Origin of the sequence: Streptomyces sp. NPDC058678 (assembly GCF_042714835.1) — a bacterium.
In the GTDB taxonomy this organism is placed as follows: domain Bacteria; phylum Actinomycetota; class Actinomycetes; order Streptomycetales; family Streptomycetaceae; genus Streptomyces.
The window spans coordinates 113,717-168,611 of record NZ_JBHXSG010000004.1 but is presented as its reverse complement, the minus strand read 5'-3'; the positions used below and the strand labels follow the sequence as shown (position 1 = coordinate 168,611).

Below are 54,895 nucleotides of genomic sequence, written 5' to 3'. Positions count from 1 at the left end.
GGGTCGTCGGGGTCGCCGACACGGTCGTAATTGCGCCAGGTGTACAGCGGTCCGTTCGGCTGGTCGGGGATGGCTTTGTACTCGGTGCCGAAGAGCGCGGGCTGTTCGTCGCTGCCGTTGGCGGCGGGGAAGTTCTTGTCCGCGACCGGTCCGCCGTCGAAGAAGCCGACGCTGCTCTGCAGGAACGCGAGCGGTACGGAGTGGTCGTCCATCAACGCTCCGAGCATCGCCGCGTTGGTGAGCCGGAAGTCCTTCACCGCGGGTGAGCCGGTGAGGAAGGTGGCGGTGTCCTCGGAGAACAGGAATCGGTTGGTGGCTTCGACGTTGACGTTGGACGGAAGGTAGCGCGGCAGGTCGGCCTCGCCGCCGGGATCGCGGACCGCGCCCATCCCGGCGATGGCGAGCAGGGTCATCGTCTCGGGGTTGAGCAGCACCGGCGCGGACAGGGTCCGTGACAGCAGGCCGCTGTCGAGTCCGGCCTGTACGGCGGCGTGGCCGAGGCCGATGTCGGGCAGGTTGGTGTCGTCCGGGATGCTGCCGCTGAGGTCGGCCAGCGAGGTGGAGACGGTGGTGTCGAGGGCGAAGTAACCGGCGCACTGGTTGAAGCCGGCGTCCGCGGTGGTGGTGCGGTCGCCGTCGAAGTCGGCGGCCGCGAAGTAGCCGGTGATCACGCCGCCCAGGGAGTGGCCGCCGCACAGCACCTTTCGCTTGCGCAGTGACTGGTCGGGCAGTTCGGCGGCGAGCAGGTCGTACTGGTCGCGGACGGTCTGCTCGATGCCGAGCTTCGCCATCCAGCCGAGGCGGGCGTTGCCGACGTACCCGTCGAAGGTCCGCCCTTCGACCTGCTTGCCACGGTAGTAGTAGTCGATGGCCGTGTGCTGGTCGCCGGAGGCGATGCCGGTGCGGTCCTCCAGGCAGTTGGAGCGGCGGTCCAGGGCCCAGAACTCGATGTGGCTGCCCTGCTCGGCGGCCCGTGCCACGGTGTTGCGGGCGACGCTGTCGAACGCCCCGGCCCCTTCCAGGATGCCCGGCTGGGCCACCAGGACGCGGTCTGCGTCGGCCGAGGCGTCGGGTCCGTCGGAGGAGCGGTAGCGCAGGTACGACAGCCAGTCGCACGCCGCCGGACGGGCCCCGGCTGATGCGGGCAGGGGCACCTTCACCCGCACCACCGACTCGGTCACCCCCGCGACCGGGGACGTCGACGCCACGGGCGTCTCGGTCCGCTCGGTGCGTGCCTGTGCGTCACTCGGGGTGGCGGCCGTGAGTGCTCCCGCAATCAGCAGCACCGCCGCCGCGGCGCTTCGCCACGTTCTTCTTTCGCTGCGACTCAGGTTCATAGCCGGACGGTAGGACCGTGACCGGGGTGCGCTCAGGCGGTGCTCACGGGAACGCAGTGGCTTTCGTTGCCTTTGTCACCTGGTAACAGCGCGGTCGGCGGGGTCCCCGCAGTAGGAAGGGGGATCCCGCCGAGTGTTCACTAGTTTTCCGCGTCATCAGTGCTTGAAGATGTCCTTCATCTTCTCCTTGGCCTGTCGGGCGTCACCCTTCGACTGCCCGCCCCGGCCCTCGGCCTCCATCTGCTCGTTGCCGGCGGTGCGACCGATCGCCTCCTTGGCCTTTCCCTTGGCCTGTTCCTTCTTCGCCTTGGCCTTCTGGTCTCCGGCCACGTTCCATCACTCCAAGCCGCGTTCGACTGCGGGTAGCTTCCCGTGCCGGGTAGCCGTTCACCGCCTCTTCCAAACGCGGACCCCGATTCCGGCCCTCAGCCGCGGCGGATCCGCCAGACGTGGTCCTCACGGAAGCCGTCGGCGCCCTCGGGCGAGACGCACTCCTTGCGCACGGTGGCCATGGTTTCCACGCTCCAGCCCTCCTCCGCGAGCGCCAGCGCGGAAAGAGTGCCCTCCAGAGCGGGGAACTCCATCTCGAAGGGCGCTTCGCTCTGCCACGACGGCCACCCGGCGTGCATGACGATCAGGAGCGTGCCTCCCTCGGCGACCGCCGCGGCCGCCTGCCGCAGGATCGTCTCCCGGTCGAGGCGTACCGGGGACTGCAGGAACTGGGCGTTGACCAGATCGAAGGTGCCCCGGGGAAACGTCGTGCCCAGCTCATGCCGTTCCCACGCCGTACGGTCGCCCACCCCTGCCTCGGCGGCGTGCGAGGCGGCGCGTTCGAGGGCCGTGTGCGAGATGTCGATGCCGGTGACCTGCCAGCCGCGCGCTGCCAGCCACACCGCGTCGGCCCCCTCGCCGCAGCCGAGGTCCAGGGCGGTGCCCGGTGGGAGGTGGCTCGCCTCCCGCACGAGGAGCTGATTGGGGCGGCCGCTCCAGACTCGTTCGCTGTCCCGGTAGCGGGCTTCCCAGAACTCGGCGGCCTGGGTCGGGGGGATGCGAGTGGTCGGGTGGATGTGAGTCATGGCACCAAGCCTGCGGCGGGCCCGACCAACAGACAATCAGAGTTGCCGGTACGGCAAAAACCCGGTTCCGCCGTAACGGTTCGCTACTCCGACTCCGTACGGGCCACGGCCGCCCTCACGTCCGCCTCCACCTGCCGGCGCGCCCGACCCTGCTCCTTCGCGAACTCCGCCACCGCGGACCGGATGTCGCGATCCAGGTCACGCCAGGCCCGGAACGCGGTCTCGTACGTGACGGTCTGCTTCTTGGACCACTTGTGCTCGGCAGGCGGCCCGTAGGCGCGGCTCAGGTCTTCGACCCGATGATGCGCCTGTTCCGCCGCGCGCTGCTTCTCCACGAGCTCTTCGAAAGTGTGTCCCACGTCAAGTGATCGTAGGCAGGATGCCGCCTTTCCGCGCGTCGAGCCCGGCGGGCCCGCAGGCCCGCCCGCGGTCTACACGGAACCTCGCCTGGTGCGACGCAGCAGTACGAAGCCGCAGACGAGGAGAACCGCCCCGGCCGCGGCCGGCCACAGCTGGCTGCCGGTCTCGGCCAGCGAGCCACCGGCCGTCTGGGGTTCGGTCTGCGCCCCGGCAGGGGACTGCGCAGCCGCTCCGATCGTCGGGGTGACGGAGGCGGTGTCGTCCGCCCCGCTCTCGACCAGGTCGTTCGACCAGGCCTCGGGGAGAGTGGCGGTGGCGCTTCTGGCGGGAGTGGGCGTGGCGTAGACCTTGGGTTCGTCGGCCGGCGCGGTGGGTGAGGCGTCGGGCTTCGCCTGGCCGTTGCCGCCCTGCTCCCCGTTCTCCCCGGCGGAGGGGGCGGGAGTCGCCGCCGGCTGCTCCTGCGGCTCCTCGGACGGCTGGTCGCTCGGCTGGTCCGTCGGCTGCTCCTGCGGGTTCTCGCCGTTGCCGGGGTCCTGGCCCGAGTCCGGGCCGCACTGACGGCCCTCGTTGATGCAGTCGACCATGTCCCGCATGAGGTCGTCGTCGAAGACGTTGATGAAGTCGCCGTGGTCGGTGACGGGCTTGTGCTGCTGCTCCGGGAAGGAGTCCACGGCGAAGAGCGGGGTCGTACGGCCGCCGTCCTGAAGGCTCGGCGCGTCGACGTCGTACACGATGCGCTGAACGAGCTGCGGGATGGCCTGGAACCCGGCGGGGCAGGCGCCGTCGGCCTGGGCGAACGCCACGTGGGTGCGGTGGTTGGCGCTGTCGATGTTGCGTCCGTCCCAGCAGCTCTGGAACTTGAAGGTGCGGACCACGTCACTGCCCTGCGGGCACAGCGGGTACTTGTCCTTCAGCTGGCGGTCCTCGAATCCGGTGCAGCTCCAGGACGCGTTGGCGTTGGCGGTTCCGTTGACGAACGCCTTGGCGTCGCCGGTGATGATGCGCAGGAGCCTCGGCATGGCCGTGACCTCGCCGCGCGGGCTGCCCACGAACGTGAGGGTGACCTGCCGGGGTGTGACGATCTCACCGGCGTTGCCCTCTATGCCGCCGCCCGGGGGCGGCCGCGTCCTGCTCCTGCGTGCCGTTCTGCAGGCGCAGCACAGGCCAGTAGTACGACGACTTGTCGCCCTGGTCCTCGCAGCTCGTGTCGCCGTTCGCGAGGTCTTCGTCGCCGGCGAAGGCGTCGTTGGCCTGGTTGCCGACGTAGTCGTGGAAGTGGTGGGCACCGTTGGAGACACCCGGGGCGACGATCACGTTGTCCGAGTTGAACAGGCCGCCCTCGTTCACGCCGCAGCTGGTGACGAAGGTGCCGCGCGAGGCGTCGCCTTGGGCGTCCGGGGCAGCCGCGGCGGGCTGGACGCTGGTGATGTCGGCGAAGTCGGCGGCGACGGGGCCGTTGCCGGCCTGACCGCCGTTGCCCGGCTGCTGGGCGCCGTCGCCCTGGTCCTGGCCGTCGCCCTGCTGCTGTTCCTCGTCTTGTTGCTGTTCCTCGCCGCCGCTTTGATCGCCGGTCTGGTTGGCGGGCTCACGCAGCGTGCAGTCCGCCATCGCGTCGAGTCCCTGCGGACGGTCACCCGTCCGGTCGATGGCGGCGGCTATTCGCTCGATCGTCGCGGCCCGGTCGTCCTTGAGGGGGTCCATGATCCCACTGTCGGGCTGCGCGTTCCGTGCCGGGTCCTGGAGTTGCCGGTAGGCCTCGGCGACCTGCTGGTCCAGAGAGGCGAGTTCCTTGTCCACGTCGGCCCGCGCCTCGTCGGGCACGGTGGTCAACTGGGCACCGACGTCCGGGCAGTAGATCGTCGCGGCGCCCAGAACGCGGGCGCCGCCGGACCCCTGGTCGTCCGACCCGCCGCTGTCGGTCGCCGAGGCGTACACGTTGACCGCCATCAGACCGCCCCCGCCCAGCATCAGCGCCACTGCGGCAAAGGTCGTACGTCGTGCGCCTGTTGGGCGTCTGCGCCTGTTGTGTCCCACGGAAGTGCTCCTGCGCGTTTCGGCCGTACGGGCATGGAAATCCCCCGGCCCTATACGCAGGCGGAGCCCCGGGCGTTCAAGCTCCCCGGAAATTCACAGGAACTTCCTACGAGACGGTCATCAGCCCGCCGCATGGTCGACGCGCAGCCGGACCTGTTCCTCCAGGCGGCGCAGGCTGCTGTCCAGGGCGTCGTGCACGGTCTGCCGACCGGGGTCGTGGCTGTCGTCGAGGAACGACAGGTGCACGGTCACCTCGCTGGCCCCGCTGTCGAGCCCGGCGACCTGCAGCCAGCCGGCGTAGTCGCCCTGGTCGCGCGTTCCCCATTCGAGCCGGAGCTGGTCGCGACGGGACTGGAGCAGCGCCCGGGTGTCGTGGTCGGCCCGGTCCTCGTGCACGGTGACGGCGGGCGGGTCGTCGGCGTGCACGTGCAGGGCCTCGGGCAGCCAGGCGTCCAGTTGCTCGACCTGGGCGGCCTGGTCGAAGACGTGCTCCGGCTGGGCCGGCATCGTGCGGGAACGCTCGTACTCGGTCATCAGCACACCGTCTCTTTCCTGCCTCGGATCCTCGTCGTACGACGGACCGCGTTCCCGGCCTGCGGGAGCTGAACCGGGCGTTCCGGAGTGGGACGGCCGGCATCGAATGAGCTCGCACCGGCCGGGAACCCGGGGAGCGCAGCTTGCACCCCACACCGCTCGCACCCACACCCTGGAGAGGGCCATGAGTCTTCTGCGTATGGTCGGCCGCCCGATGCTCGCTTCCATGTTCGTCGCCGGCGGCCTGAACTCAGTGCGCGATCCCAAGGCGGTGGCCCCCGTGGCCGAGCCCGTCGTCCAGCCGCTCACCGAGCGCGTCGAGGCGCTGCCCGACCGTACCGAACAGGTCGTACGCCTCAGCGGTGCCGTGCAGGTGGCGGCCGGTGTCCTGCTCGGCATGGGCCGTGTCCCGCGCGTCGCGGCTCTGGCCATCGCCGGCACGCTCGTGCCCACGACGCTGGCCGGGCACCGCTTCTGGGAGGCCGAGGACCCCTCGGACCGCGCCCAGCAGCGCATCCACTTCCTGAAGAACCTCTCGATGCTCGGTGGGCTGCTCATCGCGGCGGACGACACCGCCGGGCATCCCTCGCTGTGGTGGCGTGGTCGCCACAGCGCCCATGACCTGCGGCGCGAGGCACATCTGGTGCGCCGCTCGGTCCGTGCCACCGCCGGGCCGGCCGCGGCGGCCGCCCGCCTGCGGGCGAAGCTGCCCGCCTGACCGGCCGCGGCCTCGGCCCCCTGCCGACGCGCATCGCCGACCCGCCATCTCGCCATCGCCAACCCGCATCTCGCCGGAAATCGTCGCGTCTGGATACCGGCACTCCGGGTACTCGGACGGGTCACGACTTGTCATGCGCCGTCCGGGACCTTCGGGCGGCGCCGATCCGTCAGGGGGTTGGGAATGAGGCGCTTGGTGCACTGGCGCGGCCGTACGTCGCGGGAGGTGGCCGCGCGGCGCGCACGCCACCTGCGCGCACAGCTGGGGGTGGCGGCGGACATCGCGATAGCCGCGCAGCGCAAGACGTTGGCGGCCCGGCTGGAATCCGTCGGTCACGAAGGGGCGGGCGAACGGCTGCTGCGAGGCCGGGTGGACATAGACGACGTGCTGGAGTACGCCCGCCAGCACTTCGCTCTCACCTCGGCCACCCAGGAACAGGCCGCCGCCGCGCTGCGTACACGGTACGAACTCCGGGGCGGGCACCGGGACCTGGACACCGACGCCTACTCCCCCGCCGTGGAGAGCTCCGCGGAAGCCGGAGAAAGGACGGGGTGAGACCCCGCGGGACCATGTGCCGGGCGGGTCGTCGGGCCGCGCCCGGCACATGGCCGGTCAGCGGGTCACCACGTGCCGCTCGTCCGGGACACAGTGGGTCATGGTGAGGCCCTCGACATCGCGCGGCGGGTTCTTGCCGAGGCGGGCCAGGCGCTCCCGGTCCTCGTCGGTCAGGTCCTGGGAGGCCAGCGCCTCCAGGTGCGAGACGTCGTCGGGGCCGATGCCCAGGGCGTCACCGACCCGCAGACCGAGGTCGTTCTCCACCAGCAGGAAGTGCCAGACCATGCGTTCCTGCACCGGCCGGTCGCACTGGGCGAGGAGGTCGGTGAAGTTCTTGACCAGATCGTCGCGTTCCCACTCCTCCAGCAGCAGGTAGCGCTGGCCGGCCTGCAGATAGTCGTTGGTGCGGGGGATGCGCTTGCGGGTGAGCCGCCCGTTGATCTCCGGTCCCTGCTCGTCGTGCGCGGGGTACTCGGCCTCGCGCAGACCTCCCCGGATCGAGGGCTCGTAATTGACGTCGGCGTTCTCGCCGGCGCCGTCGACGTGATAGGTCATGGCGCCGTCGCGTTGGTTGGTGCGTACGTCGGCGTTCTTCGCGTGGTTCACCGGCAGCTGGAGGTAGTTGGGGCCGACGCGGTGGCGCTGGGTGTCGCTGTAGGAGAAGGTGCGGCCGACGAGCATCTTGTCGTCGGAGAAGTCCAGACCGTCGACGAGGACGCCGGTGCCGAACGAGATCTGCTCGTTCTCCGCGAAGAAGTTCTCCGGCATCCGGTCGAGCACCATCCTGCCGACCGGCTTGGGCGGGAAATCCTGCTCCGGCCAGGTCTTGGTGTCGTCCAGCGGGTCGAAGTCGAGCTCCGGATGGTCGTGGTCGTCCATCATCTGGACGAGGAGTTCCCACTCCGGGAAGTCGCCGCGCCCCACGGCCTCGTACAGGTCCTTGGTGGCGTGGCCGAGCCCCTGCGCCTGGACGTTCGCGGCGTCCTCCTCGGTCATGCTGCGCACACCCTGCTTGGGCATCCAGTGGTACTTGACCAGGACGGTCCGCCCCTCCTCGTTGACCCACTTGTAGGTGTTGACGCCGAATCCCTGCATGTGGCGGTAGTCCGCCGGGATACCGCGCGGGCTGAACAGGTTGACCAGCATGTGCATGGCCTCGGGTGTCTGCGACATGAAGTCGAAGATGCGCCGGGGCTGCTGTTCGAAGGTCACGGGGTCGGGTTTGAGGGCGTGGATCACGTCCGGGAACTTGATCGCGTCCCGGATGAAGAAGACGCCCAGGTTGTTGCCGACCAGGTCCCAGTTGCCGTCCTCCGTGTAGAACTTCACCGCGAAGCCGCGTGGGTCACGGGCGGCCTCGGAGGAGTCGCGGCCTCCGATGACGGTGGAGAAGCGGACGGCCAGGTCGGTCCGCTTGCCGCGTTCCTGGAAGAGTTTGGCCCGGGTGAAGCGGCTGATCGGCTCGTCGCCCCAGGCGCCGTAGGCCTCGAAGTAGCCGTACGCGGTCACGCCCCGGGCGTGGACGACCCGCTCCGGGATCCGCTCCCGGTCGAAGTGGCTGATCTTCTCCAGGAACTGGTAGTTCTCCAAGGTCGCCGGACCGCGCGCGCCGACCGTGCGCTGGTTCTGGTTGTCGTGGACGGGGTGGCCCTGTCGGTTGGTGAGCACCTTCCGGTCGTCGTCCGGAGCAGGCCCCATGCTCGACACGTCCGTCATGTTCGTGGGCTCCTTCGACTCGTGGCTGCCGTGACGCGTGGACCGGGCTGCCGGACAGCCGCCGCCGACCGGTCACAGCCGGGCAGGCGCCCGAGTACCCGGCCCGTCATGTCCGTCACACCGGCCGGTGACTCTTGTGCGGCGGTTTTGGCGCGTGGAGGTGTTCACCCGGGCCGAGCAGAGGACCGAGGGCTGAGCGGAGGCCCGGGCGGGCGGAGGAGGCCCGGGCGGGGGCGGCGGACGCCCGGCGGTGACAGGGGCTGCCCTGACGAGGCGCGGCGTGCTAGGGGATTTGCTGCCACAGCTCCCGGCTGTCGCAGAGGTGCGCGCTCATGTTGCGTTCCATCATGCGCAGCGCCGCGCCCGCGAGGTCGTGGTGGATGTGGGCGACCGCGTCGCGGGGGACGGTCACGTCCAGGTGGCGGATGTGGGCGTCGAGGGCCGAGTAGAGAACGCACTGTTCGGTGACCTGGCCGCACAGCACCAGGTGATCGACGTCCAGTTGGCCGAGCAGGTAGCTCAACGGGGTCTCGTAGAAGATCGAGTGGCGTGCCTTGAGGACGAAGAGCGAGGTGTCGTCCGGCGTGAGCGGGGCCACGAGGTCGGCGTGCGGTCCCTTGAGCGCGGTGTCGAGAACCTCGCCGTGGTGGGAGCGCCATTCGCCGAAGTTGTCATTGACGTAGACGACAGGCACATCGCTCTTCCGCGCGCGGTCGAGCAACGCCGCGATGTTCGGTACGGCGGTCTCCACCGAGGGCAGCAGGAGGTCGGCGTCGTCGTGGTCGTACGTGTTGATCATGTCGATGACGATCAGCGCGGTCGTGCCCATACCTCTCAGGGTGACAGTCCTTGATGCATGACGCACGAAACCGCGGCCGGTACCGAGGGCAGCGCTCCGGCCTGCTCCCCGACAGTGGCTGCAGGAGGTCCGGTCGGTCGCGGCGCTGGAGGGAGTGCCGATGACCTTGACGGTCCACGAGACCCGGATCTACGGCGATCCGCGCCCCGCCGCCGAATCGGCCGGGACTCGCTGAGTGACCGGCGGGAGGGCGAAGCGGTCCTGGCGCCCGCCGTGAGGGACCGCCTCCTGCCGCTGCTCCGCTCTCGCGGAGCTCTCGGCCGGCCGGCGGGCGGCAGTGGCGCCACGTGGGTCAGATGCGGTGGCCCTGTGCCGTGAGCCAGCGGTGGACGGCCTCCTTGTCCGCGGGGGTGATCCGGACGGGGCCCTCCACCTGCGGGCCCTCGTCCTCGTTGAAGCCCGTGTCGGTGACCCGGCCGGTGACCCAGTGGGCCAGGTCCTGAGCGGACCCCTCCGACAGCGATCCCCGTTCCCAGCCCCGGCGGGCCTCGCGGGCCGCGGCGCCGTCGTGCCGCTCGGTCTCCTCCAGCCAGGCCGGCACCAGTCGTGCGACGATCCGGCGTTCCTCGGGCGAGCTCTGCCGAGGTGTTTCCTTGCCGTTCATGAGGACCGGGTTCCCGCGAACGCGGAAGAGTGACACCCGCACGTCGGCGCAGGGCGTTCGTGTCGACGACGGCGCGCCGGGTACTCGGGCCTGAGCCGTCGACCAGGAAAGGGGGCAGCGATGACGCGGCATGCGGAGGACGACGCTGCGGATCAGCGCGAAGGCGTCGCGGAGCTGCGTCTGGCAACGGGAGATCCGGAACTCGTCCCGCAGAACGGCGTGCTCGCCGGGGACCTGCCTCTCGACCGCAATCAGGCGATCCTGCAGGCCGCCAAACAGGTCGGCTCGATCCTGAAGCGCAAGGGGCACGCGTTCGCCCTCGCGGGCAGCGTCGCGGTGTACGCGCACGGAGGCGCCCAGAACCTTCAGCACGACGTCGACTTCTGCTTCCGTCCCGAGGACGCGGACGCCGTCGCCGAGACCCTGCGCGAAGCCGGACTGCCGATCTACGCGCCGCCGGAGGACTGGCTGCTGAAGTCCAGCTGCATGGGCCAGCAGGTCGACCTGATCTTCGAGCTGGCCCACCAGCCGGTCACGACGGAACTGCTGGAGCGGGCGCAGGAGTTGTCGGTCGACTCGGTCTTCATGCCGGTGCTGGCGCCGACCGACCTGGTGCACAGTCTGGTGGCCGCCTTCTCCGAGCACCACTGCGACTTCGGGGCGGTGCTCCCGATCGCCCGGACCCTGCGGGAGAGGGTCGACTGGGAGAAGGTGCGCCGCGCCTGCGGGGACGACCCGATGCCCGACGCGTTCTTCTACTTCCTGGAGCGGCTGGAGGTCATCGAGCCGAGGCCGAAGGAGGAACGGCGATGAGCGAGACCGGCTCGGGGCGGCCCCACGGAGTGGACCATGCCCCTGCCGCGGAGAACGTCGAGTACCGCGTCGCCCATCTGCGCGACCGGCTGGCCGCGGAGGAACTCGGTGAACTCGGCGTACGCGCCGAGGTGCGGGCCGGATCGGTCGTGGTGACCGGCACGGTGCCGTCCGCGCAGTGCCGTGAGACGTTGCTGCGGACCGTCCACGAGGAGCTGGACGGTCTCTCCGTGCACACGGACGTCGTGGTGGCCGAGACCGCCTCCCCCGATCATGCGGAGGACCTGCCATGATCCGCGTCGCCGCCGTCGGGGACATCCACATGGGCGCCGAGAGCCAGGGCCTGCTGCGCCCCGCCTTCGACACCCTGGACGAGTGTGCCGACCTGCTGCTCCTGGCGGGTGACCTGACCCGGCACGGCACGCCCGAGGAGGCCCGGGTGGTGGCCCAGGAGGTACGGGGGCTGCCGGTGCCGGTCGTCGCGGTGCTCGGCAACCACGACCATCACGACGAGCAGCCCGAGAAGGTCGCCGCCATCCTCCGGGAGGGGGGCGTCACGGTCCTGGAGGGCGAGGGCACGGTCGTCGAGTGCGGCGGCTCGCGCGTCGGTGTCGCCGGTACGAAGGGATTCGGCGGCGGCTTCGTCGGACGCAGCGCCGGCGAGTTCGGCGAGCCGCTGATGAAGGAGTTCGTCCGTTACACCCGGCACTGCGCGGACACGCTGCACACCGCGCTCAAGGAGCTGGAGGAAGAGGGCTGCGAGCTGCGGGTGGCCCTGACCCACTTCTCCCCCGTCGCCGACACCCTCGCCGGCGAGCCACTCGAGATCTTCCCGTTCCTCGGCAGCTACCTGCTGGCGGAGGCGATCGACACGGCCGGTGCCGACCTCTCCGTCCACGGCCACGCCCACAGGGGCACCGAGCACGGGATGACGGCCGGTGGGGTGCGGGTGCGAAACGTCGCCCAGCCGGTGATCCGGCGGGCGTTCAACGTGTACCAGCTGCACACCGACTGAGGGATTCCACGTGTACCGGCCGCACCCCGGCTGAGCGGTTCAACATGTACCAGTCCCGCACACCGACCGAGGCCACGGACTCACAGTGTGGCGGCGGCCACGGACTCACAGTGTGGCGGCCGTGTGGTGCCGCCATGCGCGCTCCCGCACGTCCGGGCACAGCAGCACCTCGACCGCCGTGCACGCCAGAGCCTCCGCCGACGCCAGCATCGCCGCCCGGCCGCGGTCGGACGCCGCGGCGGCGGCGAACTCGGGGGTGTGGTCGGAGCCGTCCGGATCCATGATCGCCACGAAGGGGTGGATGGCGGGGACCCGCCCGCTGACGTTGCCGATGTCGGAGGAGCCCAGGTACACGCCCGGGTCGGGGGCCGTGATCCCGATGCCCGTGCCGGCCAGGTGCCGCGCGAACCGGTCGGACAGCACCGCGCTGTCGCGGAAGTGCTCGTAGCGCGGTGTGGCGCGTTCGACGGTGACCGTTGTCGCCGTCGCCCGGGCCACGCCCTGGGCGCAGGTAAGGAGCTCTCCCGCGAGGTCCTCCAGGGCGGCGGTCGTCGCGGCGCGCAGCCCGAACAGGCCCTCCGCGTACTCGGGGACGATGTTCGTCGCCCGGCCGCCGTGGGTGATGATGCCCTGGACGTGGGAGCCCTCGGGCAGCCGCCGCCCGACCACGGCGAGGGTGTTGAACAGCTGGATCAGTGCCGCGAGCGCGTCGATGCCCTCGGCGGGGTTTCCGGTGGGGTGCGCGGCGCGGCCGTGGAAGGCGACCCGGTACTGGGACTGCGCGGTGAGCGGCGCCCACCGCCAGCTGTACACGCCGGGGTGGAACATCAGCGCGGCGTCGACGTCGTCGAACAGCCCGGCCTCGACCTCGGTGACCTTGCCGCCGCCGCCCTCCTCGGCGGGCGTGCCCACGGCCCGGACGGTTCCCGCGTCGGCGGGCAGGACGGCCCGCGCGGCCAGTGCGGCACCCAGGCCGGCCGCGGCGATCAGGTTGTGGCCGCACGCGTGCCCGAGGCCGGGCAGCGCGTCGTACTCCAGGAGCAGGGCCACCGCGGGCCGGGGCCGCGCTCCCGACCGTGCGGAGAAGGCGGTCGGCAGTCCGGCGACGCCCCGCTCGACGGTAAACCCCTCCCACGCGAGTTCGCCGCAGAGCAGTGCCGCCGCCCGGTGCTCCTCGAAGGCGTACTCGGGCTCGATGTGCAGGGTCATTGCGACGTCCCACAGCCGCTCGGCCCTCGCGGCGACTTCCCCGCGTACTCGCGCGAGCACCTCGTCCAGAGCGTCGGTCACGTCGGCCTCCCGGGGGGCGTCGCATGTGTGTGTCCCGGTGCGGGTTCCTTCGATGCGCCCCGCCCACACCCGTCCGGCGCGGCTTTGGCCGGGCGTAGGGCGGGCCGCGTGGGGCACTCGGGGGGCCGTGGCGGGTCCGCCCCGGGGCCGCCACCCCCTGGCTGGAGGTGGAGAGCATGGGACACGGAGGAAACGTCATCGACGAGCTGATGGCCGATCACCGGGAGGTCGAGGACTTCTTCGGCCGCATCGAGGCCCTGCCGTCCGGTGACAAGGACCGCAAGGTGTACGCCGAGCAGGCCACGATGGAGCTGGTCCGGCACTCGGTGGCCGAGGAGGAGTACCTGTACCCGGCCGTGCGCGAGCATCTGGTGAACGGGAACGCCATGGCGGACCGGGAGATCGAGGACCACTCGAAGGCCGAGCAGATCATGAAGGATCTGGAGGGCTGCGAGGCGGAGGATCCCGAGTTCGACCGGCTCGTCGGCATGCTGATGAGCGAGATCCGCTCCCACATCGCCGACGAGGAGGAGAACCTCTTCCCGCAGCTGCGGGTGGCGTGCCCGCCGGAGGCACTCGACACGTTGGGCGACAAGGTCCGTATGGCCAAGAAGATGGCGCCGACCCGGCCGCACCCGTCCGCCCCGGACACGCCTCCGGCCAACAAGCTGTTGGCACCGGGTGCCGGACTGGTCGACCGGATGCGGGACGCGCTGACCGGACGCGGCAAGCACGACTGACCGCCGGCGGCCTCAGGCGATGAGTGCCTGTCCCGGCTCGAGGCGTTCCACGAGCTGGGAGTGATGGAGTTCGGCCACGGGGGCCAGCAGGTCGGGGTGACGCAGGAGGACCGCCGCGCGGCGGTCCTCCTCGTCGGGTGCGAGCAGGCGGCGGAACTCGGCCGACACCCCGTTCGTGTGGCTGCCCCCCGCGAGTGCGGCCACGGCCCTGACGGCCAGTTCCGGGTCGGTGAGCAGGCAGGCCGCCCAGCTCGCGACGACCTCGTCGACCCAGGTACGCCAGGCGGCCTCGTCCGCGTCCCGGGCACCCGCCCCGTCCGCGCCCGTGACCCAGTCGAGCCGGGCCGAACCACCGGGTCCGGCCATGCCGACCAGTGCGGCGTCCATCAGGGTCGGATATCTCAGCCAGGCCGCCACGGTCACGGCCTGGCGCGCCTGCACCTCGCACAGGGCGGAGGCCAGCGCGCCGCCGCCCGAGGGATAGGCGCAGGTCAGCCATTGGGCGGTCGCCGCGATGACCGGGGAGAGATCTGCTTGCACTGCCGGGCCGCCCGTTGCTGGTGATGAGACAGGGGACTGCGCGAAACGGTAGCCCGCCGGTCCTGCCGTACGACATGGCCCGGGTCTCCCCGCTGACGTGGCTTCGACCACATCAGGCCGGGGAGGCCCGGGCTCGGTCGGAACCGGGCGGGGCGCGATCAGGACGTGGTGCAGGACCCGAGCACCGGGGCCGCGCTGCTGCCGTTCTTCATGACCGTGAAGCCGAAGCTCGTCGACGCGCCTGCGGCCAGGCTGCCGTTGCCGTTCGGCTTCATCGTCATGACGTTGCCGCTGCTGTCCCAGGTGGGCGTGCCGTTCCAGGTCGTGGAGATCTTCTGCGGCGCGGTGACGGTCACGGTCGTGGTCCAGTTGCTGATCGCGGCACTGCCCGCGGTGACGGTCACCTTGCCGTTGAAGCGGTCGCTCCACTCCTCCTGCTTGCTGTACGTCACGGAACAGGCGGCCGTACCGCCACCGCCGGAGCCGCTGCCGCCCAGCGCGGTGAGTACGGCGGTGTAGGCGGCCTTCTTGTTGTAGTTGCCGTCGAACAGCAGTGGGGTGCCTGCGGCGCGCCAGGAGTACTTGTCGGTGACGCCCCAGACGGTGATGCCGGTGCAGCGGGAGACGGCGAGGCATGCCTTCACTACGTTGCCGTAGCTGGTGGCCTGGGCGGTGCCGGAGCCCTCGATGTCGAGTTCGGTGATCTGGACGTCGACGCCTAGGTCGGCGAAGCGCTGGAGATTGGCCTGGTAGTCGGCCGGTACCGGGGAGGCGCTGTTGAAGTGGGACTGGAAGCCGACGCAGTCGATGGGCACGCCGCGGGCCTTGAAGTCCCTGACCAGGTTGTAGACGGCATTGCTCTTCGCGTTGACGCCGTCGGTGTTGTAGTCGTTGTAGCAGAGCTTGGCGGCCGGGTCCGCCGCGCGTGCGGTGCGGAACGCCTCCTCGATGAAGCCGTTGCCGAGCTTGTCCTGGAACGGTGAGCTGCGCCGGGCTCCGCTGCTGCCGTCCTGGAAGGCCTCGTTGACGACGTCCCAGGAGTGGATCTTGCCCTTGTAGTGGCCCATGACCTGGTTGATGTGGTTGTTCATGGCCGTTCTGAGGTCGGCGGCGGCGAGCATGCCGACCCAGCTCGGCAGTTGGGAGTGCCAGACCAGGGTGTGTCCGCGGACCTTCATGCCCTTGCTCTGGGCGTGGCTGACGATCCGGTCCGCGGCGGTGAAGTCGAAGGAGTTCCGGGTGCCCTCGACGGCGTCCCACTTCATCTCGTTCTCGGGGGTCACCGAGTTGAACTCGGCGTCGAGCGTGGAGACGTAGGCGGATTCGCCCAGGTGGTTCGCGGCGACCGCGGCGCCGAAGTAGCGGCCCTTTTCGGCCGCTGCGGAGCCGAGTGTGCCGGCGGCGTCGGCCGGTGCCGACAGGGCGATGACGCCGGCTGCGGCGAGCAGGCTCGCCATGCCGAGGGTGCCGATGGACGTGCGGGTGGCCATCTTGTTCCCCTTTCTGACGGTGGATCTACCGAAAGTTTCGGTCAGCTTTCCGAATGGCGTCGCAGACCATATGAGCCGTCCCCCTGGGCGTCAACGGACTGCGCACGAGCCCCTCGCAATTGGCTCAGAAACCCCGTCGACAGCATGCGCCACTGAACAGTCGGAACGACATCCGAATGTTTCGACAGCAGGCATGAGAGTCGGCGTAAAGGCAGTGGGAAAGAGTGCAACCTTTCAGCCACATCGGGTGTCTCACCCGGTACCACTCACATCCACGTCTCGAGGGACATCATGAGACGAAGCAGAACAGCATGGGCCGCGGCAGTACTCATGGGCGCGGCGTTGACGGCGAGCACGATGCCGGCGGACGCCGCCCCGGCGGCCACGGCGTGCCCCACCGGCTGGGGCAGCCTCGACAAGTCCCGCGCCGCCGGCACGACGGCGCCGGTGAAGAACATCAGGACCGGTAGCCACGCCTGCTACGACCGGATGGTCATCGACGTCCCCGGCGGCGGCAGTCTCGGCTACTGGGTGCGCTACGTCGACCGCCTCCGTCAGGACGGGTCGGGTCGTCCCGTCCCCGTCGCGGGCGGAGCCGTTCTCGAGGTACGGGTGGCAGCACCCGCCTACGACCCCGACACCGGGGCCCCCACCTATCCCGGACGGGTGGCTCGCCCGCTGCCCGGCGTGAACCTCTCGGGCTACCGCACCTTCCGGGACACCCGGTTCGCGGGCAGCTTCGAGGGCGAGACCCAGATCGGGCTGGGGATCCGCGCCCGGCTGCCGTTCCGGGTGCAGCACCTTGCCGACCGGGTCGTGGTGGACGTCGCCCACAACTGGAGCGGCAACCGCTGACGCCGCTCGATTCTCCAGGGAGCACGAGGTTGCTTGCGCCGCCCAGGTGCGGTCCGGGCCGGTCGTGGCGCATTCTTGCTGTGTCGCCCGCGTGACTGGCGCACGGACGAGGTAGGGCCGATGACTGGGAGCTCCCAGCACGCACAGCCGAAGCCCGGACGGCTGGCGGCGCTGCTGATCGACGCCTCGACGGAGGCGATCAGCGCGGCCGGCGGCCAGGCGGGAGGCGTCTACCTGCGCTCTTCCACACCTGGCCTGCTGCGCCTGGCCGTACTCGCCGGGCTGCCCGGGCCGCTGTTCCGTCCCTGGTGGCAGCTGCACGTGGACAGTCCGTTCCCCGTCGCGGACGCCCATCGGCTCGGCGTCCAGGTGGTCCTGCCGAACGCCACCGAGACGATGCGCCGGTACCCCCAGTTCTCGGCCGGTCTGCCGTTCCAGTTCGGCTCCCTCCATGCCCCGGTCGTGGCCGGTTCCCACGCGTACGGCGTCATCACCGTGCTGCGCGCCTCCGTCCCCGACGCCGCCGAAGTGCTGCCCGAGCGGGACCGCCTGACCCGACTGGCCCAGGCTCTGGGTGCGGCTCTGCGGAGCCTGGACGACGACGAGGCGGCCCCGCTCCGCTGGGACCAGGAGCCGCTGTGCGTGCGGTCGCCGGCCGCGCGTCCGCCGCTCGCGCGCATCGGGCGTTTCCTGTGGGTGCCCCGTACGGGGCTGGTGACCGGGGACGCGGGCCTGCATGCGCTGCTCGGCGTACCGCCGACGGAGTTCAACGGAACCCCGCAGGCGTTCGCGGACGCCGTGGCCCCGACCGAGGCGACCCGCATTCTGGTCGCGTTGCGGGACACGGCCGTCGGCAGACCTCCGACGCTGCCGCTGTACCTGCGGGCGGCGGACGGTGAACTGCGGCTGATGGACCTGTGGAGCCCGTACGAGGCGACCGGCTGGCCCCCGCACGACGCGACCGCCCCGGCCGCCGTACCGCCGGAGGCGGGCCCGGTGCGGGGCATCGTGCTCGACCCGGGTCTCGGCGCCACCGCCGACGCGGCGGCCGACCTGCTGCCGGACGGGGTGTTCTGTCTGGACCGGGAGGGCCTGGTCGTCTACGCGAACCCGCGCGCCGCGCAGTTGCTGCGCCGGCCGCGGACCGAGCTGCTGGGCCGGGCCCTGTGGGACGCCGTGCCGTGGATCGGCCGGCCCGACGTCGAGGACCATCTGCGCGGGGCCCTGCTGTCGCCGGACCCGGTGCACTTCCACGTCGAGCGACCTGCCGCGGACACCGTCGAGCCCGCACCGCGACCCTCCGAGGGCGACTGGCTCGCCCTCTCCGTGTATCCCGGCCCGGACCGGCTGACCTGCACGGTCCGTCCGGCGAGCCGGGTGGCGGACACCGCCCCGGCCGACCTCGCGACCGGGAACGGCGTCGCCCCGCCGGCGCCCGTGTACCGCCCCATCGTCCTCGCGATCGCGCTGACGGAGGCGGTCACCGCCCGCCAGGTGTCCGCCGTGGTGATGCGCGAGCTGCTGCCCGCGTTCGGCGGCCGCCGACTCGCCATCTACCTGCTCCAGGAGCGGCACCTGTACCTGGCCTGGGAGAGCGGCTTCCCCTCGGGGTTCCTCGCCCCGTTCGAAGGGGTGGGGCTCGACGCGCGGCTGCCCGGCGTCGAGACGCTCACCACCGGCCGGCCGCTCTTCTTCGACTCCATGCAGCAGCTGGCCGCCGCGTACCCAGGAATCGAGCTGGACGCCGAGGAGGGGGCCCGCGCCTTCCTGCCGCTGATCGCCTCCGGCCGCCCGGTCGGCTCCTGCATCCTGGGCTTCGACCGGTCCCGCAGCTTCAGCACCGAGGAACGTACGGTGCTCACCGCGCTCGCCGGGCTCATCGCCCACGCCATGGACAAGGCCCAGCGCTACGAGACCGAGGCCGCCCTCGCCCGCGGGCTCCAGCAGGCCCTGCTGCCCCGGCGGCTGTCCGCGCACCCGCAGGTGGAGACCGCTGGGCGCTATCTGCCCGGCACCCAGGGCATGGAGGTGGGCGGGGACTGGTACGACGTCGTGGAGTCCGGCGACGGCCTCGCCCTGGTCATCGGTGACGTGCAGGGGCACGGGGTGCAGGCGGCGGCGACCATGGGGCAACTGCGCAGCGCCGTACGGGCGTTCGCGCTCGGCGACCGGCCGCCCGACGAGGTCATGAGTGGCACCAATCACCTCCTCATCGACCTCGATCCCGGGCTGTTCGCGAGCTGCTGCTGCATCCGGCTGGACCCCGCCACCGGAGTGGCCCGGGCGGCCCGTGCCGGGCATCCGCCACCGCTGCTGCGCCGCCCGGACGGCCGCACCCACGTCCTGGACCTGCCCGGCGGGGTGGTGCTCGGCGTGGACCCGCGCGCCCGCTACCCGGTGACAGAGCTGCGCATGGACGCCGGCGCCATTCTCGCGCTGTACACCGACGGGCTGGTCGAGAAGCCCGGCGGTGACATCGACGACGGCATCAGCGCCCTGCGCGTGGCGCTGGCCAGGCTCGGCGGCCCCGCCGTCCGCCCGGGCGGCCACGCACTGGCGGGCGTGGCGGACCGCCTCACCGCGACGGCCCGCCACGCCGTCGACCGCCCCGACGACATCGCCCTCCTGCTCGCCGCACGCCGTCCCACACCGTGAGACGAAGCAGGACCCCGGGGGCCTGCCACGCCCCCTGGCGCCGGGAGTTCGGGCTGTCACGTCCTGAGGCCCCCTCGCCTCCTGAGGGCCCGGCAGTGTAGACATGGGCACATGGTCCGGCTCTTGGGTCGATCCGGGGCGTCGACCCGTCGCCCCAGCGGTCCGCGCCCTTCACACGCGCCCGACCGCGCTCCCGGAGCGCCTGACGGGCATCCGCGGCGAACCCGGCGACAGCCGGGCGGTCCGCCCGCCCCGCGGCAGCACGGTGGGGGCCGGTCGGGGTTGCCGTCGGCACTCGGCGGGCGCAGCGTCGCCGGACAGGTGTTCGTCCTGCAAGTGGTGATCGTGCTGCTGCTGGTCGTGGCCGCGGTGGTGGCCCTGGTGCTCCAGGTACGACATGACAGCACCAAGGAGGCCCGCAACCGGTCGGTCGCCGTCGCCGAGGCGTTCGCCAACGCGCCGGGCACCCGCGAGGCGCTGCGCTCCCCCGACCCGTCGGCGGTGCTCCAGCCGCGCGCCGAGGCGGCCCGCAAGGCGACCAAGGTGGATTTCATCGTCGTCATGAACACCGACGGCGTCCGCTACAGCCATCCCAAGCCGGACCGCATCGGCAAGAAGTTCGTCGGAACGATCGCCCCGGCGCTGGCCGGGCGGACCGTGACGGAGGAGATCACCGGAACGCTCGGCCCGCTGGTGCAGGCCGTCGTGCCCGTGAAGGCCGACGACGGCACGGTGGTCGGTCTGGTGTCGGCCGGCATCACCACCGAGAGCGTGGGCGGCGCCGCCGACCAGCAGCTCCCGCTGGTACTCGTCGCCGCCGCGGCCGGGCTCGCGCTGGCCACGGCCGGCACCGCGCTGGTGAGCAGGCGGCTGCTGCGGCAGACCCACGGTCTGGGTCCGCACGAGATGACGCGGATGTACGAGCACCACGACGCGGTGCTGCACTCGGTGCGCGAGGGCGTGCTCATCGTCGGCGACGACGGCACCCTGCTGCTCGCCAACGACGAGGCGCACCGCCTGCTCGACCTGCCCGAGGACGGCGAGGGACAGCATGTGCTGAACCTGGGCCTCGCCCCCGACACGGCCGGTCTGCTGGCCTCCGGGCGGGTCGCCACGGACGAGGTGCACCTGGTCAAGGACCGGTTGCTGGCGATCAACCAGCGGACCACCGACTCCCAGGGCGGTCCGCCCGGCACTGTCGCCACCCTGCGCGACTCCACCGAGCTGCGCGCCCTGTCCGGCCGGGCCGAGACGGCGCGGGAGCGCCTGAACATGCTGTACGACGCCGGAGTGGCCATCGGGACGAGCCTGGACGTGACCCGTACCGCCGAGGAACTGGCGGAGCTGGCCGTGCCCCGGTTCGCGGACTTCGTCACGGTGGACCTGTTCGACGCCGTACTGAGCGGCGGCCAGCCGCAGGCGACGACCGCGCTGAGCCGCACGGCCGTGAACGGGATCCGCAAGGACGCCCCGCTGTATCCGGTCGACGAGCGGATCCGGCTCGTCGACACCTCGCCCCAGGCGCGCGCCCTCGCCACCGGGCAGGCGGTCGTCGAGCCGCGGCTGAGCGAGGCCGCGGGCTGGCAGGCGCAGGACCTGGAGCGTTCCGCCCAGGTGGTGGCGTACGGCATCCACGCGCTGGTCGCCGTGCCGCTGCGCGCGGGCGCTCTGGTGCTGGGGGTGGTCAGCTTCTGGCGGTCCGAGAAGCCCGAGCCGTTCGACGTGGACGAGGTGGCCCTCGCCGAGGAGCTGGTCGCCCGGGCCGCGGTCTCCATCGACAACGCACGCCGCTACACGCGCGAGCACAACATGGCGGTGACGCTGCAGCGCAGCCTGCTGCCCCGCAACCTGCCCGAGCAGGACGCCCTGGAGATCGCCTACCGGTACCTGCCCGCGCAGGAGGGTGTCGGCGGCGACTGGTTCGACGTACTGCCGCTGTCCGGTGCCCGCGTGGCGCTCGTGGTGGGCGACGTGGTCGGGCACGGGCTGCACGCCGCTGCCACCATGGGGCGCCTGCGCACGGCGGTGCACAACTTCTCCGCCCTGGATCTCCCGCCGGACGAACTCCTCGCGCTCCTGGACGAGTTGGTCGGGCGCATCGACCAGGACGAGGCGGCGGAGGGCGCCAACGCCCCCGTCACCGGGGCGACCTGCCTGTACGCGATCTACGACCCGGTCTCCCGGCTGTGCACGATCGCCAGGGCCGGTCACCCGCCGCCCGCCCTGATCCACCCCGACGGCAGCGTGGAGTTCCCGGAGGTGCCGGCCGGCCCTCCGCTCGGGCTCGGGGGCCTGCCCTTCGAGACGGCCGTTCTCGAACTGGCCGAGGGCAGCCGCCTCGTGCTCTACACGGACGGGCTCGTCGAGGACCGTGAGCGGGACATCGACGTGGGCCTGGAACTGCTGCGCACCGCGCTGGAGGGGGCCGGCCAGTCACCGGAGGAGACCTGCCGGGTGGTCCTCGACTCCCGGCTCACGGCCCGGGCCGGCGACGACATCGCCCTGATCGTGGCGGGGACCCGGTCGCTGGCCGCCGACCGGATCGCCGAGTGGCAGGTGCCGGGCGACCCGGCCGCGGTCGGCGAGATACGCGCCTCGGTCAGCCGTCAGCTCGCCGGGTGGGGCCTGGACGAGCTGACGTTCACGACCGAGCTGATCCTGAGCGAGCTCGTCACCAACGCGATCCGTTACGGCGGCGACCCCATCCACGTCCGCGTGCTGCACGACCGCACCCTGATCTGCGAGGTCTTCGACAGCAGCAGCACCTCGCCGCATCTGAGGTACGCGGCCATGACCGACGAGGGCGGCCGCGGCCTGTTCCTCGTCGCGCAGCTCTCCGAACGCTGGGGCACCCGCTACACGCCCGAGGGCAAGGTCATCTGGGCCGAGCAGCCCCTGCCGTGAGCTGATCCACCCCGACGCCCCTCATAAAGTGAGCTTATGAGCTCATAGACCGGACCCGCGTACCAACTAAGGCTTGCCTTAGTTTAGGCTTCCCGTCGAGACGCCTTGTCACCGCTCGAAGGGAACCTGATCATGCCCCGCCCCCTGCGGGTAGCAATCGTCGGAGCCGGCCCCGCCGGGATCTACGCCGCCGACGCCCTGCTCAAGTCCGAGGTGGCCGCCGAACCCGGCGTGTCCATCGACCTCTTCGAGCGGATGCCGGCCCCGTTCGGCCTGATCCGTTACGGCGTCGCCCCCGACCACCCCCGCATCAAGGGCATCATCACGGCCCTCCACCAAGTGCTCGACAAGCCGCAGATACGTCTCTTCGGCAACGTCGACTACCCGACCGACATCAGCCTGGACGACCTGCGGGCGTTCTACGACGCCGTGATCTTCTCCACGGGTGCTACGGCCGACCGCGAGCTGTCCATCCCCGGTATCGAGCTCGACGGCTCGTACGGCGCGGCGGACTTCGTCTCCTGGTACGACGGCCACCCGGACGTGCCGCGCACCTGGCCGCTGGAGGCCGAGAAGGTCGCCGTGCTCGGCGTCGGCAACGTCGCGCTCGACGTGGCGCGCATCCTCGCCAAGACCGCGGACGAACTGCTGCCCACGGAGATCCCGCCGAACGTCCACGACGGACTCAAGGCCAACAAGGCCCTGGAGGTCCACGTGTTCGGCCGCCGTGGCCCGGCACAGGCGAAGTTCAGCCCGATGGAGCTGCGGGAGCTGGACCACTCCCCCAACATCGAGGTCATCGTCGACCCCGAGGACATCGACTACGACGCGGGCTCGATCGAGACCCGGCGCGGCAACAAGCAGGCCGACATGGTCGCCAAGACCCTGGAGAACTGGGCGATCCGCGACGTCGGCGACCGGCCGCACAAGCTCTTCCTGCACTTCTTCGAGTCGCCTTCGGAGATCCTCGGCGAGGACGGCAAGGTCGTCGGCCTGCGCACCGAGCGCACCGCGCTGGACGGCACGGGCAACGTCAAGGGCACCGGCGAGTTCAAGGACTGGGACGTCACCGCGGTCTACCGCGCGGTCGGCTACCTCTCCGACAAGCTGCCCAAGCTGCCCTGGGACATCGACTCGGGCACGGTTCCGGACGCGGGCGGCCGGGTCCTCCAGGAGAGCGGCGAGCCCCTGCAGTCCGCGTACGTCACCGGCTGGATCCGGCGCGGCCCGGTGGGCCTGATCGGCCACACCAAGGGCGACGCCAACGAGACGGTGTCGAACCTGCTGGACGACTACACCAACGGCCGTCTGCAGACGCCGGGTTCGCCCGAGCCGGAGGCGGTGGACGCGTTCCTCGCCGAGCGGGACGTCCGCTTCACCACCTGGGAGGGCTGGTACAAGCTGGACGCCGCCGAGAAGGCGCTGGGCGAACCGCAGGGCCGGGCGCGCGTGAAGCTGGTCGAGCGTGAGGACATGCTCAAGGCGAGCGGCGCGTAGTACGACGACGACGGCCTCGACGGTGCCGGATCCCTCCGGACCGTCGAGGCCGTTCTGCGTCTCCCTGACTCTCCATGGTCGACGGTTCCCACGACCCTGCCGATCTGCGGGCGACGGCCGCCCAGGAGGAGCCAACCCGCTCAGTCGGTCCAGTACTCCGTACAGGCCTTCGACGAGAACGGGCTCGGGTCCTTCACCCGCGAGCAGCGGTGAGCCGTGGTGAACAGGGCCCGCCCCGATGCGGATGGTGAGCGGGCCCCGTTCGAGAAGTCATTGTGATGGGGACGCCACGGGCCGGGCAGGAGCGAACCGCTCCTCATGGGTGCGCAACGTTCGCGCCCCGAGTGCGCGCGGGCTACGGAAGGATCGAGTCGACGTATCCGCCGTCCACGCGCACGGCGCCGCCGGTCGTGGCGGAGGCCTGCTCGGAGCTCAGGTAGACCACGAGGTTTGCGATCTCCTCCGGCTCGATGAGGCGTTGGAGCAGCGACTGCGGGCGGTGGTCGCGCATGAACACGCGCTGGGCGTCGTCCCAGGGCAGGTCGCGGTCGACGAGTTCGTGGACGAAGTCCTCGACGCCCTCCGTGTGGGTGGGACCGGCGATCACGGAGTTGACGATGCCACCGCTGCCGGCCGCCTCTTTGGCGAAACCGCGGCTGACCGCGAGCAGCGCGGTCTTCGACATGCCGTAGTGGATCATCTCGGCCGGGACGACGACGGCCGAGTCGCTCGCGATGTAGAGGATCCGGCCCCAGCCCCGGTCCCTCATCCGGGGGAGGTACGCGCGGGTCAGCCGGACGCCCGCCAGGACGTTGATCTCGAAGTAGCGGCGCCATTCGTCGTTGCTGATCTCCAGAGCGGGTCTGGGCCCGAAGATGCCGAGGTTGTTCACCCGGATGTCCACGTCGGGGAGCGCGTCCACGGCCACGGCCGCGCCCTCCTCGGTGCCCAGGTCCGCCGCGACCGGCACGAAATCCCCGTCCGGTACCTGCCGTCGCAGCTCGTCGACGCTCTTGTCCAGCCGGTCGGCACGGTGGCCGTTGACGCCGACACGCGCCCCGGCGCGGGCGAGGCCCGCGGCGATCGCCGCGCCGATGCCCTGGGAGGAGCCCGTCACCAGTGCGGCGCGCCCGGTCAGGTCCAGGTTCATGAAGTCACTCCTCCTCCCGCGGTACGGTCGGCCGCTGTGCTCCTGCCCACGATCGCCGACGATCCACGTCACCGCGGGCGGGACACCGCGGGTGTCCACCGGCCGGACCCCCGGTTGATCTCCACCCACCCGCGGCGACGATACTGGCCCTCGCACCCGCCCCCACTCACAGATGGATCCATGCCAAGCTCCCCCACCGACCGCCCCACCACTCCCCCCACCCTGTGGCCGGCCCGCGGCCGCCATGCCGGACCCGGCGCGGACGACGTGCTCCGGCGCCGTCTGCGGCGCCTCAAGGACGACGAGGTCCTCGACGACTTCGCGGAACTGCCCGCGGCCGAGGACGCCCCTGAGCGGATCTTCGAGGCCCGATGGCGGGTGCCGGGCGAGGTGATCGTGCGCGCCCGGCTGACCCTCGTACCCGAAGCCGACGACGAATCCGAGTGGACGCTGGTGGCGGAGGCCGACCAGCCGTGGGACCAGTCCTGGCCGTCGCCCGCCACCATGTTCTGGCCCGACACGCCCGACGCCGCCTGGGACCACGAGGCCGCCACCGGCCTGCCCTTCCGTGACCTCACCCCTCTGCCGCCGGACGACAAGGCCATACGGCGGCTGTTCAAGGACGCCGTCCGCGGCTGGGCCGTCCACGTCGTCGTCCACGAGGCCATGACCACCGACGAACGCGGTCGCCGCCCGCTGACCCGGCTGCTGCCGCCGAGCCTGCGGCACCGCGTGGTCGAGCACCGGGCTGCCCCGGACCAGCTGCGGGTCGTGAACTGGGCCCTGCGCGGCCTCAAGGTGGAGGTGCCGCGCGGCGGGGCCGTGGTCCTGCCCGGACAACCGGTGCCGCCCGGCTACCAGGACGGTGACTTCGCCGTCCGCAGCGTCTTCCTCGACGGGTCGGAGCCGACCGAGCTGATCGAGACCGTGACCCGCTACGCCGCGCTGCCGAAGCCTCTGCCGAACGGTGCCGACGCGGCGCTCACCGCGCTGCGGGAGCAGTGGCAGTTGCTGACCCTGCAGGAGGAACTCGCCCGCGAGCGCAGTCTGGTGGCCAGGTACGCCGAGGCGCTGGAGGCCATGACCAGGTCCCGGGACCTGTACCGGGAGGCCGCCGAGCGGGCCAACGAGGCACTGGCCGCCTACCGCGAGGCCGGGCCGGGCCCGGCGCCCGACGGCTCGGCCGGCGCGCCCGCCGGATCGGCGATCCAGCAGCTGACCCGGACGTTCGAACGTCTCAAGGGCTCCACCAAGGCCCTGCGTCCCACCCGCGCGGAGGGCGACGGCGAGGACCCGTCGGGCACGTCCGGACGCGAGGTCAGCTGAAGAGCGGAAGACGGTCCGCGTCCGGCCCCAGGGCGCGGAGTTCCGCCTCCGTGAGGGGTGTGCGGCCGGTGGCGGCACGGGCGTAGTGCTCGTCGCTCCACTCCAGTGGCACGGGCCGTCCCAGCAGGCCGTCCAGCGTGGCACGGACGGCGGCCAGGCCGGTCGGCGCCGGTCCGGGGGCCGCGGACAGCCGGGGGACGAGGTCGAGGTGGTGGATGCTCGCCTCGACGGCGAGCGTGAGCATCAGGTCCCCGGCGCTCAGCACATGGCCCTGCGTGGTGACGCGGTCGTCCGGGCGGGCCGCCGCCGCGGCGGTGACGGTGGCCGCAGCGGTCTCCAGGTACAGCTCTTTCAGCTGCCGGAAGTCGAGGAACATGCTGGCGCTCACCCGGTTCCAGCGCCGCCCGGCGGCCGCGCCGACCGGGTCCGGTGCCCAGTCCTGCCAGTACGTGACGGCATCGCGGTCGGCCGGCCCGGCGGCGGGTGTGTGCAGGGCCACCAGCGCGCGCTGGGCGTCCGCGAGACAGTGGAAACACCAGATCGCGGACCGCCCAGCCCGCGCAGTCCGTGGACAGCCAGGACTCCTCGTCCCCGAGGGGACGGACCACGGCGGCGAAGGCCTCGTAGGCGGCTCGCAGCACCTCGGCCGGGTGGTCGCGGTTCTCGTGATGCGCGCTCATGACGGCAGCCTAGGCAGGCGGCGCCGGGCCATGCAGCGACGTTTCAGTCAGCGATGCGGCTCGCCCCGGCCATCGGGCGTTCCGCCCGAGCGCTTCTCGGCGACTGCGGCGACGCCAGGCATGCCAGCGGCGCCGCCAGCGCGGCCAGGGAACACGCACACGGCCGCCGTACCGAGGAGCCAGTCCGGTGGCGAGCCGGAGGTCCAAGACGGGTCGTCATCCTCGGCTCCAGGGGAAGGGTGCGGTCGCTGCTGCGTCACCGAGGTGTGACATGCGACGTTACGGTGACCATTACCAGGCGCCCCCGCCGCGGCCCGCCACTCGGGCGACCCGCCGGTATGGGCGCCGCGTCCGGCGGCCATACCGTGGCCGTAACCGGGAATCCGACAACTGACGGGCGCTCGGTGCCGCCCGCCGGACGAGGAGGGGGCGGGCCGTGGACTCGACCACCACGCTGATCGTCGTCGCCGCGGTACTCGCGGCACTGGTACTGGCCGTGGCCGTACTGCTGCTGGTTCGGCTGGTGCGGGCCCGGCGCAGTCTGCGGCGGGCGGGTCTGCCGACCGGACCGCGCTGGGTCTTCTGGGGTGCCCTGCTGTACTTCGTGCTGCCGACCGACCTGCTGCCCGATCCGGTGTATCTGGACGACATCGGCGTACTGCTTTTGGCGCTGCGCACACTGCGCTCCTCCCCCGGGACGCCCGAGCGCGGTGCACCGAACGGGACATGACTACGCACGGTAAGGAAACCAATCACCCGTTCGATTCGTATAAGTCTCTGGAAGCCCGAGGAAGTCGGCGGACCGAGCGAGGCCGCAGGGTGACCGTCGTTTGATCGAGCAGCACCGGCGAGGGAGAGACGATGCAACCGTTCGCGCTCAACTACGCACGTCCGGCAGCGGAGTTGGAGGCCACCACTCCGTACGTCTATGACTCCGGACTGCAGTTGAACGTGCTCTTCGACGGGCGGATCGCCGCCCGTGACCACGGCCTGATGAGGGAACTGGGGACCACGACCTCCACCGCGGGCTCCAAGACGCACTTCGACGACTGAACACGGCGCGGCCGAAATGACCGTGTTGATTCTTACCTGCGAAGAGGACGTGACCGCCGACATGGTGGTGGTGCACCTCCACGCGACGGGGGTTCCGGTGGTCCGGCTCGACCCCGCCGACCTGACCGGCGGGGTGGCGCTGTCCGGCGAGTTCGTGCACGGCACGTTCCGGGGCCATGTGTCGTCCGGGGGACGCCTGGTGAGCCTTGGCGGCCTGCGGTCCGTGTGGGTGCGCAGGCCGGGGATCCCGGCCGCGCGGGCGGCGGCGCCCTCCGCCTGGCTGACCGAGGAGGCCTCACAGGCGCTCTACGGGATGCTCCGCGGCTGCGGCGCGCGCTGGATGAACCATCCCGACGCCGCGCGCCGGGCCCGCCACAAGCCCTGGCAGCTCCGGCTCGCCCAGCTCTGCGGTCTGCCGGTGCCGGCCACCCTCATCACGACGTTTCCGCAGGCCGCCCGCGAGTTCTCGGAACGCTATCCGGACCTGGTGGTCAAACCGGTCTCCGGCGCCCATCCGCAGGACCCGCCGCGGGCGGTGCCGACCAGCCGGGTCGCCCCGGACACCGACTTCTCCGCCGTCGCGTTCGGGCCGACGCTGCTGCAACGGCGGGTCGCCAAGCGGGCCGACATCCGTCTGACCGTCGTGGGTGAGCGGTTACTGGCCGCGCGCAAGGCCGTGGCCGACGGCGCGGAGCCCGACGAGGTGGACGTCCGCTTCGCGCCGAGCACCGAGCCCTGGTGTCCCGTCGAGGTACCCCCGCGTGTCGCCGCGGCGGCGCGGAAATACGTCGAGGACGCCGAACTGGCCTACGGCGCCTTCGACTTCGCGGAGGACGCGGACGGGACGTGGTGGTTCCTGGAGTGCAACCAGTCGGGCCAGTTCGGCTTCGTCGAGGTGGAGACGGGGCAGCCGATCGCGCACAGCGTCGCCGAGTGGCTCGCCCGACCGGGCCCGCAGCCGCGGGCCCACGTCAACGGCGCCGACTCGGCGACGCGGTGAGTTCGGGTCAGTAGGACCGCGGGCCGGGCAGGGCCGCCCGCTGCCAGCCCGCGCCCGGGGCGGCCTGGCGGTCGTTGGGGAGGGACGAGCCGAAGGAGGACTGCAGCGGCCGCATGACGTACTCCAGCTCCCTGGTCACCCGCTCGGCCTCCCTGCGTGTCTGAAGGGGAACGTCGCCGCGCTCCGCGACGAGTCGGTCGTAGATGGGGGAATCCTGGAACACCCGTCAACGCGCCTTTCGTGTCACTGCCCATGCAGTTGGGCACGAATGTCGAGTGTAGGCGCCCCCGCACAGCAACACGCACATTCCGGCGCAGGGCTTGACGTCAACGCCGGTTGCCGTTCGCGGTCAGGCCCCGGTCGTGGAACCGGGCCGGACGATCATGAGGACGGTGACGGTCGCCCACAGCAGGTTGAAGACGCCGGTGAACATGGCCAGTCGAACCGTACCGGCGCGCTCCACGGCCCGGTGTTCGCCGAGCTCGCCGAGGAGTTCCTCCTGTCGGGGCAGCACGAAGGCGACCAGGACGCCGGCCGCCGCCGCGGTCAGGGCCATGGACGTGGTGAGCCAGCCGTCGCCCAGGACGCCCATCGCGGCCGCGGTGGCGAATCCGAGGACGGGTACCGACAGGCCGACGCCGGAGTAGACACGGCAGATCCGGTGCAGCAGGCGTACGGTGCCGATCCCCGCGGTGTCGGGTCCGTCCGCGGTCACCTGGACGCGTCGTGCCGCGGGCGGGAACATGCTGGCCGCGACGGTGACGGGGCCGACGGCCACGATGGCGGCCAGGACGTGCAGGGTCAGCAGGAACTTGGTCATCGGGTGGCGTGTCCTTCGGTGCCGCGGTCGAACAGTGCCCGCCCACCCTAGGAATCACGTCGGGTGATCACATAGAGGCAGAAATGACAGGTTCCAACGGGTTCTCGCCAACGCCCTGTCCAGGCACCGGAGCGCTGAATCCCGTGTCCGGCAGGGGTTCGTGGCCCTGGCGGGAATCCGCTTATCGTGGCGCTCATGCACACAGTGGCGATCCTGGCTCTCGATCATGTGGTGCCGTTCGACATGGCGGCGCCCATGACGGTCTTCGACTGGACGCGGCTGCCCGACGGGCGCCGTCCGTACCGGGTGCGGCTGTGCGCACAGTCGCCCGAGGTACGGGCGGACGGTGGTTTCGGCCTGCGCGTCGAGTGGGGGCTGGAGGCGCTGGCGGACGCCGACACGGTCATCGTGCCTGGCTGCTCCGAGGCGGCCGGGCCGACGTCCCCCGCCGTGCTGGCGGCGCTGCGGCGGGCCGCCGAAGCCGGGACGCGGATCGCGTCCGTGTGCGTGGGCGCCTTCGTGCTGGCGGAGGCCGGACTCCTGGACGGCCTCGGCGCCACCACGCACTGGGTGGCCGCCGATGTGCTGGCCCGGCGTTTTTCGCGCATCGACGTGCGGCCGGACGTGCTGTACGTCGACAACGGGCAGATTCTGACGTCGGCCGGGGCCGCCGCCGCCATGGACATGTGCCTGCACATGATCCGGCGGGATCTGGGCTCGGCCGTCGCCGCGCACTCGGCCCGGATGTCCGTCATGCCGCTGGAACGGGAGGGCGGGCAGGCGCAGTTCATCGTGCACGAGTTCCCGCCCGTGCCGCAGGGCTCGACCCTCGAACCGCTCCTGGAGTGGATCGAGGACCACCTCGCCGACGAGATCACCCTGGCGGCGATGGCGGCCCGCTCGGGAATGAGCGAGCGCACCTTCAGCCGTCGTTTCCGCGAGCAGACGGGCACCACGCCGTTGCAGTGGCTGCTGCGGGCCCGGGTCCGGCGGGCCCAGTACCTGCTGGAGCACAGCGACCACCCGGTGGAACGGATCGCGCGGCAGGCGGGGTTCGGCTCGCCCACCGCGTTCCGCGAGCGGTTCCGCCGAGTGGTCGGCACCACCCCGCATGCCTATCGCTCCGCGTTCCACGGAAAGACGGATGCCGTCCCGGCAGCACACTTCTAGCCCGTCGGCTGCCGGGACGGCACGGTGTCACACCGCCAGCCGCAGACCGTTCTCCCCGTCCGGGTCGGTGGTGGCGACCGGCGTGCGCCCGGCGTCGGCCAGCAGGGCGTCAGCCTTGGCGACCGCGTCGTGGATGTCGGCGGTGCCCATCATCACGCACAGCGTGTAGCTGACGTCCTCCAGTTCACGTGCCGTGGCTTCCCTTTCCCTTTCCGCCTGAGCGATCCGCAGCGATGCGTAGCGAGTCAGCAGCTTCCTGACGACCTTCGGGTCCGGAACGAGCACGTAGCGCCCCTCTCTCGATTTTTCGCTGCGTATGCCCGAACCCTGGCGGACCATTCACATCCACCACCGTTGGAGTCTCATTTGGCTCGATTTCGTTACGTTCCGACGCGCCGACCGGGGCGACGGTCTCATCCGGCGGGACGGACGGGAATGACGGCGCGGGGCAGCGCGGACCAGGACTCCACCAGGCAGGAGAAGGCACTTCCGGGAGGGAGGTCGCGCGTTCAGGGCCCCTCGTCACTCATCAGCGCGAGCTTGACCGGCCTGTCGTCACTCGCCGAGCGCGCGGGCCAGTTCCGTGGTCGCCCGGGTGATCTCGGCGTCCTCCTCGGCCATCAGCCGCCGCAGGGCACCGCGGCGCTCGCGGACGGCCTGGCGCGCCTCGCGCTCCCACACCACGGGGTTCTCGCGGTGGTTGAGCAGCTTGGGGTAGACGGCGGCCGTGCTCTCCCACTGCCGGGCGTCGGCGATGCTCTTGAGCAGCTGAATGATCTCGGCCCGGCAGGTCACGTGCGGAAGCTGGGCGAGTTCCCACAGGAAGGGGACCGTGGCGGCGGTGGCCTGCTCCACCACGAAGCCGTACTGGCAGATGCGTGTCCGCAGGTCGGCCAGAGCGGCCCGGGCGGTTTCGGGGTCACCCCAGGCGACGCTGGCCAGGAGCAGGGGGATGGCCGCCGCGCAGCCGGTGGAGTCCTGGATGTCCCGCCACGGCACCCGTTCGAGTGCCATGAGGGGTGTGGTCCTGGCCACCCCGGTCGGCGGCAGGTGGTGGTCGGTGCGCTCGGTGCTCGATGGAGGCGTCGGAGCGGTGCGCATGGCGTGGGGCCTTTCCGCGGCGGTCATGGGGGGTCTCAGGGGGGAGGGCAGGCGGACAGCCTGGCCCAGACGGTCTTGCCGGCCGGGGGTTTGAGGGTCCAGCCCCACTCCTCGGCCAGGGCGTCGACGATGCACAGCCCACGGCCGTGCTCCCGCAGGTCGGTGGTGTCGCCGCCGGTGAACGCGGGCGTGTTGTCACCCGAGTCCGAGACGGTGAGCACCACATGGCCGGGGTCGAGCAGGAGTCCCAGCCACACCTCCGGCTCGCCCGCGGCGGCGCGCGGCACCGCGTGCGCCACGGCGTTGGCGGCCAGTTCGGTGATCACCAGGACGGCGTCGTCGCTGCGGTGGCCGAGCGACCAGCAGTGCAGCGTGTCACGCGTGAAGGCGCGGGCCAGGGCGAAGCCCTCCCCGCTGCATTTGATGCGCAACGCGGCGGAGTCGGCGGCATCGCTCGGGGGCGCGACCCTCGGGGCGGGTCGCTCACTCGGGGGCGCCGGTCGAGGCCGAGGCGGAGGTCCGCCGTTGACGGCCGTTCCACCCGCTCCCGGCACAGCCCGACCCGGCTCCCGGATCATGTGGTTCGCAGGTGACGACACGGCATCTCCCTGATGCGACGTCAAGACGGGGCGTTCCCATGGGGGTTGACGCCACAGCTATTATCCACGCTGAAAGCGCCCGCGTGCAATTGCACGAGAAATTGCACGTAAAGAATGTGTGGGGCGGGAGGGGCCGATGACACCCGACCCCGCCCCTCCCGGGCAGCCGGACACAGCGCCCGGCGAGGAACGTGAACAGCAAGGAGAATGCGGTGCCACCAGTGCAGAACGGAGTGCGGGCGAGCTCGTTGGACGCCCGTTGGATCAAGAGCCGGCACAGCAACGCCGAGGGCAACTGCGTCGAAGTGGCCACTCTGGTCGACGGCGGCATCGCCGTGCGCAACTCCCGTCACCCCGACGGGCCGGCGCTCGTCTACACCCCGGCCGAGGTGGCGGCGTTCGTCGCGAGCGCGAAGGAGGGCGAGTTCGACCACCTGCTGTGAGGGCTTCGGCCGGCCGGGGGTCAACTCCCTTCTGTGTACGGGTGGATGCGCTGTGACACGGCGGAGTGCGATAATGTGGGTCGCCTCTATGCCGGTTCCCTGGGAGTTTGGATGTCCGCCGAGTCGCAGCGCATCTCCCGACTGCAGCCGTATCTGGACCGGCCCGAGCCGGCTCCGACCCTTCTGAAGATGCTGGTCGGTGTGCAGCTGGCGGGTTTCCGCGAGGACGCCGGGTTCGCTCAGGAGCAGGCGGCGCGGGCTCTCGGGTTCAGTGCGGCCAAGCTGAGCCGCATCGAGTCCGGCAAGGGTCGTCGGCCTCCCGCGGACAGCGACGTCCGCGCGCTGCTGGAGTTGTACGGCACCGAGGACTACGAGGCCTCCGTGCTGCTGAAGCTGCTGCAGCGCGCCGGTGAGCCGGGGTGGTGGCAGCGTTACGACAAGCGGTTGATGCCCGAGTGGTTCGACCGGCTGGTCGGCCTGCAGGAGGCGGCCGCCGCGATCCGTACGTTCGAGATCCAGTACGTTCCCGGCCTGCTGCAGACCCCGGACTACACGCGGGCGGTGGTCGAGCGCGGTCTGCCCGCCGCGGCCGCTGCCGAGGTCCGGCGCCGTGTGGAACTGCGCACCCGGCGAGCCGAGTTGCTGTTGCGGGCGGACGCTCCGCAGTTGTGGGCGGTCATCGACGAGTCGGTCCTGCTGCGTGTCCTGGGCAGCAGGGACGTGATGCGGGCGCAGCTCGAGCACCTCGTCGAGATGGCCCAGCGGCCCAACGTGACCCTGCAGATCGTCCCGCTGGACGTCACCAACGCCTCGGCGCCGTCCATTCCGATCACGTATCTCCGCTTCGGCGGCCTGGACCTGCCCGACGTGGTCTACCTCGAGCACATCAAGAGCGCGAACTTCCTCGAGGACCGTGACGAGACGGAGGAGTACCGGCTGGCGCTGGACCGGCTGGCCGACGAGGCACTCGAACCCCGGGATTCACTGGAGCTGCTGCGGGACACGATGAAGCAGCGCTACGGCGGATGAGGCCGGCCACGGCATGACAACGCCCCTCACGAGGAGATCTCGTGAGGGGCGTTTCCCGTGTGCTGCCCGGCTAGCGGAGGCGGCCCACGCCGCCGAACTCGATCCACTCGTGGGTGAGCTGACGGGGCGCGACCTCCGTGTCCGGGCGCCAGGTGGAGACCTCGACCAGGCCCGGGTCGAGGATGTCAAGGCCCTCGAACCACTCGGCGACGTCCTTCTCCTGACGCACGCGGCCCCAGTGGCCCTGGGTCGCCTGGTCCATGAAGTTGGTGACGAACTCACGGACCTCGGGGTCCTCGCTGACCAGCTGGCACATCACCAGGAAGCTGCCGGGCACCAGCCGTTCGGCCACGCGCCGGGCCACCGCCAGGGGCCCGTCCGTCTCGCTGTCGGGGATGCAGTGCATCACCGAGTTGAAGAGCACGGCGACCGGCTGGTCGAAGTCGATCAGGCGCTGCGTCTCGGAGTGCGAGAAGATCGCGTCCGTCTCCCGCATGTCCGCGTGGATCACGGCGGTGCGCTCGTCCTGCTCCAGCAGGGCGCGGCCGTGGACCAGCACCATCGGGTCGTTGTCGACGTAGACCACGTGCGTGTCCGGGTCGATGCGCTGGGCGACCTGGTGGACGTTGTCCTGGGTGGGCAGGCCTGAGCCGTGGTCCAGGAACTGGCGGATGCCGTGTTCCGCCGCCAGCGTCTTGACGACCCGCTGGAGGAAGCGCCTGTTGTTGACGGCCAGGCGGCGCGTGCTGGGTACGACCTTGTCGAGTTCCTCGCACGCCGCCCGGTCGGCCGCGTAGTTGTCCTTGCCGCCCAGGTAGTGGTCGTACATGCGCGCGGCCGTGGGCACCGTGGCGTCGATCGAGGTGGACAGCTTGTTACCGGTCTCCATCTTTCCCCCAGCTTCGTGCCATGCCAACTGGCGCGGCAGGACAGGGAGTCCATCCTAGGGACCCGACGTTTGCGGATGCCAGTCCGCGCCCACTCCTGGTCTCAGACGACGTCCAGTTCCGCGAGTTCCTGCGCCGTGAGGGCCAGGTCCACGGCGGCGGCCGAGTCGCGGATCGTCCCGGGGCGGCTCGCGCCCGGGATCGGCACGACCACCGGGGACTTGGCGAGCATCCAGGCCAGGCACACGCGCTGCGGGCTCACTTCGCGGGCCTCGGCGATCCGCGCGAAGGGGGCGTGCGCGGATCCGAGTTCACCGGCCCGGGAGATGCCGCCGAGCGGGCTCCAGGGCAGGAAGGCGATGCCGAGTTCGTCGCACAGGCGCAGTTCCGGCTCGCTGGAGCGGAAGGCCGGGGAGAACTGGTTCTGTACGGAGACCAGCCGGCCGCCGAGGATGTCGTTGGCCTGGCGGATCTGGTCCGGGTTCGCGTTGGAGATCCCCGCCATGCGGATCTTCCCCTCGTCGAGGAGGTCGCGGATCGCGCCGACGGACTCCGCGTAGGGCACCCGCGGGTCGGGGCGGTGGAACTGGTAGAGCCCGATGGCCTCCACGCCGAGCCGGCGCAGCGAGGCCTCACAGGCGTCCTTGAGGTGCCGGGGGCTGCCGTCCAGGGTCCAGCTCCCGTCACCGGGGCGCAGATGCCCGCCCTTGGTCGCGACCAGGACGTCCCCGCCCCGGTCGTGGGAGGCGAGGGCCTTGGCGATCAGGGTCTCGTTGTGTCCGACGTCGGCGGCGCCCTGGTGGTAGGCGTCCGCGGTGTCGATCAGCGTCACGCCGGCGTCCAGGGCCGCGTGGATCGTGGCGAGGGAGCGGGCCTCGTCGGGCCGCCCCTCGAGCGACATGGGCATGGCGCCCAGGCCGACCGCACTGACTTCGACGGCACCGATACGGCGAGTGTGCATGGGCTCGTGACCTCTTTCGGCTGTCGCGCGGTCCCGTCGGCGTCCGACGCGCCGGACTTGCGTGGGCGGCGGCGCCGAACGCACTCCAGCGTCGCCGGACCGGCCCCCGGAGGTCCAATAGAAGAACGAGAACGGATTCAGCAGCCGGGGCGCTGAATCCGTTCTCGGTAAGCCTGCGCGACGTCAGAACCCGCGCGACCTCATGTGCCGCGCGCCCTCAGGAACTGCGCGAGGCGAGGTACTTCTCGACTCCGGGGGCGCCGTGCGCGTCCTCCACACCCACCAGCCCGCCGACCGCCTTCGGGTCGGGCCGCAACACATAGGTGGACAGGCTCGCGGGCCGGGCCACGTCGGAGAAGTCCTGCGGTGAGCCGAGGCCGGTGTCGGCGTTCTTCTGCGCGCGGTGTGCCTTGACCACGTCCTCCCTGGCCAGGCTGCCCGCCTTGCAGGCCTTCTCCAGGTCGGCGCCCAGGAGTTGGGCGGCGTTGTATCCGGACAGCACGCCGGAGTCGACCGGGGAGCCGGGGTACTTCTTCCCGTACGCGGCGACCATGCGGCGCACCGCCGGCAGGTCGGAGCTCACCGCCGGTGCGGCGCTCACCACGTGCAGCATGGCCTCCAGCGCGGCCGCCGCGGGCGTCTTCATCAGCTGGGGCGCGAAGCCCGGGGCGCTGCTGACGATCGGCACGCGCAGCCCCCGGGAGGCGGCGACCCCGGTCAGGGAGGCCGTCTGGGCCGGTCCCGCACTGATGAGGACGGCCTTCACGCCCGCCTTGCGCAGCGCGGACACCTGCGCGGACAGGTCGGTGTCGGTGGCCTTGATCTTCTGGCCGGCGATCTTCAGACCCGCCTGCTCCGCCGCCCAGCGGGAGCCTTCCAGCGCGTTGGCCCCGTAGTCGCCCTCGAAGTACACGTGGCCGATCGTGTCGCCCTTGCCGAGTCCCTTCGTCCGGGTGAGGAAGTCGACGGCGGCGATCATGTCGACGTCGTACGTGGTGCCCAGGACCTGGACGGAGTCCTTGCCGAGGAGGGAGGCCGCCCAGGCCTGCGGGAAGGTCAGCAGGTGGTCGCGCTCGATGTCGTCCAGGAGCGCGGCGACGACGGGCGATCCGATGACCTGGGGCAGCGCCACCACGTCCGCCGAGATGTCGGCGTACGCGGTGACGGCCTTCTGCACGTCGTAGCCGTGGTCCTTGACGACGATCTCGACCTTGCGGCCGCACACGCCGCCCTTGGCGTTGGTCTCGTCGGCCCACATCTTCTGCGCCTGCACGATGCTCTTGCCGAGGGTGGCGTAGGGGCCGGTCAGGTCGGTCAGCGCGCCGAGCCTGACGGTCTTGTCGGTGACGCCGGGGCCCGTCTTCACGCCGTCGGCGCCGTCGCCGGTGCTCTGGCCGCCGGCTTTGGAGCTGCAGCCCGCCATCAGCAGGGCGACGGCCGCGGCGGTGGCGACGGCGGTGAGGCGGTTCCTGTGGTGCGTGACGTTCACGGGGTGTGCTCCTTGGCTCGTACGGCTGGGGTGGATCCCTGGGAGGAGGGCGCGGGCGCCGGTGGGTGTTTCGGAGAGCGTCCGGTGCGCAGTCGTCGGGTCAGGCCGTGCAGTCCGCCGGGGGTGTACAGCAGCACCAGGACGATCGCCGCGCCGTAGAGGTAGCGGGCCGCCTCGGTCGGGCCGACGACGCCGTCGGACGCTCCCGGCGCCGTCACCAGCGGCAGTTGGTCGGCGTAGCGCGTCATCAGCAGTGGAAGCGCGGTGACGAAGACGGCTCCCGCGGTGGCTCCCGCCACGGAGCCCAGGCCGCCGATGACGATCATGGCGAGGTAGTCGACGGAGAGGGCCAGGACGAAGTAGTCCGGCACGACCCGGCGGAAGGCGAGTGCCAGCAGTACCCCGGCCAGTCCCGCGTACATCGAGGACACGACGAAGGCCGCCGAGCGGTACCGGGCCACGTGCACGCCCATCACCGCGGCCGCCGTCTCGCTGTCGCGCAGCGCCGCCAGGGCCCGGCCGGGGCGCCCGCGCAGCAGGCCGCGCGCCGTGAACCAGGTGAGGGCGAACAGTGCCAGGCCGAGGTACCACAGCCGTTCCGCCGCGCCGAACGGCACGCCGAGCAGCACCAGTTGGGGGTCGCTGTCGGTGAAGCCCGGCAGTGGCGGGACCGAGCGGCCGTTGAATCCGCCGGTGACGGAGTCGGCGGTCAGCAGGACGTGGTGGCCGAGGAACACCAGGGCGAGCGTGGCGACGCCCAGGTAGATGCCGCGCACCCGGCCGGCGACGGGGCTGAACAGTCCGCCCGCCGCTCCGGCGAGGAGCACCGCCAGGACGAGGGCGAGGGCAGGCGGGAGCCCCGGTCCGGGCTCTCCCGCGAGCCACACGTAGCCGTACGCCCCAACGGCGAGGAAGAAGGCGTGGCCGAGGGAGAGTTGTCCCGCGGTCCCGGTCAGCAGGCCGAGGCCGACGGCACCGATGGCCGCCGCCAGCGAGAACAGGCCGATGCGCAGCCAGAAGGCGTCCAGGTAGAAGGGCAGGACGCACAGGAGGACGAGGGGAACGCCTCTCCTCCCCCAGTGCAGAGCCCGGGCCGCGGAGGTGGATTCAGACACGTGCCGCTCCTCTCGCGCCGAACAGCCCGGTGGGCCGTACGAGGAGCACCAGCACCATCACGGCGTACGGGGCGACGTCGCCGAATCCCTCGCCCAGGACGTGCAGTTCGGACTGGTAGCCGGCGACGAGGGCCTCGGTCAGGCCGATCAGCATGCTGCCGGCGAGGGCGCCGGCCGGTGAGGTCATGCCGCCGAGGATCGCGGCCGGGAAGGCCTTGAGGGCGATCTGGCCGGTGGTGCGCTCCAGTCCGGGCGCAGGGAAGGCGACGAGGAAGACCGCGGCCAGTGCGGCGAGAGCGCCTGCCAGGCACCAGGCGAGGGTGCGCACCCGTGCCAGCCTCACGCCCATCAGGGCGGCGGCCTCCCTGTCCTCGGCCGCGGCCCGCAGGGACAGCCCCCAGGCGGTGAACCGGAAGAGGGCGAACACCGCGCCGATGACCACGGCCGACACGACGATCGCGGCGAGCCTGCTGTCGGCGACGGTCACCGGTCCGAGGTCGTGCACCGAGTCGCCCCAGGGGTCTCCCAGGGACAGCAGGTCGCCCCCGATACGCCGGGACAGGTCGGTCACCAGGACGATGTCGATGCCGATGGTCACGATGGTCTGCACATGGGCGGCGTGCGGATCCGGCTCGCCGCGCTGCAGCAGGAGGCGGTCGAGCGCTCCGGCCACGGTCGCCGTCACCACCACGGCGAGGGCCAGCGCACCGGCGAAGCCGAGGTCGTCGTGCAGGACCGCGGTGAGGTAGCCGCCGAGCAGGAGCAGGGAGCCGTGGGCGAAGTTCAGTACGCCCGACGCCTTGAAGATGACGACGAAGCCGAGGGCGACGAGTGCGTAGACCGAGCCGAGGGCGAGGCCGTTCAGGAGGTTGTCGAGGAGTCCGGTCATGCCACGTCCTCCTGCGGGGTTTCGGTGCCGAGGTAGGCGCGCAGCACCTCGGGGTCGCGCCGGACCTCGTCGGGCGTTCCGCCGGCGATGCGGCGGCCGAAGTCGAGGACGGTGACCTCGTCGGCGAGACGCATGACCAGGCCCATGTCGTGCTCCACGAGGACGACGGACAGGCCGAGTTCGGTACGGACGTTCTGGACGGCCTCGGCGGCGCGGGCGCGTTCGGCGGCGTTCATGCCGGCCACGGGCTCGTCGAGGAGCAGCACGCTCGGTTCCAGGCACAGGGCGCGGGCGAACTCCACGCGCTTGCGGTCGCCGTACGGCAGCAGCGCGACCGGCGTGTCGAAGTGCTTTCCCAGGCCGGTGAGTTCGGCGATCTCGCGCGTCCTGGCGAGGTGTTCGCGCTGTTCCCGGGCGGCCCACGGCAGGCGCAGGGCGCTGGCCGTGAAACCGGCGCGGGACAGCACGTGCCGGCCGAGCATGAGATTGTCCGCGACGGTTCCCTCGGTGGTGACGATGTTCTGGAAGGTTCGCGCCACGCCCAGGGCGGCGATCCGGTGCGGCGGGAGCCGGGTCAGTTCCGCGTCCCCGAGCACGACGGTGCCGGAGGCGGGCCGGCACAGGCCGGACAAAACGTTGAAGCAGGTGGACTTGCCGGCCCCGTTGGGTCCGATGAGGGCGTGCACCGACCCCGGGGAGACGGTGAAGGACACGTCGTCGAGCGCGGTGAGTCCGGCGAAGCGCACGGTGACGTCCCGGACCCGCAGCTCGGGGGGCTCGGTGGCTCGCGGTCGCTGTGCGGAGGTGCTCACGCGGCCCCCTGACCGGCGTCGGCGGGGTCGTCGGTGCCGGTCTGCTCGCCGAGGTACAGGCGGCGCACCGCGTCGGTGCGGGCCAGCTCGTCGGCGGGCCCGGACAACCGGACCTCGCCCACCTCCAGGACATGGGCGTGGTCCGCGAGCGAGAGCGCCATGCCCGCGTTCTGTTCGACCAGCAGGACGGCCGTGCCCTGGGCGTTGATCTCGCGGACGACTTCGGCGATCCGGTGCACCATCTGCGGAGCCAGGCCGAGTGAGGGTTCGTCGAGCAGGAGCAGGCGGGGGGCCGCCATCAGGGCGCGGCCGATGGCCAGCATCTGCTGTTCTCCCCCGGACAGCAGGCCGGCGGCCTGCTGGGTGCGTTCGGCGAGGCGAGGGAAGAGGGCGAACACCCGGTCCCGGCCGTCGCGGACGAGTGCCGGGCTGCGCCGGCCGAGGCCGAGGCCCCCACTGCGCAGGTTCTCGTCGACGGTGAGCCCGGCGAACACGCGCCTGCCCTCGGGCACCTGGACGACTCCGGCGCGTACCGCGGCGACCGGGTCCCGGCCGTCGAGCTCCGTGTCTCCGTAGCGGATGCGGCCACCTGTGATCGTCCCGCGATGCAGCCGGAGCGTGCCCGACACCGCGCGCAGCAGGGTCGTCTTGCCGGCGCCGTTGGCGCCGAGCAGGGTGACGACGCCGCCGTGCGGGACGGTCAGTGACACCGAGCGGAGGGCGGACAGGGCACGGCCGTAGGTGACGTCGAGGTTCTCGACGTGCAGGGCGGCTTCCTCGTCCGGTGGACTTGCGGGCATCGCGGCTCCTGGTTTCCGTGCCGGGCGGCACGGGCTGCGGGGGAAGGGGAGCTCACGACAGCACGGGGGCCGACCGCCGGTACAGGACTTGGGGCGTGGTCGCTGCGCCGTCCCAGTGCCCGCCCGGTGGCCTTGTGCGGCTGCCCAGGGGGTACAGGACAGCGCTCGCCGTCAGCCGCACAGCAGCCGGCGGGCGGTGAGGGCCAGGCTGATCTCCACCACGCCGGTGGGGCGGGCCAGCGACCGGCCCGTGACCTTGTGCGGCTGCCCAGGGGGTACAGGACAGCGCTCGCCGTCAGCCGCACAGCAGCCGGCGGGCGGTGAGGGCCAGGCTGATCTCCACCACGTCCGTGGGACGGGCCAGCGACCGGCCCGTCAGGTGCTCACAGCGCCGCAGCCGGTTCAGCACGGTGTTGCGGTGGCAGTAGAGCCGCTCGCCGGCCCGCTGCGCGGAGCCGTCGCAGGCGAGCCAGGTGGCCAGCGTCTCCAGCAGCACGTCCCGGTCCCCCGGCTCCAGGCGCAGCAGCGGACCGAGCACCCGGTCGGCGAGGGCCCTGCCCAGTTCCGGACTGGTGACGACGAGGGCGGCGGGGAGGTGCTCGGTCAGCCGAACCGCCCCGCCGCCGGCGGGACAGATGCCGAGCGCGGTGTCGGCCTGCCTGCGGGCGTCACCGATGCCGGCCAGCCCTTCGACGACACCACCGACGCCGATCTTCGCGCCCGCCGCGGGTCCGTCCGGCCGGGGCGCGGGCTCCGGCGGGTCGCCGCTGCCGACCAGGACGATCCCGTAGTCCACCTCCACGCCGGTGTGCCAGTGGACGCGCAGGCCGTCGGGCACGGCGGCGGCTCGGGCGCCGGCGCAGCCGGCGGGGTCCGGGCCGGCGACCGCGACGACGGCGTACCGCCCGTGTTCGGGCAGGTCGAGCGCCTGGGCGGTCTCGGGCAGGTCGGCGATGCGGCTGGTGCCGTCGAGCAGGGCGGCGGCCAGCAGTCGCACCCGGTTCTCGCGCCGCCAGGTCAACTGCCGCTCGACCTGCCGGTAGGCGTCCGCGACGAGCGAGCAGTGCTCGTCGACGAAGTTCCAGACGTCGGACGCCACATGGACGAGGAGGCGTACGTCCTCGGGAGCGGTCCGGGAGGTCTCCTCCACCAGCCCCTGCCACACCAGCGACCCGCCGAGGCGGAAGGCGTGCAGCAGGGCGTCCAGCGGCAGGCCCTGTTCGGCACGGGTGGCTCCGATCTTCCACGAGCAGCGGCGGGCCGCGTCCCGGGCGCTGCGGGGATCGATCAGTGAGGTCACGCTGTGCCGCAGTGAGCGGTGCACTTCCTGCCAGGTCCCGACGGGGTCGCTCTCCCGTGCGGCCCGGTAGGCCGGTTCCTGCTCCTGGAGGACGGCCAGCAGGCGGTCGGTCAGGTCGGGCAGGTCGTCCAGCAGCACCCGGGCGGCGCGGTGCAGGACGTGCAGGGCGTCGGCGTCGATCAGCGACCGTACGCGCCGGGTCCGCGGCTGTGGACCGGGCGCCGGTCCTGGGCGCAGCGCTGTTCGTGGCCGTACGGCTTGGTGCATCACGGTCCTCCCCCACTTTCGGCGGCGCGGCACGGCGTCCGCGGCGGACTCCCTGCCGGTCCGAGGTTCTTCCCGCGGCGCCTGCCACCCGAGGCGTCCTGCCCCGAAGGATGGCATACCGTCCGGTCGGTCCCTAGGGTCGTGCACCGGTCTGTTCCGCCTGATCGACCATGCGCGCCAGTTCGACCCGGGAGCGCAGGCCGAGGGCGGCGAAGACGTTGCGCAGGTGGTAGTCGACGGTGCGGGTGCTCACGGCCAGCCGCAGCGCCACCTCCCGATTGGTGGCGCCCTCGGCCACGTACCGCGCGACGCGCAGTTGCTGCGGCGTCAGGCGGGACAGCGCGTCCGAACCGGTCGGGCAGGGAGCGGTCCCGTGCGCCCGCAGCTCCCCGCCGGTCTGCTGTGCCCACACCCGCGCGCCGCAGCGGTCGAAGCCGACGAGTGCGGCCCCGAGGCGGTCGCGTGCCTCCCGCAGCCTGCGCCGGCGGCGCAGCCATTTCCCGTACAGGAGTTCGGTACGGGCCCGTTCGAAGTCGCCGCCCGCCTCGTCGTGCAGGGTCAGCGCCCGGCGGTAGAGCGCGTCGGCCTCGTCCGGACCGGCGAGCAGGGCCTGGCAGCGGGCCAGCTGGGCGGGAGCCTGCGGATCGGCTCCTAAGGCCGCCCACCGGGCGAACTCCTCCAGGACCGTCCGGGTGCCGTCGGGGCACCCGGCGAGCACGGCGGCCTCCACATAGCAGGGCACCGCGAGCATCCACACCGCGAAGTGCCCGCGCCGGGGGCCGGGGTGCACCAGCGGGCCGAGCCGGTCGGCGGCGTCGAGGGGGCGGCCGCGCCCCAGATCGGCGCGGGCCGACGCCCACTGCGCCAGCGTGGCCGCCTGGGCCAGACCGTGCCGACGGGCGATCCCCAGCGCGGCCGTGGCATGCCCGGCGACCGAGCCGGTGTCCCCTTCGATGGACGCGGCCAGGGCGAGCACGGCGTGGTGGTGGGCCGCCGTGTTGCGCTGTCCCGCTCGCAGGGCGGCGCGCAGGCCCTGGCCGGCATGGGCGCGGGCCTGCGCGTGCCGGCCCGCGCGCAACTCGGCGTACGCCAGGTACTCCAGTGCCAGCGGTACGAGCGCCGCGGCCCCCCGGTTCCGGGCCGCCGCCAGGGCCCGCGCGCCGACTCGGCGGGCCGCGCCCAGGTCCCCGAGCAGGAGGGCAGCGGCCGCCGACCGCAGCAGCCCTTCCGGCTTGTCACCGGTGCGGGCGTACTCGACCACACGGTGCAGCGGTACGGCCGCCCGGTCGAAGCGCGCCTCCAGTACGGCGCACATCCCGAGCGCGTGGTCGCGCACCGGGTCGTACCCGCCGCGTCCCCGGTCCGTCCCGACGCCCGCCGACGGGAAGAGCCGGGTGTTGTGGTGAGGGTCGCCGTCGGCGGCCTCGCACCCGAGCGCCCTGAGGCAGGCCGCCCGGTCGCCCGCCGCCCACGCAGCGTCCGCGGCGGCGAGAGCGGCACGGGCGGACTGTCCGGGAGCGTCGGGACCGAGCAGGGCCGCGGCGAGCATCAGGGACGCGTGGGCGTCACCCACTGGGCCGTCGCGCAGCCCCGCCAGCCCCCGAACCAGTTCGGCGCGGCCGCGCACCGCGGCCGGTGCCGCGCCGCCACCCGTCGCGGCGAGCAGCCGCAGCGCCCGGTGCGGGCGTCCGGCGAGCAGCGCCTGCTCGGCCGCCGCCGTGTACCTCTCCGCCCGGTTCGGTCCGTCCGTCGTCGGCACGGTCCTGGGTCCGGTCATTCCCGCGACGCTACTGACCCGTAACGAGAGGCGGAAGCCGCACGTCCGAACGGGCGGACGGCTTGTGCCGGTGCACGGACGCCCGCCGGGGAGGCTGGGCACCGGCACAATGCCGTCGCCCGCGTCAGGAGCCGTGCGGGCAGTTGCCGCGGTACTCCTCGATCGTCAGGCTCGGCCGCGGCAGCGGGCACAGGAACTGCTCGTAGCGGGTGTCGTTGTCGATGAACCGCTTGAGCCAGGAAACGCTGTACTTGGCGATCGTCGTGTTCGACGTGTTCGGCGAGAAGTGGGTGGCGTTGTTCAGCTCCAGGTACGCGCGGTCGAGGGAGGAGGGCAGGCTGCTGTAGAAGGGCTCGGCGTGGCTCGCGACCGGTGCCACCGAGTCGCCGTCGGCGCCGACGATCAGGGTGGGTGTGCTGATCTCGGGCCAGGACTTGTCGACGTTCCAGGGCGTCAGCGGGATCGCCGCCTGGAGCGAGGGCCGGGACTTCGCGGCCTCGAGGCTGCCGCCGCCGCCCATCGAGTGCCCCATGACGCCGAGCCGGCTGCTGTCGACGCGGGTGCGCACCGGGCTGCGTTCGGTGAGGTGGTCGAGGGCGGCGAGCAGTTGACGGCCCCGGGAGTCCGGCTGGTCCAGGGTGGTGAGGGTGTCGATGGTGAAGACGACGAAGCCCTGGGACGCCAGGCGCGGTCCCAGCCAGGCGATGGAGGACTGGGTGCCGGTGTAGCCGGGCGAGACGACGACGGCTCCGAAGGTGCCGTCACCGGTGCTCGTCGGGTAGTAGATCGTGCCGCCGCCGAACCCGGTGACGGCGGCGCGGGAGACGGTCGTCTCGGAGACGGCGTAGGGACCGCGCAGCGCCTCGATGGAGGCGTTGGTGGGTGCCGGGCCGCGCTCGTACGGGTTGTCCGCCGCCTGCGCTCCGGGGGCGGCGAGGGTGCCGAGCCCCACGGTCGCGGCGATCGCCGCCAGGGCACCGGTGAACCGGTGGGCCCTGGGGCGGCCGACGCCGTGCGGGGACGGGTGGGATGTCCCGGGAGGTGCGGTGTTCTGCGGGTGCTGGGGCACGACGAGTCGTCCTCTTCTGTGGGGGCGGCCGCCCGGCCGGGGGCCGGCACACACGGGTGTGCCGGGACGGCGGGTGCCGCGGAGGGCTGGTCGTGCCACTGTCGGCGGGCACCCCCGGCACGGGGACCGGCAATGTCACCGGTCTCGTGACGCCGCCCCGTCCCACCGTCGGCCGCCGCAGGGGGGCTTGCTCGTGCGCCCGGCCGGTGTGACACGCTCACCCTCGGCGCCCGCGGAGCCGGTCGTCACCAGGTCGTGCGGCGTGGAGAGGCGGCGGCATGCGCATCGGACTGCTCGGTACCGGACCCTGGGCCCGGATGGCCCACGCCCCAGCCCTGAGCGCACACGACGGGCTGGACTTCGTCGGGGTGTGGGGCCGTCGCACGGACGCGGCCAAGGAACTGGCCGACCTGCACGGCACGCGGGTCTACGACGACGTGGACGTGCTGTTCGCCGACGTGGACGCGGTGGCCGTGGCCCTGCCGCCGGCCGTGCAGGCGGAGCTCGCGGTGCGGGCCGCGCGGGCGGGGTGTCATCTGCTGCTGGACAAGCCCATCGCCGCGACCGTGGAGGAGGGGCGGGCGGTGGTCGAGGCCGTCGAGGCGGCCGGCGTCGCCTCCGTCGTCTTCTTCACCACGCGCTTCCAGTCGGAGACGGAGACGTGGATCGCCGAACAGGCGGGTGCGCGGGGCTGGTTCACCGGGCGGGCCGAGTGGCTGGGCTCGGTGTTCACCAGTGACAGCCCCTTCGCGGACTCGCCGTGGCGGCGTGCGAAGGGCGCCCTGTGGGACGTGGGCCCGCATGCGCTGTCCGTGCTGCTGCCGGTGCTCGGCGACGTCCGGCGGGTGGCGGCGGCCGCACACGGCCCGGGCGACACCGTGCACCTGGTCCTCGACCACGCGGGCGGTGCGTCGAGCACGCTGACGCTGAGCCTCACGGCCCCGACCGCCGCGGCGGGAGTCGTCCTGGAGCTGAGGGGCGAGTCCGGGGTGACGCCGCTTCCGGAGAGCTCCGAGGGAGTCCTCACCGCCTTCTCCCGCGCTGCGGACGCCCTGCTCGACGCCGCCCGCACCGGCGGCCCGCACCCTTGCGACGCCCGGTTCGGGCTGCGGGTCACCGAGATCCTCGCGGCGGCCGAAGGCATGCTGGACGGCGGCTGACCTCCGGCCGGGAACGGCGTCCCACCTCGAGCGCCGCTCACCAACTGGTCGGCGAACGGCTAGTCGCCGAACGGCTCGTCACTCCACCGGAACCAGGCCCGGTCTCCCTCGATGTGCAACAGGAACTCGGGCACCGGGCCGTCCGGCGAGGACAGCGACACACGGCGCCGGATCTCGTCGTAGGCCGCCTCCCACTCCTTCCAGTGCTCCTCGTCGTCCCGCTCCGCCAGGGCGAGTTCGCGGGCGAACAGCTCCTGGACCGCGCCGTACGCCGGACCGGCCGTGAACCGGCCCGCGAGCCAGGGGAAGTCGACGTCGTCGATCAAAATCTCCCCGACCGCCTCCTCGCCGCTGCGCACCCGCCAGACCTCGCCGTCCAACCCCATCGCGCCTCCGTCACCCGCCGCCGATCCACCCGACGATCAGGATGTCACCCGGCACTGACAGACGGCCCGAACCGTCTGCCGGCGCCGGGAAGGCCTACCCCACCTCAGTCGGTGCGCGGCGCCTGGAAGTTGATGCGCTCCCGTACGACGGGGAAGCCCGCCTTGGTGAAGTTGGCGGCCATCGGGAAGTTGCCCTGGTCCGTGGCGGCGGAGACGAACTCCGCGCCCTGCTCGACCAGGAAGTGGGTGCACTCCGCCAGGAGGTCGTAGGCGTAACCGTGTCCTCGGTGCTGCGGCAGGACTCCGATGAAGCCGACGCAGGGGCCCGACGGGTTGTGCGCCGGGATGTGGATGCCGACCGGGTCTCCCTGCGGGGTGTGGGCCACCTGCCACCATTCCCGCGGTGACGGGCACCAGTGGAAGAAGTCGAGTTCCTCCTGGGCCGCCTGGTCCACTCCGCCCTCCTCGATGGCCCGCAGGGCGTGCGCGTCCAGCGTGACGGAGTGGATGCGGCGCAGGGCGTCGAGGAAGACCTCGTCGTCCGGTTCCGGGCGGAAGACGAGTCGGCCGGGCCGTTCGGGCAGGCCGCACTCCGGTGTCCAGCGGTACAGGAAGCGTTCCACCAGGAGCTCGTATCCGGCCTTGCGCGCGGCGGTGAAGCGGGTCTCGGCGGCGGCGCGCAGGGCGGGGTCCTCGCGCCAGCCTCCGGGCAGGTTGAGTTCGAGTTCGACCTGCCAGGGGGCGGTGCGCAGGAGTTCGGCGCCGGCCTCCTCCTCGCCTTCGGCCACGTCGAACCAGTTGATGGTGAGGGGTTCGGCGTCGTCGGGTCCGCCCCACCAGGCGCCGCGCGCCACGACCGCGCCGTCGCGCAGGGCGACCCGCTTCCAGTCGGGGCGGTGCCGGGTGGTCCGGTGTCCCTCGCGTGCGCCGAGCGGGTCGGGCAGAGCGTCGAAAAGATGGGCGTCGCGCTCGTCGAGCGCGCGGATGACCGAGTCGGTCATGGGTGTGTCCTCCGAGGAGCATGTTGCGTGGAGCGCTCCCGGTCAGACGAAGCACGCCGGGGCAGCGGAAAGGGAGCGCTGGGTGGTCGTGGTGATCTGCACGGCACTCGCCTCCTTCCGTCGTCTCGGGGCTTGGCGCCTCACCGTACACCGCTTGAATGGCCCTTGCTTCCGAATTGAACGCACGCGGCCACCGAGGACGGCAGGGCGTACGGCTTCGCCTTCCACGACGTGGCCGACTTCGCCTCGCACATCCAGGACACGGCGCCCGCGGGGGCTCGGCTGACGCTCACTCCGTTCGAGAGGCCGCCACGCCCCCGGCATGCGGTACGGGGGCCGACGTAGCAGCGTAGGTGTGTGAGCACAGTGCGCGGCCGATGGGCGCGCCCCGAACGGGACCGGCGTGGCTGGCTGCGGGGTGCCCCGCCGCCGGGCTGGGTGCGGGTACTGCCGGCCGCGCTGCTGGCGAGCGTGTGCGCGGCGACCCTCATCAGTTCCGAACCGCTCGACATCGGGTTCGTGCTGGGCGCGATCCCTCCGCTGGCCGTCCTGTCCTACGGTCCGGCGGCCACCGCGGTGCTCGGCGGTCTGGTGGTGGCGGTGCTGTTCGTGCCGGCCTTCCGCCTGAACGATCCCGGCAGCACCGACCTGCTCACCGTGTGCTTCGTGGCCGCGCTGAGCGTGTTCGTGTCGTTCGTGCGCAGCCGTCGTGACGCCCAGCTGGTCACCGAGCGGGCGGTGGCCCAGGCCGCGCAGCACGCCGTGATGCCGCCGCTGCCACCGTACGTGGGACCCGTGCGGTGTGCGGGCCTGTACCGGGCGGCGCAGCGCGGGACGCTGGTCGGGGGTGACTTCTTCGACGTGCGGGAGGGGCCTTTCGGCGTCCGGGCGGTCATGGGTGACGTGCAGGGGCACGGGCTGTCGGCCGTCGCGACGGTCGCCGCGCTGCTGGGGGCGTTCCGGGAGGCGGTGCTCGACCAGCCGGACCCGGAGGCGGTGGCCGCCAGGCTGGACCGCAGGCTCGAGCTGGACTCGGCGGGCGAACGGCACTCCGAGCTGTTCGCGACGGCCGTCCTACTGGAGTTCGCCGCGGACGGGCGGGCGGTGCGGATCGTGGCGTGCGGGCATCCCGCTCCCGTCCTGCTGCGGGACGGGCAGGTCGTCGAACTGGACGTCCCGGTGGGGAGCCCGCTCGGTCTCGGGCTGGCCGACGCCGTGCCGCCGGTCGGCCGGACGGTGCCGCTGCGGGCCGGGGACCGGCTCTTCCTCGCCTCCGACGGGGTCACCGAGGCCAGGGACGCGGCCGGTGTGTTCTATCCCCTGACCGAGCGGCTCACGGGCTTCCCCGACGAGGACCCGGCCGCCCTGGCGGTGCACGTGTGGGCGGACCTCGTCGGCTACAGCCGGGCCCTCAACGACGACGTCACGATGCTCGTCCTGGCACCGGGGCGGCTGAAGGGTCCCTGAGGTCTCAGGTCCGCTCGCGCTCCCCCTCGGTGTCGATGTGCGGGAGGATCCGGTCGAGCAGGCGGGGTGTCCACCAGGCGTGCCGTCCCAGCAGGGTCATCACCGCGGGGACCATGAGCAGCCGTACGACGGTGGCGTCGATGAGGACGCTCACCGCCAGGCCCAGCCCCAGCATCTTCACCACGATGTTGTCGCTGACGATGAAGGCCGCGAAGACGCTCACCATGATCAGCGCGGCGCAGGAGATGACCCGCGCGGTGATCTCCAGGGCGTGGGCGACCGAGGCCTTGGCGTCGCCGGTGCGCAGCCAGGCCTCGTGGACGCGGGAGAGCAGGAAGATCTCGTAGTCCATGCTGAGCCCGAAGATGATGGCGAACATCATCATCGGTACGTAGCTCTCGATGGGCACCTTGCCGGAGACGCCGAGCGCGGGCCCGCCCCAGCCCCACTGGAAGACGGCGACGACGACGCCGTAGGAGGCGGTGATCGAGAGCACGTTGAGGACGGCCGCCTTGAGCGCCACGAGCAAACCGCGGAAGACGATGAGGATGATCAGGAAGGACAGGGCGACGACGACGCCGATGATGAGGGGCAGCCGGCTCGCGACGATGTCCCGGAAGTCGACCTGGGCCGCTGTCGTTCCGGTGACGTAGCCCTTGGCGTCCGTACCGGAGACCGCGGCGGGAAGGGTGTCGTCGACGAGACGGTTGGTCAGGTCGGTGGTGTCGGCGCTCTGCGGGGACTTTTCCGAGTAGACCGTGGCGATGAGGACGTCGCCGTCCTGGGTGGGTGTCAGCGTGGTGACCGTGGAGGCGCCGGCGACGGCGTTGAGGGTCTTCTGCGCCGTGGAGGTGAGCGTGTCGCGTTGTGACGACGGTACGGAGGTCTGGTCGATGACGACGGTGAGGGGCCCGTTGGAGCCGGGCCCGAACGCGTCGGTCATCAGGTCGTAGGCCCGCCGGTCGGTGAAGGACGTGGGGTCGGCTCCGTCACCGATGTGGCCGAGCTGGATGGACAGGACCGGGATGGCGAGGATGACGACGGTCGTGACGCCCGCGGCCAGGAAGCGCCACGGCCGCCGGGCGACCCGCTGGGCGTAGCGGTGCCAGGTGCCCTCGGACACGGCACCCGCGGCGGCGTCGGTCTCGGCGACGGGGTGCTTCACCCGGTAGCGGTCGATGCGGGTGCCGATGAGGCCCAGCAGCGCCGGAACCAGGGTCAGCGCGCCCAGCACGGCCGAGACGACCGTCACGGCGGCGGCCACTCCGAGTTTGCTGATGAACGACACCCCGGACGCGGACAACCCGGCGAGGGCGACGATCACCGTGCAGCCGGAGACCAGGACGGCGCGTCCGCTGGTGGCGGCGGCCTGCCCCGCGGATCCGACGGGATCCTTGCCGTCCATGAGGTTCTGCCGGTGACGGGTGATCAGGAACAGGGCGTAGTCGATGCCGACGCCGAGCCCGATCATCGTGGCCAGGGTCGGCGAGACGGTGGCGAAAGTGAAGGCCGCGGCGAGCAGGCCGAGACAGGCAAGCCCGCCGATGACGCTGATCAGCGCGGTCAGCAGGGGCAGCCCGGCGGCGAGGACGCTGCCGAAGCCGACCAGCAGGACGACGATCGCCACCGCGAAGCCGATCAGTTCGCTCACCCGGTCGTCGGCGGCCGGCCGGGCCAGTTCGCCGAGCGGTCCGCCGTACTCGACCTCGGCGCCGGCCGCGCGAAGCGGCTGGACGGCGTTGTCGACGCCGTCCAGGTAGGCGTCGCCGAGGGTGGAGGGCTGCACGTCGAACCGGACCGTGATGTACGCCGTCTTTCCGTCCGAAGTGATCGGGCCGACCTTCGAGGCCTGACCGGACAGCGGATTCTGGACGGCCAGGACGTGCGGCAGTTTCTGCAGGTCGCCGACGGTCGTCGACATCTGCGAACTCAGCGAGGTCAGGGCTTTCTGCCCGTCGTGCAGGACGATCTGGCTGCTGTAGCCGCCCGCTGCCGGGTCGTGCTCCTTCAGGACGTCGAGGCCCTCCTGGGACTGCACGCCGGGGAGGGAGAAGTTGTCGGAGTAGGTGCCGCCGTGTGAGTGGTTCAGGGCCTCCAGTGCCCCCAGGACCACGAGCCAGGCCACGACGACGATCACGAAGTGCCGTGCGCACCACTCCCCCAGCCGCCGCAGTGCCCCCGGAGCCGCGGTTTCCCCTCCCTCGTCCCCGGTCCGGGTGGGTGTAGGTGACATGGGCCTCGTCTTCCGGTCGGCCGAGTCGTCCGATATCGCCATTAGACGCCGGGGTGATCGCCAGGGCATCCCGAGCCGGGCGGGGGTCTCTTCGTTCCGCCCGGGAGTGTTTTGCGGTCCGCTCGGGATGCAGGGTCGGCCTGGGCGTTGAATGGTGATAGCGGGCCCGGTGAGGGAAACCGGGACCGAGGAACTGTCCGGATCCGAGGAGCAGACATCATGCCGACGTCACAACCCGACGCGACCGGGCCGTCCGAGGACCGTGCCACCCCGGACGCCCTGCTCCACACCCGCACCGGCACGGACGTGTCACCCGAGGACGTGGTACTCGCCTCGGGCAAGGACCTCACCCCGCGCACCCTCGCATGGGCGAAGCGGAAGCTGGAGGCGGAAGGCCCGGCCGCGCTGGACAAGCTGCTGCCGTAGCCGGGAGTTCACCCACGCATCCGTGGTCCCGCGGGCGGCGGCACAGTTGGCCGTCCGCTCTATCGAAGCGGGCACCGGGACTGCCAGACTCCTGAGGTGCCCGACTTCGACATGCTCGTCATCGGATCCGGTCCGGGTGGCCAGAAGGCCGCCATCGCCGCGGCCAAGCTGGGCCGCCGGGTGGCCGTCGTCGACCGCCCCGACATGGTCGGCGGGGTCTCCATCCACACCGGCACCATCCCCTCCAAGACCCTGCGCGAGGCGGTGCTGTACCTCACCGGTCTCACCCAGCGCGATCTCTACGGCCAGAGCTACCGGCTCAAGGAGGACATCACCGTCGGCGATCTGACCGCCCGCACCCAGCACGTGGTCAGCCGCGAGGTGGACGTCATCCGCAGTCAGCTGTCCCGCAACCACATCGCCCTCTACTCCGGGACCGCCCGCTTCGTCGACGACCACACCGTCGCCCTGCGCGAGGTCACCGGCCACGAACGGCTGGTCAGCGCCGAGCACTTCGTGATCGCCACCGGCACCCGGCCCGCGCGGCCGGACAGCGTCGAGTTCGACGGGCGGACGATCATGGACTCGGACAACGTGCTCGCCCTGGAACGGGTGCCGCGTTCCATGGTCATCGTCGGTGCCGGTGTCATCGGCATGGAGTACGCGTCCATGTTCGCGGCGCTCGGCAGCAAGATCACTGTGGTGGAGAAGCGTGCCGGGATGCTCGACATGTGCGACGTCGAGGTGATCGAGTCGCTCAAGTACCACCTGCGCGACCTGGCGGTGACGTTCCGTTTCGGGGAGACGGTGGCCGCCGTCGAGCGCCATCCCCGGGGCACGCTGACCATCCTGGAGAGCGGCAAGAAGATCCCGGCCGACTCGGTGATGTACTCGGCGGGCCGACAGGGCCTCACCGACGATCTGCACCTCGACAAGGCGGGCCTGTCGGCGGACGCGCGAGGCCGGATCACGGTGGACGAGCACTACCGCACCGAGGTGCCGCACATCTACGCCGTCGGTGACGTGATCGGTTTCCCCGCGCTGGCGGCGACCGCGATGGAGCAGGGGCGGGCCGCGGCCTACCACGCGTGCGGGGAGCCAGTCGCCCGAATGCACAACCTCCAGCCGATCGGCATCTACACCATCCCCGAGATCAGCTTCGTGGGCCGCACCGAGGACCAACTCACCGAGGACCGGGTGCCGTTCGAGGTCGGCATCTCCCGCTACCGGGAACTGGCCCGCGGCCAGATCATGGGCGACTCGCACGGCATGCTGAAGCTGCTGGTCTCCTCCGAGGACCGCAGCCTGCTCGGGGTGCACTGCTTCGGCACCGGCGCCACCGAGCTCATCCACATCGGACAGTCCGTGATGGGCTGCGGCGGCACCGTCGACTACCTGGTCGACGCCGTGTTCAACTACCCGACACTCGCCGAGTCCTACAAGGTCGCCGCCCTCGACGCCACCAACAAGCTCCGCCTGATCGACCGGATCGGGGACTGAGCGGCCCGCTCAGTTCTCCTCGTCGTCGGGAAGCACGTCCGCGAGTTCGTCCTGCGGTCCGTCGGGAAGGATCGTGTCGTCCTCGACGACATGGACGGCGGCCTCCTCCGCGCCGGCGGCCCCCGCGTCGATGCCCACGTCGGAGGCGACGGCCTCCTTCGTGGTGTCGGGGTGGGCGCCCTCGTCGGGGGCGACGAGACGGCCGGCCCGGTCCGTGCCCGCCTCCGGGTCGACCGGCTCGCCCTCACCTCCGGGGGCGTCGCCGATACCGTCGCCGACGGGCCCGGCCACGTCGGGAACCTCCTGGGCGAGGCGCTGGTCGAGGCTCTCGCCGTCGTGCTGTTCGGAGGCCGTGGTGCCGTACTTGGTGACGCCGAGCGGCCTCTCCGGCGGCGAGTAGCCCTCCGCGAGGGTCTCGTCGTACGTCCGCTCGTCGAGGGCGTCCTGCAGATCGAGCGGGGTCGCGTCCTCCTGCTCCTCGTTGGTTCCGGTGGGCTGGTACGCGTCGTCCCCCATCAGTTCGGGGTTCGTCCGCTCCGTGTCCATCGCCGCCTCCCTGGCGCGTCGCGCTCGTCCTACTCGGGTGTCCTGATCCGCGTTTCCCGCTACGGGATCTCCAACCTCAAAAGAGGTACGGGAGTGGGGCTTTCGACGGCCTCGGGAGGTTACTTCCCGGTCAATCTTGAAAGCTCAATGAGTGCGGCTATCATCACACGCACACACGGTGTGACCGACTGTCCACGCAGCGACCGAGCGGTATCCGCCACCCTCTCTTTTTTCACCGACCCTGACCCGAGGCCATCCCTCGCGCGTCCGGGACGGGTCCACCCCCCACCCCCCCTTACGCCGTCGGGGCCTTGTCCTCCCCGCGTCGTGCACGACGGAAAGCAGCGCATCCATGAGCAACTTCAGGGGCAGAGGGCTGCAGGCCAATGCCCTCGGCACGTTCGACACGGTCGTGATGGCCGTCGCCGGCAGTGCCCCGGCCTACTCGCTGGCCGCGACCACCGCGGTCCTGGTCGGCGCGGTGGGCCTGGCGAGCCCCGCGGCCCTGTTGTACTGCGCGATACCCATGCTCGGCATCGCACTGGCGTTCAGCTACCTCGGCCGGATCGACGTGAACGCGGGAGCCAGTTACTCGTGGGTGGGGCGTACGCTCCATCCCTTTCTCGGGTTCATCAGCGGCTGGGCGCTGGTGATCTCGGCGACCATCTTCATGGTGGCGGGCTCGCTGCCCGCCGGGTCGATGACGCTAGCCCTCTTCGACGAGAAGCTCGCGGAGAACACCGCGCTGTCCACGGTGGTCGGCGCGGCCTGGTTCGTGGCCATGCTGCTGGTCGTCCTCGGCGGGGCCCGCCTCACCGTCCGCGCACAGCTCGTCATGTCCGGGGTG

53 protein-coding genes and 2 pseudogenes (2 of these 55 cut by a window edge) are annotated in these 54,895 nt (G+C 71.8%); 22 read left to right on the top strand and 33 right to left on the bottom strand.

All coding sequences use genetic code 11. The features are described 5' to 3' along the window. From ACFWWR_RS06490 to ACFWWR_RS06465, 6 genes and pseudogenes are all read right to left on the bottom strand, one after another. Positions 1–1,337 carry the 5' portion of a hypothetical protein gene (locus ACFWWR_RS06490; protein WP_383865361.1) on the bottom strand. 388 nt of this gene lie to the left of the window's left edge, so 1,337 of the gene's 1,725 nt are visible here — the first part of the coding sequence; the start codon lies at positions 1,335–1,337; the stop codon falls past the left edge of the window. A 156-nt stretch (positions 1,338–1,493) separates the two neighbouring features. Continuing rightward, positions 1,494–1,667 carry a CsbD family protein gene (locus ACFWWR_RS06485; protein ID WP_383865359.1) on the bottom strand — a complete coding sequence of 58 codons (174 nt, stop codon included), beginning with the start codon at positions 1,665–1,667 and terminating at the stop codon, positions 1,494–1,496. Positions 1,668–1,762: 95 nt separating this feature from the next. After that, on the bottom strand, positions 1,763–2,413 hold the full coding sequence (locus tag ACFWWR_RS06480; protein WP_383865357.1) for a class I SAM-dependent methyltransferase: 651 nt from the start codon (positions 2,411–2,413) through the stop codon (positions 1,763–1,765). Positions 2,414–2,496: 83 nt separating this feature from the next. After that, entirely contained in the window at positions 2,497–2,772 is a 276-nt protein-coding gene (locus tag ACFWWR_RS06475) for a hypothetical protein (protein ID WP_383865355.1), read from the bottom strand. Positions 2,773–2,844: 72 nt separating this feature from the next. Continuing rightward, positions 2,845–4,741, bottom strand: a pseudogene (locus ACFWWR_RS06470) (DUF1996 domain-containing protein). 186 nt (positions 4,742–4,927) lie between these two features. Further along, on the bottom strand, positions 4,928–5,341 hold the full coding sequence (locus ACFWWR_RS06465; protein ID WP_384302245.1) for an SRPBCC family protein: 414 nt from the start codon (positions 5,339–5,341) through the stop codon (positions 4,928–4,930). A 184-nt stretch (positions 5,342–5,525) separates the two neighbouring features. Between ACFWWR_RS06465 and ACFWWR_RS06460 the strand changes: the two genes are divergently transcribed. Both ACFWWR_RS06460 and ACFWWR_RS06455 read left to right on the top strand, forming a co-directional pair. After that, complete coding sequence (locus tag ACFWWR_RS06460) at positions 5,526–6,059, top strand: DoxX family protein (RefSeq protein WP_383865352.1); 534 nt, start codon at positions 5,526–5,528, stop codon at positions 6,057–6,059. A 183-nt stretch (positions 6,060–6,242) separates the two neighbouring features. Then, a complete protein-coding gene (locus ACFWWR_RS06455) occupies positions 6,243–6,614 on the top strand; it encodes a hypothetical protein (protein ID WP_384302243.1) in 372 nt (123 codons plus the stop codon). Positions 6,615–6,671: 57 nt separating this feature from the next. On the opposite strand, the gene ACFWWR_RS06450 is transcribed toward ACFWWR_RS06455, so the two are convergent. From ACFWWR_RS06450 to ACFWWR_RS06440, 3 genes are all read right to left on the bottom strand, one after another. Further along, positions 6,672–8,330 (bottom strand): catalase, encoded by a 1,659-nt coding sequence (locus tag ACFWWR_RS06450; RefSeq protein WP_383865348.1) that lies wholly within the window; start codon positions 8,328–8,330, stop codon positions 6,672–6,674. Positions 8,331–8,613: 283 nt separating this feature from the next. After that, the gene (locus ACFWWR_RS06445) at positions 8,614–9,159 is read right to left on the bottom strand and encodes an isochorismatase family cysteine hydrolase (protein WP_383865346.1); all 546 of its coding nucleotides are present in this window, start codon (positions 9,157–9,159) and stop codon (positions 8,614–8,616) included. Positions 9,160–9,481: 322 nt separating this feature from the next. Continuing rightward, positions 9,482–9,793 (bottom strand): hypothetical protein, encoded by a 312-nt coding sequence (locus ACFWWR_RS06440; protein WP_384302241.1) that lies wholly within the window; start codon positions 9,791–9,793, stop codon positions 9,482–9,484. A 120-nt stretch (positions 9,794–9,913) separates the two neighbouring features. Between ACFWWR_RS06440 and ACFWWR_RS06435 the strand changes: the two genes are divergently transcribed. From ACFWWR_RS06435 to ACFWWR_RS06425, 3 genes are read left to right on the top strand one after another with little or no spacing between them, the layout of a single operon-like run. Then, positions 9,914–10,606, top strand: a complete 693-nt coding sequence (locus tag ACFWWR_RS06435) for a nucleotidyltransferase domain-containing protein (RefSeq protein ID WP_383865342.1) — start codon at positions 9,914–9,916, stop codon at positions 10,604–10,606. Then, positions 10,603–10,899 carry a BON domain-containing protein gene (locus ACFWWR_RS06430; RefSeq protein WP_384302239.1) on the top strand — a complete coding sequence of 99 codons (297 nt, stop codon included), beginning with the start codon at positions 10,603–10,605 and terminating at the stop codon, positions 10,897–10,899. Before ACFWWR_RS06435 ends, ACFWWR_RS06430 begins: the two co-directional genes overlap by 4 nt. Continuing rightward, complete coding sequence (locus ACFWWR_RS06425; RefSeq protein ID WP_384302237.1) at positions 10,896–11,621, top strand: metallophosphoesterase; 726 nt, start codon at positions 10,896–10,898, stop codon at positions 11,619–11,621. Before ACFWWR_RS06430 ends, ACFWWR_RS06425 begins: the two co-directional genes overlap by 4 nt. A gap of 105 nt (positions 11,622–11,726) precedes the next feature. On the opposite strand, the gene ACFWWR_RS06420 is transcribed toward ACFWWR_RS06425, so the two are convergent. After that, a complete protein-coding gene (locus tag ACFWWR_RS06420) occupies positions 11,727–12,911 on the bottom strand; it encodes an amidohydrolase (protein ID WP_383865336.1) in 1,185 nt (394 codons plus the stop codon). Positions 12,912–13,087: 176 nt separating this feature from the next. On the opposite strand from ACFWWR_RS06420, the gene ACFWWR_RS06415 reads away from it, so the two are divergent. Then, a complete protein-coding gene (locus ACFWWR_RS06415) occupies positions 13,088–13,651 on the top strand; it encodes a hemerythrin domain-containing protein (RefSeq protein WP_383865334.1) in 564 nt (187 codons plus the stop codon). Positions 13,652–13,663: 12 nt separating this feature from the next. Here the strand turns inward: ACFWWR_RS06415 and ACFWWR_RS06410 are convergent, their stop codons facing one another. Both ACFWWR_RS06410 and ACFWWR_RS06405 read right to left on the bottom strand, forming a co-directional pair. Continuing rightward, on the bottom strand, positions 13,664–14,191 hold the full coding sequence (locus tag ACFWWR_RS06410) for a hypothetical protein (protein ID WP_383865332.1): 528 nt from the start codon (positions 14,189–14,191) through the stop codon (positions 13,664–13,666). Positions 14,192–14,349: 158 nt separating this feature from the next. Then, positions 14,350–15,681: an endo-1,4-beta-xylanase gene (locus ACFWWR_RS06405; protein WP_383865330.1), complete on the bottom strand. Its 1,332-nt coding sequence runs from the start codon at positions 15,679–15,681 to the stop codon at positions 14,350–14,352. Between the two features lie 291 nt (positions 15,682–15,972). Between ACFWWR_RS06405 and ACFWWR_RS06400 the strand changes: the two genes are divergently transcribed. The 4 genes from ACFWWR_RS06400 (at position 15,973) to ACFWWR_RS06385 (ending at position 23,592) form a co-directional block, all read left to right on the top strand. After that, on the top strand, positions 15,973–16,536 hold the full coding sequence (locus tag ACFWWR_RS06400) for a hypothetical protein (RefSeq protein ID WP_383865328.1): 564 nt from the start codon (positions 15,973–15,975) through the stop codon (positions 16,534–16,536). 120 nt (positions 16,537–16,656) lie between these two features. Further along, on the top strand, positions 16,657–19,191 hold the full coding sequence (locus tag ACFWWR_RS06395) for a SpoIIE family protein phosphatase (protein ID WP_384302235.1): 2,535 nt from the start codon (positions 16,657–16,659) through the stop codon (positions 19,189–19,191). 111 nt (positions 19,192–19,302) lie between these two features. Next, positions 19,303–22,095, top strand: a complete 2,793-nt coding sequence (locus ACFWWR_RS06390) for a SpoIIE family protein phosphatase (RefSeq protein WP_383865324.1) — start codon at positions 19,303–19,305, stop codon at positions 22,093–22,095. Positions 22,096–22,227: 132 nt separating this feature from the next. Continuing rightward, a complete protein-coding gene (locus ACFWWR_RS06385; RefSeq protein WP_383865322.1) occupies positions 22,228–23,592 on the top strand; it encodes an FAD-dependent oxidoreductase in 1,365 nt (454 codons plus the stop codon). A gap of 355 nt (positions 23,593–23,947) precedes the next feature. Here ACFWWR_RS06385 and ACFWWR_RS06380 read toward each other — a convergent pair whose 3' ends face one another. Beyond that, on the bottom strand, positions 23,948–24,742 hold the full coding sequence (locus ACFWWR_RS06380; protein WP_384302233.1) for an SDR family NAD(P)-dependent oxidoreductase: 795 nt from the start codon (positions 24,740–24,742) through the stop codon (positions 23,948–23,950). A 180-nt stretch (positions 24,743–24,922) separates the two neighbouring features. Between ACFWWR_RS06380 and ACFWWR_RS06375 the strand changes: the two genes are divergently transcribed. Beyond that, positions 24,923–26,068 (top strand): hypothetical protein, encoded by a 1,146-nt coding sequence (locus tag ACFWWR_RS06375; RefSeq protein ID WP_384302231.1) that lies wholly within the window; start codon positions 24,923–24,925, stop codon positions 26,066–26,068. Here the strand turns inward: ACFWWR_RS06375 and ACFWWR_RS06370 are convergent. Beyond that, positions 26,061–26,567, bottom strand: coding sequence for a hypothetical protein (locus ACFWWR_RS06370; RefSeq protein ID WP_384302229.1), 507 nt, complete (start codon positions 26,565–26,567; stop codon positions 26,061–26,063). The two genes, ACFWWR_RS06375 and ACFWWR_RS06370, sit on opposite strands and share 8 nt — an antisense overlap. 617 nt (positions 26,568–27,184) lie before the next feature. Between ACFWWR_RS06370 and ACFWWR_RS06365 the strand changes: the two genes are divergently transcribed. From ACFWWR_RS06365 to tgmB, 3 genes are all read left to right on the top strand, one after another. Continuing rightward, complete coding sequence (locus ACFWWR_RS06365) at positions 27,185–27,478, top strand: YkvA family protein (protein ID WP_383865316.1); 294 nt, start codon at positions 27,185–27,187, stop codon at positions 27,476–27,478. Positions 27,479–27,609: 131 nt separating this feature from the next. After that, a complete protein-coding gene (gene tgmA / locus ACFWWR_RS06360; RefSeq protein ID WP_053748325.1) occupies positions 27,610–27,801 on the top strand; it encodes a putative ATP-grasp-modified RiPP in 192 nt (63 codons plus the stop codon). Between the two features lie 16 nt (positions 27,802–27,817). Then, positions 27,818–28,801 (top strand): ATP-grasp ribosomal peptide maturase, encoded by a 984-nt coding sequence (gene tgmB / locus ACFWWR_RS06355; RefSeq protein WP_384302227.1) that lies wholly within the window; start codon positions 27,818–27,820, stop codon positions 28,799–28,801. 7 nt (positions 28,802–28,808) lie between these two features. Here tgmB and ACFWWR_RS06350 read toward each other — a convergent pair whose 3' ends face one another. Both ACFWWR_RS06350 and ACFWWR_RS06345 read right to left on the bottom strand, forming a co-directional pair. Further along, positions 28,809–29,024 carry a hypothetical protein gene (locus ACFWWR_RS06350; RefSeq protein ID WP_383868002.1) on the bottom strand — a complete coding sequence of 72 codons (216 nt, stop codon included), beginning with the start codon at positions 29,022–29,024 and terminating at the stop codon, positions 28,809–28,811. Between the two features lie 126 nt (positions 29,025–29,150). Continuing rightward, positions 29,151–29,621, bottom strand: coding sequence for a hypothetical protein (locus ACFWWR_RS06345; RefSeq protein ID WP_383868004.1), 471 nt, complete (start codon positions 29,619–29,621; stop codon positions 29,151–29,153). Between the two features lie 195 nt (positions 29,622–29,816). Between ACFWWR_RS06345 and ACFWWR_RS06340 the strand changes: the two genes are divergently transcribed. Beyond that, entirely contained in the window at positions 29,817–30,791 is a 975-nt protein-coding gene (locus tag ACFWWR_RS06340; protein ID WP_384302225.1) for a GlxA family transcriptional regulator, read from the top strand. Positions 30,792–30,818: 27 nt separating this feature from the next. Here the strand turns inward: ACFWWR_RS06340 and ACFWWR_RS06335 are convergent, their stop codons facing one another. The 3 genes from ACFWWR_RS06335 to ACFWWR_RS06325 form a co-directional block, all read right to left on the bottom strand. Then, positions 30,819–31,076: a DUF5133 domain-containing protein gene (locus tag ACFWWR_RS06335; RefSeq protein ID WP_383868008.1), complete on the bottom strand. Its 258-nt coding sequence runs from the start codon at positions 31,074–31,076 to the stop codon at positions 30,819–30,821. A gap of 270 nt (positions 31,077–31,346) precedes the next feature. Then, positions 31,347–31,892 carry a hypothetical protein gene (locus ACFWWR_RS06330; RefSeq protein WP_383868010.1) on the bottom strand — a complete coding sequence of 182 codons (546 nt, stop codon included), beginning with the start codon at positions 31,890–31,892 and terminating at the stop codon, positions 31,347–31,349. 35 nt (positions 31,893–31,927) lie between these two features. After that, on the bottom strand, positions 31,928–32,470 hold the full coding sequence (locus ACFWWR_RS06325; RefSeq protein WP_383868194.1) for an ATP-binding protein: 543 nt from the start codon (positions 32,468–32,470) through the stop codon (positions 31,928–31,930). Between the two features lie 233 nt (positions 32,471–32,703). Between ACFWWR_RS06325 and ACFWWR_RS06320 the strand changes: the two genes are divergently transcribed. Both ACFWWR_RS06320 and ACFWWR_RS06315 read left to right on the top strand, forming a co-directional pair. Further along, a complete protein-coding gene (locus ACFWWR_RS06320) occupies positions 32,704–32,934 on the top strand; it encodes a DUF397 domain-containing protein (RefSeq protein ID WP_383868012.1) in 231 nt (76 codons plus the stop codon). A 111-nt stretch (positions 32,935–33,045) separates the two neighbouring features. Continuing rightward, positions 33,046–33,963 (top strand): helix-turn-helix domain-containing protein, encoded by a 918-nt coding sequence (locus tag ACFWWR_RS06315; RefSeq protein WP_384302223.1) that lies wholly within the window; start codon positions 33,046–33,048, stop codon positions 33,961–33,963. Positions 33,964–34,033: 70 nt separating this feature from the next. Here ACFWWR_RS06315 and ACFWWR_RS06310 read toward each other — a convergent pair whose 3' ends face one another. The 10 genes and pseudogenes from ACFWWR_RS06310 to ACFWWR_RS06265 all read right to left on the bottom strand — a co-directional run bounded on the left by ACFWWR_RS06310 (position 34,034) and on the right by ACFWWR_RS06265 (position 45,329). Continuing rightward, positions 34,034–34,852, bottom strand: coding sequence for an SAM-dependent methyltransferase (locus tag ACFWWR_RS06310; RefSeq protein ID WP_383868016.1), 819 nt, complete (start codon positions 34,850–34,852; stop codon positions 34,034–34,036). A gap of 101 nt (positions 34,853–34,953) precedes the next feature. After that, positions 34,954–35,811 carry an aldo/keto reductase gene (locus tag ACFWWR_RS06305; RefSeq protein ID WP_384302221.1) on the bottom strand — a complete coding sequence of 286 codons (858 nt, stop codon included), beginning with the start codon at positions 35,809–35,811 and terminating at the stop codon, positions 34,954–34,956. 217 nt (positions 35,812–36,028) lie between these two features. Continuing rightward, entirely contained in the window at positions 36,029–37,300 is a 1,272-nt protein-coding gene (locus ACFWWR_RS06300; protein WP_383868020.1) for an ABC transporter substrate-binding protein, read from the bottom strand. Beyond that, positions 37,297–38,415 carry a branched-chain amino acid ABC transporter permease gene (locus ACFWWR_RS06295; protein WP_383868022.1) on the bottom strand — a complete coding sequence of 373 codons (1,119 nt, stop codon included), beginning with the start codon at positions 38,413–38,415 and terminating at the stop codon, positions 37,297–37,299. Before ACFWWR_RS06295 ends, ACFWWR_RS06300 begins: the two co-directional genes overlap by 4 nt. After that, on the bottom strand, positions 38,408–39,304 hold the full coding sequence (locus tag ACFWWR_RS06290; protein ID WP_383868024.1) for a branched-chain amino acid ABC transporter permease: 897 nt from the start codon (positions 39,302–39,304) through the stop codon (positions 38,408–38,410). The genes ACFWWR_RS06295 and ACFWWR_RS06290 overlap by 8 nt, the downstream gene beginning before the upstream one ends. Further along, complete coding sequence (locus tag ACFWWR_RS06285) at positions 39,301–40,116, bottom strand: ABC transporter ATP-binding protein (protein WP_383868026.1); 816 nt, start codon at positions 40,114–40,116, stop codon at positions 39,301–39,303. Before ACFWWR_RS06285 ends, ACFWWR_RS06290 begins: the two co-directional genes overlap by 4 nt. Beyond that, positions 40,113–40,916, bottom strand: a complete 804-nt coding sequence (locus ACFWWR_RS06280) for an ABC transporter ATP-binding protein (RefSeq protein ID WP_383868028.1) — start codon at positions 40,914–40,916, stop codon at positions 40,113–40,115. Before ACFWWR_RS06280 ends, ACFWWR_RS06285 begins: the two co-directional genes overlap by 4 nt. A gap of 295 nt (positions 40,917–41,211) precedes the next feature. Further along, complete coding sequence (locus ACFWWR_RS06275) at positions 41,212–42,483, bottom strand: PucR family transcriptional regulator (protein ID WP_383868030.1); 1,272 nt, start codon at positions 42,481–42,483, stop codon at positions 41,212–41,214. Between the two features lie 133 nt (positions 42,484–42,616). Then, positions 42,617–44,329, bottom strand: a pseudogene (locus ACFWWR_RS06270) (LuxR C-terminal-related transcriptional regulator); the annotation flags it as partial. Between the two features lie 55 nt (positions 44,330–44,384). Continuing rightward, positions 44,385–45,329, bottom strand: coding sequence for a dienelactone hydrolase family protein (locus ACFWWR_RS06265; RefSeq protein ID WP_384302219.1), 945 nt, complete (start codon positions 45,327–45,329; stop codon positions 44,385–44,387). A 278-nt stretch (positions 45,330–45,607) separates the two neighbouring features. On the opposite strand from ACFWWR_RS06265, the gene ACFWWR_RS06260 reads away from it, so the two are divergent. After that, entirely contained in the window at positions 45,608–46,489 is an 882-nt protein-coding gene (locus tag ACFWWR_RS06260; RefSeq protein WP_384302217.1) for a Gfo/Idh/MocA family protein, read from the top strand. 59 nt (positions 46,490–46,548) lie between these two features. Here the strand turns inward: ACFWWR_RS06260 and ACFWWR_RS06255 are convergent, their stop codons facing one another. Both ACFWWR_RS06255 and ACFWWR_RS06250 read right to left on the bottom strand, forming a co-directional pair. After that, positions 46,549–46,875 (bottom strand): hypothetical protein, encoded by a 327-nt coding sequence (locus tag ACFWWR_RS06255; protein ID WP_384302212.1) that lies wholly within the window; start codon positions 46,873–46,875, stop codon positions 46,549–46,551. 104 nt (positions 46,876–46,979) lie between these two features. Then, complete coding sequence (locus tag ACFWWR_RS06250; RefSeq protein WP_383868038.1) at positions 46,980–47,876, bottom strand: GNAT family N-acetyltransferase; 897 nt, start codon at positions 47,874–47,876, stop codon at positions 46,980–46,982. 357 nt (positions 47,877–48,233) lie between these two features. On the opposite strand from ACFWWR_RS06250, the gene ACFWWR_RS06245 reads away from it, so the two are divergent. After that, the gene (locus ACFWWR_RS06245; protein ID WP_383868040.1) at positions 48,234–49,343 is read left to right on the top strand and encodes a PP2C family protein-serine/threonine phosphatase; all 1,110 of its coding nucleotides are present in this window, start codon (positions 48,234–48,236) and stop codon (positions 49,341–49,343) included. A 4-nt stretch (positions 49,344–49,347) separates the two neighbouring features. Here the strand turns inward: ACFWWR_RS06245 and ACFWWR_RS06240 are convergent, their stop codons facing one another. Beyond that, positions 49,348–51,576 carry an MMPL family transporter gene (locus tag ACFWWR_RS06240; RefSeq protein ID WP_384302210.1) on the bottom strand — a complete coding sequence of 743 codons (2,229 nt, stop codon included), beginning with the start codon at positions 51,574–51,576 and terminating at the stop codon, positions 49,348–49,350. 219 nt (positions 51,577–51,795) lie between these two features. Between ACFWWR_RS06240 and ACFWWR_RS06235 the strand changes: the two genes are divergently transcribed. Beyond that, positions 51,796–52,002: a hypothetical protein gene (locus tag ACFWWR_RS06235; protein WP_383868044.1), complete on the top strand. Its 207-nt coding sequence runs from the start codon at positions 51,796–51,798 to the stop codon at positions 52,000–52,002. Between the two features lie 96 nt (positions 52,003–52,098). Then, positions 52,099–53,502, top strand: a complete 1,404-nt coding sequence (gene sthA / locus ACFWWR_RS06230; RefSeq protein ID WP_383868046.1) for a Si-specific NAD(P)(+) transhydrogenase — start codon at positions 52,099–52,101, stop codon at positions 53,500–53,502. Between the two features lie 9 nt (positions 53,503–53,511). Here sthA and ACFWWR_RS06225 read toward each other — a convergent pair whose 3' ends face one another. Beyond that, positions 53,512–54,048, bottom strand: a complete 537-nt coding sequence (locus ACFWWR_RS06225) for a DUF5709 domain-containing protein (protein WP_383868048.1) — start codon at positions 54,046–54,048, stop codon at positions 53,512–53,514. Between the two features lie 352 nt (positions 54,049–54,400). Here ACFWWR_RS06225 and ACFWWR_RS06220 point away from each other — a divergent pair, with 352 nt between their 5' ends. Further along, on the top strand, positions 54,401–54,895 hold the 5' end (the start) of the coding sequence (locus ACFWWR_RS06220; protein WP_383868050.1) for an APC family permease. The gene runs 978 nt beyond the window's last position; the window shows 495 of its 1,473 coding nt (coding positions 1–495); it begins with the start codon at positions 54,401–54,403; its stop codon lies beyond the right edge, outside the window.

What these genes read in the sequence shown, in the direction of transcription:
- ACFWWR_RS06440 (WP_384302241.1), bottom strand. Translation starts at nt 9,793, where the DNA reads ATGAACGGCAAGGAAACACCTCGGCAGAGCTCGCCCGAGGAACGCCGG.
- tgmA (WP_053748325.1), top strand. Translation starts at nt 27,610, where the DNA reads ATGCAACCGTTCGCGCTCAACTACGCACGTCCGGCAGCGGAGTTGGAG.
- ACFWWR_RS06425 (WP_384302237.1), top strand. Translation starts at nt 10,896, where the DNA reads ATGATCCGCGTCGCCGCCGTCGGGGACATCCACATGGGCGCCGAGAGC.
- ACFWWR_RS06225 (WP_383868048.1), bottom strand. Translation starts at nt 54,048, where the DNA reads ATGGACACGGAGCGGACGAACCCCGAACTGATGGGGGACGACGCGTAC.
- tgmB (WP_384302227.1), top strand. Translation starts at nt 27,818, where the DNA reads ATGACCGTGTTGATTCTTACCTGCGAAGAGGACGTGACCGCCGACATG.
- ACFWWR_RS06385 (WP_383865322.1), top strand. Translation starts at nt 22,228, where the DNA reads ATGCCCCGCCCCCTGCGGGTAGCAATCGTCGGAGCCGGCCCCGCCGGG.
- ACFWWR_RS06450 (WP_383865348.1), bottom strand. Translation starts at nt 8,330, where the DNA reads ATGACGGACGTGTCGAGCATGGGGCCTGCTCCGGACGACGACCGGAAG.
- ACFWWR_RS06310 (WP_383868016.1), bottom strand. Translation starts at nt 34,852, where the DNA reads ATGGAGACCGGTAACAAGCTGTCCACCTCGATCGACGCCACGGTGCCC.
- ACFWWR_RS06435 (WP_383865342.1), top strand. Translation starts at nt 9,914, where the DNA reads ATGACGCGGCATGCGGAGGACGACGCTGCGGATCAGCGCGAAGGCGTC.
- ACFWWR_RS06345 (WP_383868004.1), bottom strand. Translation starts at nt 29,621, where the DNA reads ATGACCAAGTTCCTGCTGACCCTGCACGTCCTGGCCGCCATCGTGGCC.
- ACFWWR_RS06325 (WP_383868194.1), bottom strand. Translation starts at nt 32,470, where the DNA reads ATGATCCGGGAGCCGGGTCGGGCTGTGCCGGGAGCGGGTGGAACGGCC.
- ACFWWR_RS06400 (WP_383865328.1), top strand. Translation starts at nt 15,973, where the DNA reads ATGAGACGAAGCAGAACAGCATGGGCCGCGGCAGTACTCATGGGCGCG.
- ACFWWR_RS06465 (WP_384302245.1), bottom strand. Translation starts at nt 5,341, where the DNA reads ATGACCGAGTACGAGCGTTCCCGCACGATGCCGGCCCAGCCGGAGCAC.
- ACFWWR_RS06445 (WP_383865346.1), bottom strand. Translation starts at nt 9,159, where the DNA reads ATGGGCACGACCGCGCTGATCGTCATCGACATGATCAACACGTACGAC.
- ACFWWR_RS06405 (WP_383865330.1), bottom strand. Translation starts at nt 15,681, where the DNA reads ATGGCCACCCGCACGTCCATCGGCACCCTCGGCATGGCGAGCCTGCTC.
- ACFWWR_RS06340 (WP_384302225.1), top strand. Translation starts at nt 29,817, where the DNA reads ATGCACACAGTGGCGATCCTGGCTCTCGATCATGTGGTGCCGTTCGAC.
- ACFWWR_RS06260 (WP_384302217.1), top strand. Translation starts at nt 45,608, where the DNA reads ATGCGCATCGGACTGCTCGGTACCGGACCCTGGGCCCGGATGGCCCAC.
- ACFWWR_RS06415 (WP_383865334.1), top strand. Translation starts at nt 13,088, where the DNA reads ATGGGACACGGAGGAAACGTCATCGACGAGCTGATGGCCGATCACCGG.
- ACFWWR_RS06305 (WP_384302221.1), bottom strand. Translation starts at nt 35,811, where the DNA reads ATGCACACTCGCCGTATCGGTGCCGTCGAAGTCAGTGCGGTCGGCCTG.
- ACFWWR_RS06380 (WP_384302233.1), bottom strand. Translation starts at nt 24,742, where the DNA reads ATGAACCTGGACCTGACCGGGCGCGCCGCACTGGTGACGGGCTCCTCC.
- ACFWWR_RS06280 (WP_383868028.1), bottom strand. Translation starts at nt 40,916, where the DNA reads ATGCCCGCAAGTCCACCGGACGAGGAAGCCGCCCTGCACGTCGAGAAC.
- ACFWWR_RS06275 (WP_383868030.1), bottom strand. Translation starts at nt 42,483, where the DNA reads ATGCACCAAGCCGTACGGCCACGAACAGCGCTGCGCCCAGGACCGGCG.
- ACFWWR_RS06240 (WP_384302210.1), bottom strand. Translation starts at nt 51,576, where the DNA reads ATGTCACCTACACCCACCCGGACCGGGGACGAGGGAGGGGAAACCGCG.
- ACFWWR_RS06250 (WP_383868038.1), bottom strand. Translation starts at nt 47,876, where the DNA reads ATGACCGACTCGGTCATCCGCGCGCTCGACGAGCGCGACGCCCATCTT.
- ACFWWR_RS06375 (WP_384302231.1), top strand. Translation starts at nt 24,923, where the DNA reads ATGCCAAGCTCCCCCACCGACCGCCCCACCACTCCCCCCACCCTGTGG.
- ACFWWR_RS06455 (WP_384302243.1), top strand. Translation starts at nt 6,243, where the DNA reads ATGAGGCGCTTGGTGCACTGGCGCGGCCGTACGTCGCGGGAGGTGGCC.
- ACFWWR_RS06480 (WP_383865357.1), bottom strand. Translation starts at nt 2,413, where the DNA reads ATGACTCACATCCACCCGACCACTCGCATCCCCCCGACCCAGGCCGCC.
- ACFWWR_RS06330 (WP_383868010.1), bottom strand. Translation starts at nt 31,892, where the DNA reads ATGCGCACCGCTCCGACGCCTCCATCGAGCACCGAGCGCACCGACCAC.
- ACFWWR_RS06430 (WP_384302239.1), top strand. Translation starts at nt 10,603, where the DNA reads ATGAGCGAGACCGGCTCGGGGCGGCCCCACGGAGTGGACCATGCCCCT.
- ACFWWR_RS06255 (WP_384302212.1), bottom strand. Translation starts at nt 46,875, where the DNA reads ATGGGGTTGGACGGCGAGGTCTGGCGGGTGCGCAGCGGCGAGGAGGCG.
- ACFWWR_RS06315 (WP_384302223.1), top strand. Translation starts at nt 33,046, where the DNA reads ATGTCCGCCGAGTCGCAGCGCATCTCCCGACTGCAGCCGTATCTGGAC.
- ACFWWR_RS06390 (WP_383865324.1), top strand. Translation starts at nt 19,303, where the DNA reads ATGGTCCGGCTCTTGGGTCGATCCGGGGCGTCGACCCGTCGCCCCAGC.
- ACFWWR_RS06235 (WP_383868044.1), top strand. Translation starts at nt 51,796, where the DNA reads ATGCCGACGTCACAACCCGACGCGACCGGGCCGTCCGAGGACCGTGCC.
- ACFWWR_RS06395 (WP_384302235.1), top strand. Translation starts at nt 16,657, where the DNA reads ATGACTGGGAGCTCCCAGCACGCACAGCCGAAGCCCGGACGGCTGGCG.
- ACFWWR_RS06290 (WP_383868024.1), bottom strand. Translation starts at nt 39,304, where the DNA reads ATGACCGGACTCCTCGACAACCTCCTGAACGGCCTCGCCCTCGGCTCG.
- ACFWWR_RS06460 (WP_383865352.1), top strand. Translation starts at nt 5,526, where the DNA reads ATGAGTCTTCTGCGTATGGTCGGCCGCCCGATGCTCGCTTCCATGTTC.